Source organism: Sunxiuqinia sp. sy24, from assembly GCF_052677165.1.
This window is the reverse complement of the sequence record NZ_JBQYLH010000027.1, coordinates 1-48,827: the sequence shown is the minus strand read 5'-3', so window position 1 is coordinate 48,827 and position 48,827 is coordinate 1. Positions and strand designations below refer to the sequence as shown.

At 43.7% G+C, this 48,827-nt stretch carries 35 protein-coding genes and 1 tRNA gene; 12 read left to right on the top strand and 24 right to left on the bottom strand.

The window, feature by feature from the left end; genetic code table 11:
- From ACUNWA_RS18255 to ACUNWA_RS18225, 7 genes are all read right to left on the bottom strand, one after another.
- Nucleotides 1-77 (bottom strand): twin-arginine translocation signal domain-containing protein (locus ACUNWA_RS18255; RefSeq protein WP_445593367.1); only part of this gene is annotated, 77 nt, incomplete at its 3' end.
- 69 nt (nucleotides 78-146) lie between these two features.
- Complete coding sequence (locus tag ACUNWA_RS18250) at nucleotides 147-1,340, bottom strand: MFS transporter (protein ID WP_445593366.1); 1,194 nt, start codon at nucleotides 1,338-1,340, stop codon at nucleotides 147-149.
- A 169-nt stretch (nucleotides 1,341-1,509) separates the two neighbouring features.
- A complete protein-coding gene (locus tag ACUNWA_RS18245; protein ID WP_445593365.1) occupies nucleotides 1,510-3,381 on the bottom strand; it encodes a RagB/SusD family nutrient uptake outer membrane protein in 1,872 nt (623 codons plus the stop codon).
- A 30-nt stretch (nucleotides 3,382-3,411) separates the two neighbouring features.
- Nucleotides 3,412-6,771, bottom strand: a complete 3,360-nt coding sequence (locus ACUNWA_RS18240) for a TonB-dependent receptor (RefSeq protein WP_445593364.1) — start codon at nucleotides 6,769-6,771, stop codon at nucleotides 3,412-3,414.
- Between the two features lie 131 nt (nucleotides 6,772-6,902).
- Nucleotides 6,903-7,754 carry a FecR family protein gene (locus ACUNWA_RS18235; protein WP_445593363.1) on the bottom strand — a complete coding sequence of 284 codons (852 nt, stop codon included), beginning with the start codon at nucleotides 7,752-7,754 and terminating at the stop codon, nucleotides 6,903-6,905.
- Nucleotides 7,739-7,942: a hypothetical protein gene (locus tag ACUNWA_RS18230; RefSeq protein ID WP_445593362.1), complete on the bottom strand. Its 204-nt coding sequence runs from the start codon at nucleotides 7,940-7,942 to the stop codon at nucleotides 7,739-7,741. The genes ACUNWA_RS18235 and ACUNWA_RS18230 overlap by 16 nt, the downstream gene beginning before the upstream one ends.
- Before the next feature lie 81 nt (nucleotides 7,943-8,023).
- Nucleotides 8,024-8,644: an RNA polymerase sigma factor gene (locus ACUNWA_RS18225; protein ID WP_445593361.1), complete on the bottom strand. Its 621-nt coding sequence runs from the start codon at nucleotides 8,642-8,644 to the stop codon at nucleotides 8,024-8,026.
- A 124-nt stretch (nucleotides 8,645-8,768) separates the two neighbouring features.
- Here ACUNWA_RS18225 and ACUNWA_RS18220 point away from each other — a divergent pair, with 124 nt between their 5' ends.
- The 6 genes from ACUNWA_RS18220 (at nucleotide 8,769) to ACUNWA_RS18195 (ending at nucleotide 16,748) form a co-directional block, all read left to right on the top strand.
- Nucleotides 8,769-9,671, top strand: a complete 903-nt coding sequence (locus tag ACUNWA_RS18220; RefSeq protein WP_445593360.1) for an AraC family transcriptional regulator — start codon at nucleotides 8,769-8,771, stop codon at nucleotides 9,669-9,671.
- A gap of 168 nt (nucleotides 9,672-9,839) precedes the next feature.
- Nucleotides 9,840-11,384, top strand: a complete 1,545-nt coding sequence (locus ACUNWA_RS18215) for an acyl-CoA dehydrogenase family protein (RefSeq protein WP_445593359.1) — start codon at nucleotides 9,840-9,842, stop codon at nucleotides 11,382-11,384.
- 113 nt (nucleotides 11,385-11,497) lie between these two features.
- A complete protein-coding gene (yccS, locus tag ACUNWA_RS18210) occupies nucleotides 11,498-13,693 on the top strand; it encodes a YccS family putative transporter (protein ID WP_445593358.1) in 2,196 nt (731 codons plus the stop codon).
- A gap of 73 nt (nucleotides 13,694-13,766) precedes the next feature.
- Complete coding sequence (locus ACUNWA_RS18205) at nucleotides 13,767-15,134, top strand: dipeptidase (protein ID WP_445593357.1); 1,368 nt, start codon at nucleotides 13,767-13,769, stop codon at nucleotides 15,132-15,134.
- 345 nt (nucleotides 15,135-15,479) lie between these two features.
- Entirely contained in the window at nucleotides 15,480-15,794 is a 315-nt protein-coding gene (locus ACUNWA_RS18200) for a DUF3303 domain-containing protein (RefSeq protein WP_445593356.1), read from the top strand.
- 354 nt (nucleotides 15,795-16,148) lie between these two features.
- Nucleotides 16,149-16,748 (top strand): lactoylglutathione lyase family protein, encoded by a 600-nt coding sequence (locus ACUNWA_RS18195; protein WP_445593355.1) that lies wholly within the window; start codon nucleotides 16,149-16,151, stop codon nucleotides 16,746-16,748.
- On the opposite strand, the gene ACUNWA_RS18190 is transcribed toward ACUNWA_RS18195, so the two are convergent.
- The 9 genes from ACUNWA_RS18190 to ACUNWA_RS18150 all read right to left on the bottom strand — a co-directional run bounded on the left by ACUNWA_RS18190 (nucleotide 16,724) and on the right by ACUNWA_RS18150 (nucleotide 28,270).
- Nucleotides 16,724-17,098, bottom strand: a complete 375-nt coding sequence (locus ACUNWA_RS18190) for a winged helix-turn-helix transcriptional regulator (protein WP_445593354.1) — start codon at nucleotides 17,096-17,098, stop codon at nucleotides 16,724-16,726. The two genes, ACUNWA_RS18195 and ACUNWA_RS18190, sit on opposite strands and share 25 nt — an antisense overlap.
- 140 nt (nucleotides 17,099-17,238) lie before the next feature.
- On the bottom strand, nucleotides 17,239-17,496 hold the full coding sequence (locus tag ACUNWA_RS18185; RefSeq protein WP_445593353.1) for a hypothetical protein: 258 nt from the start codon (nucleotides 17,494-17,496) through the stop codon (nucleotides 17,239-17,241).
- A gap of 161 nt (nucleotides 17,497-17,657) precedes the next feature.
- On the bottom strand, nucleotides 17,658-18,365 hold the full coding sequence (locus tag ACUNWA_RS18180; RefSeq protein ID WP_445593352.1) for an OmpA family protein: 708 nt from the start codon (nucleotides 18,363-18,365) through the stop codon (nucleotides 17,658-17,660).
- Between the two features lie 251 nt (nucleotides 18,366-18,616).
- Nucleotides 18,617-19,693, bottom strand: a complete 1,077-nt coding sequence (locus tag ACUNWA_RS18175; RefSeq protein WP_445593351.1) for a bifunctional methionine sulfoxide reductase B/A protein — start codon at nucleotides 19,691-19,693, stop codon at nucleotides 18,617-18,619.
- 353 nt (nucleotides 19,694-20,046) lie between these two features.
- Nucleotides 20,047-21,747 carry a hypothetical protein gene (locus ACUNWA_RS18170; protein ID WP_445593350.1) on the bottom strand — a complete coding sequence of 567 codons (1,701 nt, stop codon included), beginning with the start codon at nucleotides 21,745-21,747 and terminating at the stop codon, nucleotides 20,047-20,049.
- Nucleotides 21,744-22,913, bottom strand: a complete 1,170-nt coding sequence (locus tag ACUNWA_RS18165; protein WP_445593349.1) for a DUF4249 domain-containing protein — start codon at nucleotides 22,911-22,913, stop codon at nucleotides 21,744-21,746. The genes ACUNWA_RS18170 and ACUNWA_RS18165 overlap by 4 nt, the downstream gene beginning before the upstream one ends.
- The gene (locus ACUNWA_RS18160; RefSeq protein ID WP_445593348.1) at nucleotides 22,900-25,683 is read right to left on the bottom strand and encodes a TonB-dependent receptor; all 2,784 of its coding nucleotides are present in this window, start codon (nucleotides 25,681-25,683) and stop codon (nucleotides 22,900-22,902) included. Before ACUNWA_RS18160 ends, ACUNWA_RS18165 begins: the two co-directional genes overlap by 14 nt.
- Nucleotide 25,684: 1 nt before the next feature.
- Nucleotides 25,685-26,389, bottom strand: coding sequence for a hypothetical protein (locus ACUNWA_RS18155; RefSeq protein ID WP_445593347.1), 705 nt, complete (start codon nucleotides 26,387-26,389; stop codon nucleotides 25,685-25,687).
- A 231-nt stretch (nucleotides 26,390-26,620) separates the two neighbouring features.
- The gene (locus ACUNWA_RS18150; RefSeq protein ID WP_445593346.1) at nucleotides 26,621-28,270 is read right to left on the bottom strand and encodes an AMP-binding protein; all 1,650 of its coding nucleotides are present in this window, start codon (nucleotides 28,268-28,270) and stop codon (nucleotides 26,621-26,623) included.
- 266 nt (nucleotides 28,271-28,536) lie between these two features.
- Between ACUNWA_RS18150 and ACUNWA_RS18145 the strand changes: the two genes are divergently transcribed.
- The 4 genes from ACUNWA_RS18145 (at nucleotide 28,537) to ACUNWA_RS18130 (ending at nucleotide 32,217) form a co-directional block, all read left to right on the top strand.
- Nucleotides 28,537-29,184, top strand: a complete 648-nt coding sequence (locus tag ACUNWA_RS18145; RefSeq protein WP_445593345.1) for an HD domain-containing protein — start codon at nucleotides 28,537-28,539, stop codon at nucleotides 29,182-29,184.
- Between the two features lie 18 nt (nucleotides 29,185-29,202).
- A complete protein-coding gene (locus tag ACUNWA_RS18140; protein WP_445593344.1) occupies nucleotides 29,203-29,592 on the top strand; it encodes a VOC family protein in 390 nt (129 codons plus the stop codon).
- A 32-nt stretch (nucleotides 29,593-29,624) separates the two neighbouring features.
- Nucleotides 29,625-31,514, top strand: a complete 1,890-nt coding sequence (locus ACUNWA_RS18135; RefSeq protein ID WP_445593343.1) for a sulfatase-like hydrolase/transferase — start codon at nucleotides 29,625-29,627, stop codon at nucleotides 31,512-31,514.
- A gap of 346 nt (nucleotides 31,515-31,860) precedes the next feature.
- On the top strand, nucleotides 31,861-32,217 hold the full coding sequence (locus ACUNWA_RS18130) for a hypothetical protein (RefSeq protein ID WP_445593342.1): 357 nt from the start codon (nucleotides 31,861-31,863) through the stop codon (nucleotides 32,215-32,217).
- Nucleotides 32,218-32,428: 211 nt separating this feature from the next.
- On the opposite strand, the gene ACUNWA_RS18125 is transcribed toward ACUNWA_RS18130, so the two are convergent.
- The 6 genes from ACUNWA_RS18125 to ACUNWA_RS18100 form a co-directional block, all read right to left on the bottom strand.
- Complete coding sequence (locus tag ACUNWA_RS18125) at nucleotides 32,429-33,004, bottom strand: DUF3109 family protein (RefSeq protein ID WP_445593341.1); 576 nt, start codon at nucleotides 33,002-33,004, stop codon at nucleotides 32,429-32,431.
- A gap of 63 nt (nucleotides 33,005-33,067) precedes the next feature.
- Complete coding sequence (gene gpmI, locus ACUNWA_RS18120) at nucleotides 33,068-34,600, bottom strand: 2,3-bisphosphoglycerate-independent phosphoglycerate mutase (protein WP_445593340.1); 1,533 nt, start codon at nucleotides 34,598-34,600, stop codon at nucleotides 33,068-33,070.
- A gap of 381 nt (nucleotides 34,601-34,981) precedes the next feature.
- Nucleotides 34,982-37,495, bottom strand: coding sequence for a prolyl oligopeptidase family serine peptidase (locus ACUNWA_RS18115; protein ID WP_445593339.1), 2,514 nt, complete (start codon nucleotides 37,493-37,495; stop codon nucleotides 34,982-34,984).
- Nucleotides 37,496-37,780: 285 nt separating this feature from the next.
- Nucleotides 37,781-39,133, bottom strand: a complete 1,353-nt coding sequence (gene gdhA, locus ACUNWA_RS18110) for an NADP-specific glutamate dehydrogenase (protein ID WP_445593338.1) — start codon at nucleotides 39,131-39,133, stop codon at nucleotides 37,781-37,783.
- Nucleotides 39,134-39,327: 194 nt separating this feature from the next.
- A complete protein-coding gene (locus ACUNWA_RS18105) occupies nucleotides 39,328-39,978 on the bottom strand; it encodes a LuxR C-terminal-related transcriptional regulator (RefSeq protein ID WP_445593337.1) in 651 nt (216 codons plus the stop codon).
- Entirely contained in the window at nucleotides 39,975-44,594 is a 4,620-nt protein-coding gene (locus ACUNWA_RS18100; protein WP_445593336.1) for a PEP/pyruvate-binding domain-containing protein, read from the bottom strand. Before ACUNWA_RS18100 ends, ACUNWA_RS18105 begins: the two co-directional genes overlap by 4 nt.
- A 429-nt stretch (nucleotides 44,595-45,023) precedes the next feature.
- On the opposite strand from ACUNWA_RS18100, the gene ACUNWA_RS18095 reads away from it, so the two are divergent.
- Nucleotides 45,024-46,454 (top strand): monomeric [FeFe] hydrogenase, encoded by a 1,431-nt coding sequence (locus ACUNWA_RS18095; RefSeq protein ID WP_445593335.1) that lies wholly within the window; start codon nucleotides 45,024-45,026, stop codon nucleotides 46,452-46,454.
- 272 nt (nucleotides 46,455-46,726) lie between these two features.
- Here the strand turns inward: ACUNWA_RS18095 and ACUNWA_RS18090 are convergent, their stop codons facing one another.
- Nucleotides 46,727-47,365, bottom strand: a complete 639-nt coding sequence (locus ACUNWA_RS18090; protein WP_445593334.1) for an O-methyltransferase — start codon at nucleotides 47,363-47,365, stop codon at nucleotides 46,727-46,729.
- Nucleotides 47,366-48,586: a M16 family metallopeptidase gene (locus ACUNWA_RS18085; protein ID WP_445593333.1), complete on the bottom strand. Its 1,221-nt coding sequence runs from the start codon at nucleotides 48,584-48,586 to the stop codon at nucleotides 47,366-47,368. It abuts the gene before it with no gap.
- Between the two features lie 169 nt (nucleotides 48,587-48,755).
- Between ACUNWA_RS18085 and ACUNWA_RS18080 the strand changes: the two genes are divergently transcribed.
- Nucleotides 48,756-48,827 (top strand) — tRNA-Phe (locus ACUNWA_RS18080).

Sequence of the window (48,827 nt, the reverse complement as noted above, 5' to 3'; positions counted from 1 at the left end):
CCTATTACGCCAACAGCACCTATAGCTGCTGCATTGGTTAAAAATTTACGTCTTGAGAAATTCGATTTTTCTGTCATCCTTTATGTTTTTATTAATTTAGGTTTCACTGTTAAAAGTAATACGAAGATGCTGCAGGTTTAGCCCACTCATTCTTTCACCTGTACTGATCGATCTTTAAATAGCAGAGTAAAAAGAAACAATACAACCAAAGACATTAGTGTAGTTGCTCCCCAAATGGCCTCCCAATTGTATCCGCCGGTATGTTGGTGGTAGTTTATGATCCAGGCACAGATTAAATTTCCCAATAAAAGACCAAGGCCATAAGTCATAAGGAAGATAAAGCCCTGAGCTTGAGCCTTCAGTTCTTTCGGGGCTTTTTTATCAATATAAATTTGCCCTCCAACATGAAAGAAGCCAAATATTAGGCCATGAATCAAAATTCCGATATAATACATCCAAGTCTGATTGATCAAGCCGCCCGCATAAAACGAAAGGTAGCGGATAACCAAAGCAACTAGCCCAAAAATCATCACTTTCCGAAGCCCCGATTTTCTGATTGCCAGAGGCACCAGCAATAGAAAACCCATTTCTGCGAGAACACCCCAGTTCATGGTTACTGAAATATAACGTGTATTCATGTTTAACAGGAATTCTGAGAAAAAAGAATAATACATGGCAAACGGGATCATGGAAAGAAATGAAAACAAGATAAAAATGGCAAAATTAGGATCCTTCAGCAATTGCAAGGTTCCCAATCCGAAAGCATCTGCAATAGTACTTTTGCCACCTTTTCCCAAAGGAGGAGTATCTGGTAAGACCAAATTGAAGATTGCGGCAATCAAGCTGACACCTGCCCCGCAAAAAAAAGGAATATTGGTTCCATCAAAATCCAGGTGCATAAAATGGACAAAAAACAAACTGAAAAGCCCGGAAGCAACCCATCCGATTGACCCAAACACCCGAACCTTGGGAAACTGCTCAGAGGGTATATGAACCATCGCAATAGTGCTCGTCAGACTCCACGATGGCATATAACCTAACATGGCAATCAACAGGCAAATGAATAAAATATCAGGATCTTTTGTAAAACCTGCCCCCAACAGCATTATAGCATTAATCATATTTAGTACGGAAAGCACTCTCTGGCTGGAAAAATATCGATCAGCCACCATCCCTATCAATGGAGAAGCAATACATCCTATAGCCATAGAGCTTAAGATGAAGGCTTTCTGTGTGCTACTCACTTCCAAATTTGTTAAATAAGCTGCCAAAGGAACCCACCAAACGGCATACATCATGTACTGAAGAAGCATCATTAATGAAAGCTTGAATCTAATCATATAACTAGTTTACAAAGGGTTAAACAAACGTGTAAATTGATTTGTGAAGATTATTTTCAACTAGCAACAGTTGGAAAGCGATTTGAAATAATCGCCTCGAAACCAGCTAAATAACACAAGGCAGACTCTTACGAAGGAGCTGCCTTGTGCTCAAATACCTCCCTAAAGACTAATTATATCCCGGATTTTGCTGAAGCTGAGGAGCTTTATTAATTTCCGTCCTGGAAATGGGCAACCAGTAGTTGGAATCATCCCAAGCCCGATCATCAACACTTTTAGCCGTATCATAAAACCAACGCTTACTGCCATCAGCATAATGGTAAATCTTCATGAGGTAAACATCCTCGATCACCTCATCAGCTATCATCCATTTGCGCATCATGTACCAACGATCGCCTTCACCAAAAAATTCTAACTGTCGCTCGTTGCGGTACCACTCTCGGGCCTGATCCTGATCTGTTGTTACCCTGTCGGGTAATCCTGCGCGGTTACGAACCATATTTAAAGCATTCAGTCCAGCTTGCAAATCACTACCTCCCAATTCGATACATGCTTCCGCATAATCCATTACCACCTCGGCATATCTGAACTCAAGCCATGAATTCTGGTTATTAAAATGCTGGCCAACTGTTGCTGGATCCTGGTACTTTTTGAGGTAATACCCATTTTTGGTTCCATTCCAGCCTTCAATAAAACTCTGGCGAGTGTCAAGCCCTGCTGTAGTATCCCCCGACACGATATAATAGCCCGTTTGAACACGTCCCTCCGGGTCGATTCCGGCTCCATCGCTGGGGCGATCCATCCACTTAGCTCCATCAAACAATACAGTAGCATAAAATCGAGGTTCACGACCTACATAAGGATTAATTTCCGGATCGGCTTCCAACTCAGTAGCAGTAGCTTCACGCAAAAAGTCATCCCCCGCATTATATTTATCCCATACAAAGGGTGTTCCGTCAGCCATCTCAAACTTCCTTACAACAGGCTCGTTCGGGCCGTTATTCCCCCAATTGTGATAGCCGTTGGGTCCCCACCATCTGTTTTGTGTAGTAGTATTCCCTTGTGATTGCAAGTGCTGGATACCCCATATTACTTCATTATTCCATTCTCCTTTTTGAGTAAAAATATTAAAGAAATTATCAGCATAAGCCATTACGTCTTCCTGGCTCATGTTAACAGGGGGATCATCTGTTGTTCCTGTCAAAGCGTAGTCACCATAAGTGCCATCCATTATGGCTTTAGCTGCAGCCTTTGCTGCTTCTAATCTTTCTGTCCGCGATCCCGACTGAAAAGAAACCAGCTCGTTGGAAGCTTCATAGCCACCATTCATCAACACGCCAGTACTCCAGCTTAAAATTCTTGATTTCAAAGCCGCAGCAGCTCCCTTTGTTGCACGTCCCTGATCAATACCATCTTTATCAGGAAGTAAGGCTATTGCATCATCGCAATCGGACAAAATAAAATCCAGGGTTGCATCGATTGAAGAACGTTGAGCAGACAAAAAGTCTGCATCCAGTTCATACGGTTGATCAACCAATACGACACCACCATACGAGCGCATTAAATTGGCATAGTTAAAAGCCCGGATAAAATAAGCTTCACCTTTCATTCGGCTGATTAATTCTTCATCAGTACTTGTCTCAACGGGAACATCGTCAACATTGGCCAGAAAAACATTTACATTCTTCACACTGCCATACAAAGCCCAGGTAGTCCAGTTGAAGCGCCAGTTTCCAAAATGCCCCAAATGATCAGGTGACATAATTCCCTTGACCGAAGGATAACTCCCCGGACGGTGAATACACAAAACTTCATCGGTAGCTCCGGCAAGCAAGTCTTCGCGTAGGCCTAATACCTGATTATTGTCGGCTCCAATAAAATCATAACATCTCCCTAAATAAGCCTTGGCCAAATTTATATCATCAAAAACAGATTCTTCGTTAAATGCATCAACAGCTTTTTGGTCGAGAACATCATCGCATGATGTTGTCGCAAGAAAGAGCGCCATCATCATCATTGAATATCCTAATATTTTTTTCATATTCTTCTATTTTCAAAATTCATAAAATGATTAAAATGTAACTCTTGCTCCAATAGCAAAGGTTTTCACTGCTGGATAAGTCATAGGAGCTCCAATTTCCGGATCGAAGTTCTTTTGTGCTGCATAAATCAGGAATAAGTTGTTTCCTGCAAAATAGACGCTAGCACGCGAGATACCGCTATTGCCAAACAAACGACTCGGAATATGATAGGTGAGTACCGCATTTTTCAAACGACAATAGGCCATATTTTCATAATGGTAAGTACTGTTATTGACATCAAAAGCCCAATACAGGTCATCACGATTATAGGCCCGGGCTACATCGGTGTTGGTATTTTCTGTGGTCCAACGGTTATCAAAACTCCACTGGAAATAATTTCCGGCTTCTCCCCTACGACCATCTGCAATATTCATCCGGTAATAAGTTCCCTGAGCCAACATCGAAAGAGACCAGTTTTTATAGTTTACATCCAATGATATTCCATAAAACAGTTCAGGAGCATCTGTTTTATCAAGCAGAATACGGTCATCACTAGTAATTTCCCCATCACCGCTTACATCTTCAAAAATGACATCACCCGGCTTAGCTCCAGGCCAACTAGGATAAGCATCAACTGCAGCCTGGTCGGCAAAAATACCAATGGCATTGTACAGCAAAGTAGCTCCGTAAGGATGCCCGGTACGTTGCTGCCATGGTTGAGCTCGTTCCGGTTCATCCATGAACACTACTTCGTTATGGTTATAAGCAATATTACCACCAAAGTCAAATCTTAAATCCCGGTTAATCGTTTTATGATACCCTGCTTCAACTTCGAAACCTCGATTGTCTACCTCCGCAATATTCTCATCAGGTAGGGCTAATCCCGTAAATTCGGGAACAGATGCATCACGAGACGCTAAAATATCTGAACGTTTGCTATAAAAGAAGTCGGCATTCAACGAGAACATATTATCAAGCAGTTGCGATTCAAAACCTAAGTTATAGGTTGTTTGCTTTTCCCATGTAATAAAAGGGTTGGCCACGCCTTCCTGTCGAACAACTGTTTCAACAACTTTGTCAGACCCCAAAGTTAAGCCACTGGCCAAAATGTATTTATTCATAAATTGGAACGGATCTCCGGGATCCATCCCCATTTTTCCGTATGACCCCCTAACCTTGAAGTAATTGATAAAGGCTAGATTTGACTTCCAGAAATCTTCTTCGGAAGCCCTCCATCCCAGCAGTAAACCAGGGAAATTACCCCATCGACTGTCGGGTGGAAATTTCAAAGAACCATCGCGACGAATAATTGCTTCTAGCAGATACTTCCCTTTATAGTTATAATTCAAACGTCCGATCAATGATTTCCGAGCATAGATAGCCATACTTCCCCAGTTATCCTGATCAGCATCAGCACCGGCATCCAAGGTTTTAACGACTTCTGAAATATAATATTTCCGGAACGCTCCAAAGTAGTTTGAATTCTGGTCAATCTCTTCGTAAGCTCCGAACAGGTTAAAAGAATGATCAGCAAAATCGCGTGTATAATTAAAATTTACATTCGTCAATTTACGAACACTTCGATCATAATCTTCAGCCAATTCCGGGGCTGAATATCCGCGAAGTGTTGGCGTCAAATCCATACTCGTGATAAAGCCTTCCGAGTCACGAACCGCGGTATCCCATTTAGGGAAATAAAGGGTCCATGGCTTACGGAATCTTTTTCGGTAAAGGTTCGTGACATCATAAGTAAACATTCCATTCAAGGTCAAACCCTCAACAAAGGGAGGAGTAATACTTACGCTGAAGGATGTTTGATTGATGTATGGTTTTTGATCATCAGAGCCTCCTTCCAAAGTGGAGGTAACTACCGGGTTGTCTCCATATTCAATATCGGGTCCGGGTTCGCCTGTCGGCCAAAATGACCACTGCGTTGGCACCAAGCGGGTCGACTGACCATAAATGGCACCTGCGCCTTTTGTTGGATATAACTTACTATTTAAGAAACCGGCGTAATCGATGGATGTTTTCAACCAATCGGTGACCGGTATCTCCATCTTTGCACGAAGATTATATTGCTTATAATTCGTTGATTCCTGCTCATAAATAGCTTCTTCGTTCTTATAGCCTAAGGAAACATAATAGTACATCCCATTGCTTCCACCATCCAAGCTAATATTGTGTTTGCTTGTTGTTGTCCAATCTGCAATCAAATCACCAACCCAATCACTGTCCGGATGCTCCCATGGATCTCGGCCATTGTAAAACAAGTCAATATCCCCATCAGTAAAGGTTCTGGGTTTTCCTTCGTAGTCCTGGTATTCACTTAACATGGCGGCATAGTCACCAGCATTGGTTACTTCAGGTAAGATGGTTGGAGTCATAAAGCCCTGATAAAACTGGTAGTTTAGCTTTGGCTTTCCTGATTTTCCTTTTTTGGTGGTTACCAAGATAACGCCGTTGGCTGCTGTTGCTCCATATATGGCAGCCGAAGCATCTTTTAGAATTGAAATACTTTCAATATCGACCGGGTCGATATCTCCGAGTGAGCGACCGGGAATTCCATCAACAACAACCAGCGGAGCAGTGATCGAAGGATCGTCACTGTCGTTACCTAAGGTAGTACGCCCGCGAACTAATATTTTAGCACTGTTTTGACCAGGCTCACCACTTTGCTGAATAACAACAGATCCGGGCATCCGCCCTGAAATGGCATTGCTAATATCGGGAGCCGGAATGGAAGCAATTTTTTCACCACTCACAGAAGTCACTGACCCCACAATATTCGCTTTCTTTTGCGAAGCATATCCCACGGCAATCACCTCCTCGAGTCCAACAACATCCGGTTCCATGGCCACATTAATAGTCATCCGGTTGTTTGCTGGTTCTTCAACCGTTCTCATCCCAATAAAAGTAAAAAGCAAAACATCTGCCCCAGCAGGAACATCTAGCTGATAATTCCCATTATCATCAGTTATCGTTCCAGTCGTCGAATTTTTCACCACCACAGTTACTCCAGGCAAGGGCTGGCCATTATCTTCCGTAACCTGTCCACTCACTTTTCGAAGTTGATTTACTCCCAAAAAGTCTGCCTTATCATCAACATTCAAAATAATCTGGCGGTCACTAATCACATAGTTCACGTCTGTTTTGGCAAACACAACATCAAGAACGTCATTGATACTTTTATTTTTTACCGAAAGGCTTACGGTCCGATCCATGTCAACCAAACTTTGATTGAACAGGAAGTAAAATTCGGACTGATTTTCAATTTCGTCAAGCACATTCCCCACCCGCGTGTTTGACATCGATAAATTGAGTTTGGTTTGTTGAGAATAGAGGTCAGTAGCAAATATTTGCGTAACAAAGACCAACAGAGCAAATAAGGTCAGGCGCATAATTCGTAACATTTTTTTAAGACTACAAGACATAGTCTTGCCGGTTGAGATTTTTTTCATAAATTCAAAATGTTTACTGGTTAGACATCAGTTTAAATAGTAATTTCGGAGGGATCGTGCTGGAACCACAATCCCTCCTTTTTTCATTCTTTATATCGGAGTATTACTTTGCGTTTCTCATACATTTCATTATTATTGTTTTTAGGTTCTATAATTTCATAACCAATGGGGGCCGAAAGAGCCAAAAGTGCCAAAACCCGCTCCAATGATTCATCCTTAAAGGTTGCCCTATAGGGAATCTGCTTTAAAGCTTCATCCTGAATAATAATTTCGGAGTTGTACCAACGCCCCAACCTTGTTGCTACCTCATGCAGCGGTACATTTCGAAACTCCAAAAAACCATCTTTCCAACTTGTAAAATAGCGGGTCTGAACCGTCTGAACCGACACCTGATTCTGCTGGGTATCCATTACCAAGTGCCCGTTTGGAGCCAACACTTCGTTCAAACTAGTTCCCTCTTTACGCACCAGAACTGATCCTTCATCTAAGGTGACCTCAACCCGATGAAAATCCTCATAAGCCATCACATTAAAATGGGTTCCCAACACTTCAACATTCAATCCTCCAGCTTTCACCTGAAAGGGCGATCTTTTATCTTCCTTGACATCAAAATAGGCCTCACCATTCAAGGCAACCGATCTGTTTTGAATAAAATGAATAGGGTATTTCAGGCGAGAATCTCCATTTAGCCAACCTGTTGTCCCATCAGGTAAATTAAATTGGGAGCGAACTCCCGGAGGACAATAGATCTCTGCATATGCCGATTGACAACTAGTCAGTTCCTTCCATTCAATGAAAAAATAAAATGATGCAAGCAGCAAGGGCAGTATCAAAATTGCTGAAATACGATAGAACGTGTTCGTAAACCGATACGTCCGGCTTCTTTCAGCTTGCGTTTTTCTTACTTGAATTTTCTGTTTTATCTGATTCCACAAATGCGAATACATTTCATCCGAAACGAAACGAAACTGCCATCAGTCGACTCCCAAACTTTTTCGAGTTCTCCTTTCAATTTTTCAAACTGACCGTCATCCCCAAATTGTTTCAGAAGCTCCAGATATTCGTCTTTCGAATACCGGTCTTCCAAAAAGTTTTCCAACAAACGATGTCCCTTTTCAACCATTTTTTTTTAAAATCTATATCTACTTGGAGTATCGTAAAAACGGAACACCCCCCTATCGAAAATCATTTTTTTATTTAAAAATTAGCAGGAAGGGAACTGAGTATGGGAAACTTGCAAAAGGTGCAAAGAGAAAAGATATAAATTGGTAGCCTGCTTTTCATGAAAAGCATTACGGATAGACTTGATAGCCTGAGTTAACTGATTTTCAACTGTCTTAGGCGAAACCCCTAAAAAATGAGCTGCCTCAGCAACTGTTAATCCTTCCTTTTTGAGTAAACAAAAAATCTCCTTCCGTTTCTCCGGAAGACGGTCAATTTCTTCATCGAGAAGCTTTAAATAACGGGCAAAATTGTACTCCTCGTCGGAGCCGTCTCCTTGCTCCACCAAAAATTGAAATAGCTCTATTTTGAACTTGTTCTGCCTGGCTTTTTCAATAAATAACTTGCGTATATCATTCAGGGCAATAGTGAATAAATAGGACCGAAAAGGCTGATCCGCATCAATTTGACTTCTTCTCTCCCATACCTTTAAAAAGACGTTTTGGACAATTTCTTCGGCTTCGGCAGCAGACTTCAGAAGATTATAAGCAAAGTGAAAAAGTTCTTTTGAATATTTCCAAAAGAAATACTCAAATCCATGCAATTCTCCATTCTTAAGGGATTGAGCAAATAGCTGTTCCTGCATATCAAACTTCTTTTTCACGCGAATAGGATTTAGGCATACCAAACTTAATAAAAAACTTATACATTTAACATTCATATCACTAAATTATAGTAAAATAGATCTAATTAATACGATTTCATCAACTGATAGATAGACCGCTGTTATGAAAATCATGCATGAACAGGTAAGTTTCAGAGGAACAAACTCATTTAATATTAAATGGGATGACTTCCCGCATTTTACTTTTCCCTGGCATTTTCATACCGAGTACGAGCTGGTTTATGTTATAAAAAGTTTTGGCAAACGATTCGTTGCCGATCATGTGGAGGATTTTCATGATGGCGATTTAGTGCTGCTGGGGCCCAATCTCCCGCATTTCTGGAAAAATGACGAAGTATTTTTTCAGAACAATCCCGACTACCATGTCAATGCCATCGTTATCCACTTTCCGGCTGACTTTTTCAAGGATCAGCAGGAAAACTACCCGGAGTTTCTACCGATACGCGACTTGCTTTCGAGGGCTACCCGTGGGCTTCGTTTTCAGAAACAAGTAGCCAAGCGGCTCGATTCAAAACTAAAGAAACTGCTCAATAAGAAAGGGCTGGAACGCACGCTATTACTCTTGGAGATTCTTGGGCAGATGGGCAAAACCAAGCAATACCACTCACTCGCCAGCGAAAGCTATCGCCTTAATTTGAATAATTGGTCAACCAACCGGCTCGATAAAGTTATGCACATTATCAACGCCAATTATCGACAGCCCATTAAACTAGATCAGGTAGCCAGCCACATCGGGATGAACACCACAGCCTTTTGTCGCTATTTTAAAGAAAAAACAGGTAAGCCATTTATTGAATTTGTAAATGAAATGCGGATAGGCTATGCCTGTAAACTTTTACTCGAAAAAAAACACAGTGTTTCTCAAATCTGCTTTGAAAGTGGCTTTAACAACCTATCCAATTTCAATCGCTGCTTCAAAAGAATAACTTCACTTTCACCGGTTCAATATCAAAATCAATTCCATCAGGCTAGCAGCCCTATTGAAACCGACAAGCCAATCTTGTAAGCCAAGGTTCAGACATCCTTTTTTATCTGAAACAACACCTGTACTCAGGCCCTCTAAAAAACATAATAAGTGCCTTTCTAAATATCTCCCTCAAAGAACAATCTCGAATACAAAGTGTTCTCTGCTTTTACGGGGTTCAATTTGCCCTGTTTTTTAAAAGAACAAAGAATGAATGAGTTAATCGAGAAGGAAAAAATCTCTCCGGAGAATAAACCAACCACCCAAGAGTCAATCCACCAATTTTTAGGGAAGCTTAAAGAAAAGATGAAGCAAGTGTATCACCAACGAGGTGATATTTCGAAATATAGTCAGCAACGTGGACTTCCTCCTTTTGTGCTGCGCGAAATCATGGAATGCAACCCACTTTCCATCGGGATACCCAAAGCTTACGGAGGGCGCGGCGCAGTGATGCACGAAAATCTGGCGCTATTGGAAGCGGCCTCTTACGAATCGCTGGCACTCTCGCTAACCTTTGGGATCAACTCGGCTCTGTTTCTGCAGCCAGTTGGGAAATATGCCCTTGAAGAAGCGAAAGCTCCGGTTTTCAAACGTTTTCTGGAAAAGCAGAACATGGGCGGCCTCATGATAACAGAGCCAGACTTTGGTAGCGATGCCTTAAACATGCAAACCCGTTTTCAGGAAGCTAATGGACAATTCCACCTTCAGGGAAAAAAGCACTGGGCAGGCCTCACCGGCTGGGCCGACTTTTGGCTGTTAACTGCACGTAGGCAAAACAGTGATGGCGATTTGCAGCGCGACATCGACTTTTTCATTTGCGATGTTACTCAACCCAATCAAGGTATCAAAGTTGAAGAGTTTTACGATAATCTGGGCCTCTACCAAATTCCTTATGGAAGAAATCACATTGATGTGACGATTCCGAAAACGCATCATCTGAAACCGCATTCGACCGGAGTAAAAATGATGCTCGACCTGCTACACCGGTCGCGTATGCAATTCCCAGGCATGGCCATGGGCTTTATTCACCGGATAATGGACGAGGCCATCAGCCATTGCAAACAACGATTTGTTGGCGGAAAAAGCCTGATTAGCTACGACCAGGTCCAGGAACGCCTTTCCAAGCTGCAAGCTTCCTTTACCATTTGCTCGGCCATGTGTGCCAACAGTGCGAAAAAAGCCGGCGTGGAAAACGACCTGACCGGAATGGGAATTGAAGCCAATGCCGTGAAGTCGGTTGTGACCGATTTGATGCAGCAAGCAGCACAGTCGCTCACCCAGCTGGTTGGCGCGCAAGCCTACAAACTCAGTCACTTGGGTGGCCGGGGAATTGTTGACAGCCGTCCGTTTCAGATTTTTGAAGGATCGAACGATATTTTGTACGCGCAGATTTCAGAAGGAATCGTCAAACAAATGCGCCGTATGAAAGAGAAAAACCTGTTTAATTTCCTGAAAGGATTTGAGTTAACCAATCGGTCAGCTGATCAGCTAAAAGACCTGTTCAACTTTGACTTAAATCTGCAACTACCACAACGTAAATTGGTGGAACTCGGAGCAGTTCTTGGTCGGGTGATCTCCATGGATATGGTGCATAAACTAGCAGATGACGGTTTCCGAAGCGACCTGATTGAGGGAGGAATCAACATGCTCCATCAGGAAATTCAACAAACCATGAGCTCCTTCCGGTTACAAACCACCGATTTGGTTGTCGTCGACTATCAGGATAACAGCTCCTGGCTCAAGCATTCGATATAAAAATAATCATCAAAAAGTTAAAAGACATCAATCCTGCTGATTGGTGTCTTTTTGTTTTCAGCACATGACCAACTATTTGTTAATTTTGTATTGAGAAACAAGCAAACAGCAAAATGAACAAAGAGGCAAACAAGCACAAACACACCAAGCAAACAAGGCCTCTCCGAACTCCTTCCTGGCTCGAACCACTAAGGCAAGCTTTCTGGAGTGATCCCAACCTGTTGTTAGCTACCAAAGCCACCTTTGCCATTGCCTTACTGGCCGTGCCGCTGGTTATTGCCGGGCACTCCTTCATGGCTGTTACCCTGGCCCTGGGTGCGCTGGCAGGGGCACTTTCTGAAACCGATGACCATCCCAAAGGGCGGATCAAATCACTAGCCCTGAAAGTTGTCAGTTTTGGAATCTCGAGCCTGGCTGTGGAGCTGCTTCGTCCTTATCCGATCCTCCTCGGACTGGGGTTGGGCGTTTCCACCATTGTTTTTCTGCTGATTGGCGGAATCAGCGAACGCTACCGCGGCGTTACCTTTGGCGCCGTACTGGTCGGCATTTATGCCATGTTAGGTACCGAGATCAGTCCAGCCTGGTATTGGCAGCCCCTACTGCTTCCGGCAGGAGCCTTGTTTTATGGACTGCTTTCGCTGGCTTTGCTTTTTTATCATCCCTGGCGGTTACTCGAAGAGCAGCTGGCTCGAGGCTACCTGGCACTTTCAGAATACCTGAGTAAAAAAGCCGAACTTTTTCCCAGCGATGAAAAACATCAGGAAAAAATACGCAACCAGCTAGCCCTTCAGAACGTGCAGGTTGTTGATGCCTTAGAACGTTGCAAAGAAGTGTTGAATAGCTATGGCGATGCTTTGAAAGACCACGCGTCGCTCAGGCCCTACCTGCATTATTTTATTGTGCTGCAGGGATTGCATGAGCGTGCCGCGTCGAGCCACGAACGCTACGATGTGCTAAGCCGCGCCCCGCACAACCAGGAATTACTGGAAGGAATTGGACAAACGCTTATCCAGTTGTCGCAAGCCACGCGGGTATTTGCCAAAAGCCTACTGACAAATGTCCCCTACCGTCATCCTGTTTCCCTGGGTTGGGTGGTTCAGGTTTTAACCGACCAGCTGGAAAAACACAAAACCAGTGACACCCACCCCTTGGCCTTACTCATCCGCAACCTGTCACGATCGCACCAATCGTTACGTCACCTCAGCGAAAACCAAGAAGGTAGCTTAACCCCACGTCTGGCTAAAGACCAACGCTCGGTAATACAGCGACTGCAAGCCCAGCTCAACTGGAATCATCCCCGCCTACGCCATGCCATTCGACTCAGCTTGTGTTTTTTGATTGGCTTTGTCATTTCCGAAGGGTTTAATGTTGCCAAGGGCGAATGGATTATTCTGACCACGCTGTTTGTTTGCCAGCCCAGCTACAGCGAAACACGGCGAAAGCTTTTCCAACGTATCTTAGGAACCATCAGCGGTGTTGTTGGCGGCGTATTAATTGTCCAGCTGTTGCCGACCACGGCCGGGCAGCTGCTGCTACTTCTGGCTGCTGCCTTTTTGTTTTTCCTTTGGCTGCGCCGACGGTATGCCGTCTCGGTTATCTTCATCACCATTTTTGTACTCAGTGTTTTTAACTTGGTTGCCAACAAAGGTGTAGCCCTTATGCTTCCCCGCTTGGTCGATACCCTCATTGGTGCGGCACTGGCCTATGCCACCGTACGACTGCTTTGGCCCGACTGGCAATCGAAACGCCTGCCCTCGCTATTAAATGAAGCCATTCAAAAAAACACCGCGTACTTTCAAGCCATCATAAAAGAATACCAACAGCAGGAATTGGACGATGACCTGGCCTACCGCATTGCGCGCCGCGAGGCTCACCAGGCCGACAATGCTCTGGTACTGGCTTGGCAAAACATGCAGGTAGAACCCAAAAAACAGCAGCTATTTCGCGAACAAGCATTTTCGCTCACTTACCTCAATCATGCGCTATTGTCGTACCTATCTGCTTTTGGAGCCCACCGCGAACAACGGCAGCCCGCCAGCAGCGAGCAGCTAATTTTGGCCAACGAAATACTAAAAGCGCTTCAGGAAACAAATCTTTCCACGCAAAAAAACACCGAAAAAAATAACCTGCAAAATATTCAGAAACAGATTCGCCTGCGAATAAAATCATCAAAACAAGATGCCATTCAAATGCAATTCACCTTGCTTTACAACATTGCTGATGTCACCATTCAGCTCCTGCAAGAAGCTGCCTTCATCCAACGCGAGCAGACCCCAACAAAAGCCACGGCAGAAGTTGCAAATCCATGAGTTTTCTCTTATTCAGTCTCACGATAAAGCCCTATTTTTATAAACTTCAGAAATTACAAAAAACAACAAACGCATGAATCAGATTGAAAAATACATCGAAGAACATAAAGATCGATTTATCCAGGAATTGTTTGGCCTGATCCGGATTCCATCCATCAGCTCGCAGTCGGAGCACAAAGCCGATATGTACAAAGCCGCTGAATACTGGAAAGAATTGCTGATCAGCAGTGGCGCCGATAAAGCTGAGATTTATGAAACCGCCGGAAATCCGGTTACTTATGCCGAAAAAATTATCGATCCGTCTAAACCAACTGTTTTGGTTTACAGCCATATGGATGTGATGCCCGTTGAACCCCTGGAGCTGTGGAAGTCGCCTCCCTTTGAGCCGGAAATTCGGGATGGCAAAATATGGGCGCGCGGTGCCGACGACGACAAAGGACAAGCCATGATGCAAGCCAAAGCCTTTGAGTTGATGGTGAAAACCGACACACTGCCCTGTAATGTCAAGTTCATGATTGAAGGCGAAGAAGAAATTGGATCACCTAACTTGGGCAAATGGTGTGAAGAACACAAGGAAATGCTGAAAGCAGATGTGATTCTGGTTTCGGACACGACCATGATTAATCCGAAAACACCCACCATTACTACCGGCTTACGCGGGCTGGCCTACTGGCAGGTTGAAGTTACCGGTCCCAACCGCGACCTGCACTCGGGTATGTTTGGCGGTGCCGTAGCCAACCCCATCAATGTGTTGTCGAAACTGATTGCGCAGATGACAGACGAAAACGGGCACATTACCATTCCCGGATTTTACGACGATGTACTGGAAGTATCGGCTGAAGAACGAGCCTTGATGGCTGAAATCCCATTCGACTTAGAAGACTATAAAAAAGCTTTGGGAATTGACGAAATAGCCGGCGAAAGTGGCTTCACGACCAACGAGCGTACGGGCATCCGTCCATCGTTTGACGTATGCGGTATCTGGGGTGGCTACACGGGCGAAGGCGCCAAAACGGTACTTCCTTCCAAAGCATTTGCCAAAATAAGCAGCCGCTTGGTTCCCAATCAGAATCACGAGAAAATTGCCGAGCTGTTCAAAGCACACTTCGAAAGTATTGCCCCAAAAACCGTGAAGGTGGAAGTAACGCCGCTGCATGGTGGACAAGCCTACGCTTGCCCCATCGATCTGCCAGCATACCGGGCTGCCGAACAAGCCTGTGTTGATGTGTTTGGCCGTCGTCCGGTGCCCAACCGAAGTGGTGGCTCCATCCCCATCATCTCAACCTTCGAACAGGTGTTGGGTATCAAATCGATCCTGATGGGCTTTGGGCTGGAGTCGGACGCCATTCACTCACCCAATGAGAACTTCCCGCTGGAGCAGTTTTTCAAAGGCATTCAAACCATCCCGCTGTTTTACAAGCATTATGCGGCAAAAGCCTAAAATAAGCCAATTAATCGGATTACTTAAAGTGTCCGATTAATCTATAACACAAAAGGGATCATCTGAACCAACAGATGATCCCTTTCTTTAGGCATATACCACGCCCACGAACTCTCTGGTGTTAGCTGCGTATATGTTTATAAACCAATTACCCGACTCCCCACCCTTTTATAGTTTGAAGGACAATAAAATGATGAATACGAAAATTCCGGAGCGTAATAGAACCCCTCTGCAAACAGGCACTCTCCATTTCTGAAGTCAGACAAAGCGTCGCTGATCTTGCAGGGAATATTATTTACGTTCATACGATCAATCATTTATACACCAAAAAAGAAAGGACTAATTATGAAGTACATCATGAAAGTAAAGTGGCCTTCGGGTGACACCGCCAACAAGCTGCTGAAAGACCCGTCATTTGGTCAGAAAATGCAGAACCTACTGGCTGAAGTAAAGGCTGAGGCGGCCTATTTCACAACGATTTGTGGTAACAGGGGCTGTTTTATTGTCATTAACATGGACGATGCCTCGCAAATGCCAGCAATCGCTGAACCTTTTTTCCAATGGCTGAAGGCTGAGATTACCTTCTATCCGGTAATGACACCGGAAGACCTTGCCGAAGCAGCTCCTGCCATTGAGCAGGCCATAACAAAATGGGGCTAATCATTTCGGTTTGTTCGAATAGCTCTCCTGACAGCAACGCTTGCTTGAAACACCTACGCAATGAGCAGCCGAAAATGAAAAGGACAACCAGCTCTTTGGGTTGCCCTTTTTTGTATTTCTTGCCCAAGCTCTAAAGAAGCAGCATATCAATCCCGCTTTTCGTCCAGGCCGCACTGTGTTTTTTACATTTTTCGCCCTTCATGAATTCAAGATGAATCTTTTTTCAACTTTTTTTCATCTACAAATGATTGACATTCAAAAAAACACACATCCGTGTAACTAGGTGCAATGAATGTATCTTATTGTTCTGCAACCAATTCAAACATATCTTTGCATCGAGTTTAAGATTAATAAATGATGAACAAAATTTCAATCTTAGTTGTCGGTATACTACTGCTTGCAACTTTTTGTTATTCACAAACGACAAACACCATGAGCAATTTAAATGAGTCTGTAAAAACTTATCCAAAAACATTTTCCCATATAGGAATTACAGTCCCAAACATTGAGGACGCAGTTAAGTTTTACACCGAAGTAATGGGGTTCTATGTAATTATGGAGCCAACACTAGTAAAAGAAGAAAATGAAACGGCTATCGGTCAGATGTGCATTGATGTTTTCGGCGAAGGCTGGGGGACCTTTAAAATTGCGCATCTTTCAACGGGTGACAAAATTGGTTTCGAGTTATTCGAATTTAAAGAAAGTAAAAACCTTAAACCAAATTTTGAACCTTTCAGAAGCGGACTATTTCACTTTTCAGTACAAGACCCGGATGTGGAAGGGCTTGTAAAGAAAATTGTTGATGCAGGAGGCAAACAAAGAATGCCCATAAGAGCGTATTATCCAGGAGACAAACCTTACCACATGTGTTACGTTGAAGACCCTTTTGGAACTGTTTTCGAAATCTATTCTCACTCTTATGAACTGCACTATTCTGCAGGAGCATATAAGTGATGGTTGGTTGCAAAATCCTGTCCCCATTTATCCAATTCAAGGATGATGGGGATCAATGATTTGCCTTCTTCGGCTAATTCGTATTCCACTTTAGGCGGAGTTACAGGATAAACGCTACGCTTTACAAGTTTATCCTTTTCTAGTGCCCGGATAGAATAAGTAAACATCCTGCTTGAAATATCCGTAATACTTTTTTGTAGTTCACCCGACCTCTGAGCACCATCTTTAAGGTGAAATAAAATAAGACTTTTATACTTATCTCCGATTAAATGCAGCGTAAACGCCAAAGAACAATTAAATTGCTTGTCGTTATAGTTGATGCTTTCCTTGTTTACTTCATTATTCATCATCACACTTTTTTATAAAAGAAATTGTCAAACATGCTGATCAATAAGGATTGGATTACCATCGGGATCAATCAATACGATGCTTGCCGGACCGGCAGTGTTCGCTGGATCGATTTCCTGGCTCAATTCCATCCCATTGGCCTTTATATTTTCCTGAATGCTTCGCACATCGTCGAACGATTCAAGCTTGTTGGCTCCTTCATCCCAACCCGGATAAAGGTGAGGATATTTTGCTCAAACATGGCTTGAAACAAGCCAATTAAGGCATTGCCATTTTTAAGGATAAGATAATTCTGCCCGACATCGCCAGCAAAAACGTCAAACCCCAGCTTTTGATAAAATGCTTTAGACACTTCCAAGTCCTTCACGTTTAAACTAATTGAAAAAGCGTCTAATTTCATAAGTCTCTCTTTTATCCATTCAGAAATTGGAACGCAAAAAACACCCCAATGGTTCGTCCCGAAAAATAAAGACCGTTTAGAGGCTCATCTATCAAGGTCAAAAAAAAGCAGGCTACTCCCCTTATCGGGAAATAGCCTGCTTATAAGCAAAAGAATGTTTCTTAGTTTAAGGTACCTTCTTCCGCCTGCTGAATCATGCTTGAGTTGGCGGTGATGTAAATCTCCACCCGGCGGTTTTTAGCACGGCCTTCAGCTGTTGAGTTATCAGCTACCGGCTCATCGTAAGCTTTTCCGGCAGTGGTTAAACGTGCTCCGCCAATTCCATTTCCAATCAGAAATTTGGCAACCGACTCGGCCCGTTCATTCGAAAGTTGCTCGTTTATTGCTCGTGATCCGGTATTATCGGTATGCCCATAAATGGTCACATCGGTTTCGGGCGTTGATTTCAGCGAGTTGGCAAAACCAGTCAATGACTTTTTTGAAGCTGTACTTAGGTCGCTTTTTCCGGTAGCAAAAAGAATTCCGCTGTCAAAGGTTACTTTAATTGCCTGCAAGTTGTTGGCGTCGGTTACCGCTTCAACCTGTGCTCCTTCAATCTGCTCCAACTCAGCCTGCTGCTTATCCATTTTTTTTCCAATCAAAATTCCGGCTCCTGTACCTACGGCACCACCTACAGCAGCACCAATAGCGGCTCCTTTACCTTTGCCGGCAATGGCTCCAATTCCGGCTCCAAGTAAAGCGCCACCGGTTCCACCCAGCACCCCGCCTTTGGTTTTGTTATTTTGCGCTGCCCACTGACTGCTTGAGCATCCGCCCACTAAAATAGCCCCGCTAAGCAGCAAGGCCACAAATACATTTCTTGTTTTCATGTTGATAATTCTTTTTCTGTTTGAGAATGGTTTTTATTTTTCAATAGCTCCATCAAAATTACAATAAGTATTTTATTGCATTGTAAATAAACGTTAAATAGAATGGATGGTTGATAAAATTTAATCTTTTTTTTGAAACAAGAAACCCCACGCCCCCTTCAGCGCGAATGGGGATCAACGATTCCTTTACCTTGTTGTTGTTTATTCCGCTCTTAGAAGCCAGACGGCTGACTATACATTTTCACCCCAACTCACTCAGAAAACCGATTAACCGGCTTGTGGCAATAGGGGGTTCCGCCCTTATTGGCGTAGTAGTCCTGGTGATAATCTTCCGCCAGCCAGAAGCTTGCTGCGGGAGTCACACGCGTAGCCACATCATAGCCTTTCCGTTCGAGAATTTGGATCAGTTTTTCAGCAATCTGCCTTTGCTGCACCGTGCGATAAAATATTTCGGATCGGTATTGATCGCCCACATCAGGTCCTTGCCGGTTAACCTGGGTTGGATCATGTATCTCGAAAAACAGCCGCGCCAAGGCTTCATAATTGGTTTCTGCCGGATTGAAAATAACGCGCACCACTTCGGCATGCCCGGTCTTGCGATAGCTCACATCCTGATAAGACGGATTTTTTTTATTGCCGCCCATAAAACCCGATTTAACTGACTTTACCCCCGGAGCCTGTTCCAAATAATACTCCACGCCCCAGAAACAACCACCGGCAAAGTAAGCGGTATCGCTGGTTGCCGTTCGCGGCGTGCCTGCCGGGATGAACTCCATCGAAATAGAATTGACACAATCGCGCGTGTCCTTGTCGGTGAAACCTTCATTCAGAAAGACATGTCCCAGATGAGCGTCACAAGCTGCACAGAGAATCTCTGTTCGCATGCCATCGGGCGCACGTTTCACGGCTCCTTCAATTTCATCGTCGAAACTCGGCCAGCCACATCCCGAGTCAAATTTATCCGTCGAGTGGTATAACTCGGCACCGCAACGCTTACAAACATAGGTGCCTTCTTCGTAAAACTTATCGTACTTCCCCGTAAAGGCGCGTTCGGTTCCTTTATGCACAATGACCCGTTTTTCGTCGGGGGTCAATGGCCTAAAATACTTCGATGCCTCATCGGGCTTTTGGCTTTGTGTTTGCGCACAGCCAACAACAGCCATCAGGCTGAATAGCATTAAATACATCATTCGTTTCATCATCATTCTCCTTTCTAATTGCTCCGGATACTTCGGGACTCCCGAAGTAATTTCATTGTTCTCATGTGTATTGGCTGTTATATTCAATTCTTCTGTCGAAAACAGCAACAGCTTTTGACCGATATGCATGGATGAAAGCTACCAGCGTTGACAAATCGTGCGACACATTGCGGATCGACACCCGACTCAAGTTATCCACTCCTTTCAACTCCTAAATGTTTCGACCACTGGCATCAGCCATTTCATAAAACACCACGAACATCCAACTGGATAAAACTTGCTTCAAATCGTCGTTGCCACCGCAGGCTTTATCCGCACCAATTTGTTTTCTAAGAACAGGTGAAAGGTAGAATGTGTTTATCAAAGAAGTATCACAAACACATAAAATTACGTAAATCTGGCTATAACCCTAGGTCATTCATACATGGCATGGCATCAGGAAATTCCGGAGCAAATCAGAATAGCATGTTGATCTTAGCAAGTTATTCGATATGGATTTCGGTTGTTGCCACTTTCACTTCGCCTTGTTGATTTACTGCCCGAACAACAACCAGGTATTCGCCGGTATTGTCTCCAGTACTAAACACCAGCTTGGCCGCATCTGAATCATCCAGTTCAACAGCCGGATTCCAATACAGGCAATTTCGGAGATCAGGAATTCGCTTGGCTGGTAGCTCCTGATTGGTTGCCCCCTGCTCATCCGAAAGCATTCTATAGGCTATGAATCGTCCGGCAGAAGGAAGGTCAATACCTGCTAAATCACCTTTTCGTGAAAAAAAACTGACGATTCCTCCATAGGTAATATCGCCTCGCACATAGGGCCTAGAGATGACTTCAAGTTGCCTCAACTCTTCGGGATCCAAAGCCAAAACCGTCTTCACATCAAACACCGAGACCATGTCCACCATCACCAACGGATCGTAGATATTCAGCTCCGGATCCGTTCCAACCACTTGCAGTCTTTTTGCCTTTCTTTCAGACATCACGCGAACACGCGGAACCAGCTCATGCAAATATTCTTCAACCGAAGGCAACGCGATGTATTCATCAAAATCAAGGGTGAAATCAGGATTGCCATAGAAGGTTGAATCCGAAGAAAAAGCTTGTTTCGTATCCGCTTTGGATTTTTCACGATACAACGTTTGCATCTGGCTCGTAAAACTTAAGGTTTCATACAAGTCGCGTCTACGGTCGGAAAAATCCATTGTCACAAATGGCAATCGGTTTTGCTTCGATAAGAAGTCATTGTCTACCAAGATCACAGCTTGCTGATCTTCGCGCGCTACCTTGGCCGAAATAAAAATTTCATGTGCTCCTTTCAACTTGGAAAGGTCGAAGTAAAACCGTCCATTTTCATCCGTCAGCAAATTCAAGTTTTCGGGGTTATCCTTGAAAATCGTCAACCCAACCAAGGTATAGGGCATAGGCAGCGAATCGACTTCCTGAACCACTTTCCCTGACACGGAAACACCCCGGGTTTCTGGTATAAAATACGGAGAAAAGCTAAACGCTCCTGCTTGTCCAAGTTTCGGAATCAGTGGCTTTTCAGTTCCTTTACGAATAACTGAAACCACGATTTCCAGTTCTTCATCTCCCTTTGCAGGGGACTGAAACTCAAGCTTCACCAACTCACGCTTAATGAAATTTTGTTTGTTTATTTTCAGCTTCCAAGCCATGGATTGCGTTAAGGAAGAAACCACCTGCTCCTCCTGCTCGGTCTGGCTAACCGTTGGTGCGAGTAAATCGGAACGAAAAGGATTAATAATCCGGATCATTTTACAGAAATGCTGATCGGACGAAAAATCACGCATCCACCGGGTGTACGCCCGTAGATAGTAGTTTCCGGTGAGCACCCATCGGGGAATGGTTAAAACACCCTTGGCTCCGCCGTTATAAGCATACTTATTTTGAAGGATCACCGTTCCATCGGGTGCGACCAACTCCAGGTACAACACGTTGCTCCAATCCGATCGTTGCAAGAGATTCGAAGATATATTGTGGGCTGAAAAAAGAATTTCTTCCTTAACACAGTAAGTTTCCCGATCAGTAACAACGAGAGTTTGCTCAACCAGACGTCGTGCCTTAACTTCGGTTAAACCCACTTGCCCCCATCCTGTTCTCAAACCAACAGAGAAAAACAATATCACTGTCAACAGATAATATGTTAGTGTCTTTTTTTTCATTCGTCTATCCAATAATCAGGTTTTTCTGTCGTCCCCCCTTTCATGGTGCAAATAAAACACCCTGCGTTAGCATACCCCCATTCCAATTTCAAATTTTCATCAGGCACCTGCGTAAAAAAAAGAGGAAGGGGATCCTCCGGGAGTTCGTCCACATCTTTTTCAAGTGTCACCACACAAATTGGTAAATTATTGTAACGCAAGTTATCGATTCCACGTATTTGAATCCGCTTTGATGAGACCGAAGACACGCTGAAATAGCCCAACGCAGATTTCAATGAATCATTTACATTAAAAATATTTCCTCGTAGACTAGCAGGCAGCTTCCCAAACATATCGTCTGCCTCCTGATTATTTTTTCTTAAGTTTTCCCAATAATTCCAAGCTCCTTCAGTTAAAGAATATTGCTCAACCAACAAACTATATTGATGTTTAAGTCGTTGAGTATGGTCATTTACAAAATGTAATGGAAACATTTCGTAACTATTATCATTAAGTCCCATAGTCGAAAGTGTAAAAACCTTTCTAATATCTTCAGTCTGATAGCATGTGTATAAGGAGTAATCTTCCCCATTATTATGCCAGCCATCACTATCAAGATACCTTGTAATAGGCCATTTAGAGTGATACTCCCAGCTTTCTTCAAGCTTCCAGCGAAAAAAACGTCCATCATTATCATCGGCCTTTAAATCGATAAAAAACTGTACTCCCTCTTCCACTACGTCAGGATCGCTGGTAGACCTTGATTCCAATTGATAATAAACAGAATCCACTTCAGGACATTGTACCAGTCGTTCAAACCTGCTCAGGTATTGCTCTTTTTCAGCTGTTTCGATAAAAAGGCGAAATGCTGCTTCGGATGTCATGAAGTGATTTTCAATCATCCCCCGATAGTGCCCTTTAGTAGCCGACTCATCAAAATAGAAATGATTTCCTTGCTTATCCTCAACTCGAACGACACACCCTGACTCGGGCTGAAAGACTGGAAATTGAGGATCAGCGGACCGAGAAATGATAATCTCCTGTTCTTCTCCATCATCCGTAATTGTGGCATCCACAACCAGCCTAGGCTCAAAATCAATTTCAGAGTCAAGATGATATCGCTCGATACATGAAGACATGTAAATTCCACTTAGCACCCAAAAAATGACTATTTTAGTTATTCGCATAATTTCCAAGTTTCCAGTTCCATGATAATGTAACAATTGGCACGCCAATAACAGCATATTGGTAGCCTTTTAAGTGTCCATCTTCGGATTGAAAAAAGATGGAGTTCACATTGCTTCTTCCCGTTAAATTATAAACACTCAACATCCAATAGCTGTGCATAGGCTTTTTCGATTTCAGATTTCCTTCGAGCTTGATCGAAGCATCCATCCGCCAATAATCCGGTATTCGATAGGCATTGCGATCGGAATAATCAACAAACGGCTGATCATCGACATAATAAACCCCCTCGGGCATGGTAATTGGGCGTCCGGTATTGTAAACCATATTGAATGAAAATGACAAGCGCCGAAAAGGTTTATAGTTGGTCACCAAATTAAAAACATGAGGCTTATCAAAATTAGAAGGATAAGTCTTTCCTTGGTTGATATCCTCAAAATCATTCTCTCCATTTACTGTAATCAATGATCGTGAGTAGGTGTACGAAGCCCAGCCGTTGAAACGCCCAACATCTCTGGAAAGCATGAATTCCGCCCCATAGGTTTCTTGTTTCCCTTGCAAAATAGTGGTTTCAACATAAGAGCTGGCCAAAAAATCTGCCCCGTCTTTATATTCAACCAGGTTTTTACCCATTTTGTAATAAAATTCCGCAGTAGCTGATAATCCAAGTTTTGGAATGGCATGGTAATAGCCAGCTGAATACTGGATCGATTTTGGCGGTTTAATGTGATTATCCACCATTTTCCACTGGTCATTCGGTGCAATGGAAATGGTATTGCTCAGCATAAACAAATATTGGGTCATTTGCGTAACCGACAATTTGATCGAATTGTTCTGTCGAATCTGAAAATCCAGTCCGGCACGTAACTCCGGGTTCTGGTAAGTCACCATCTGCTCCCCACTTCCATAGGTCTTCGAGCCACTCACATTGATATCATTCAAAGCGGTTCCCGGCAAATACTCGCGGACGGTTTTGGGCCCGAAAGCGGTAAACATGTTAAATCGGAATCCAGCATATAAATTCAGCCGAGCGCCCAAAGCAATGTTGTCATCAATAAAAAACGCTGTTTCCAATCCATTCTCCTTGCCTAGCATAACAGGCGATTTTAACGATTCATCGCCAAAGGGCTCGACTGCTCCGCGATTAAGCTGATACAGAATAGCCGATGCTCCCGCGTTTAGCGTATGCACCTCATTGGGGATCCATCCAAATTTGACTTTCATTTCGTAATGATCCAACTCATAATCATGCTGATATGACTCGCTTGACAAGCGCGTATCTGCAGTGGAGAAATTATAGTTTGATGCCACCAGAAAGACGTTTGATTTTAAAGCCGGAGAAAACCGATGCAAATAGTTAACCGATGCCCCTTGGTTTCCATAGCCGTATTCAGTATAACCATTCAAGTTGAAATCGTCGTTACTATTGTAAGCAAACAGAGAAAGCTGATTTTTTTCATTCAATACAAAATCAACCGCTCCGGCAAAATCATAAAACGAAGCTTTACTGTTACGAAGATCCGGATCATCCAGCCGCTTTAAAATCCAATCAGAGTAGGACGATCTTGCACTTAACATCAAAGAAACTTTATCTTCGACAAGGGGCATTTCAATTTCAGCATTAGCGGAAATAGGACTGACGCCACCCTGCGTGAAAAATTTCTTTTTATTGCCCTTGCGTGTTTCCACCTGAAATATCGAGGCTAACCGTCCACCATATTCCGAAGGCACCTGTCCTTTGTAGATGGAAAAATTTTCGATAATTCCCGAGTTGATCGCAGAGAAAAAACCAAACAAGTGCGAACTATTATAAATTGGAATATTATTGATGTAAAATAAATTCTGATCGGCATTACCGCCGCGCACATTCACTCCGGCCGATCCTTCTCCGACACTCACCACTCCGGGCAGTAACTGAGCGACCTTTAAAACATCCTTTTCGCCCATCAGTGTTGGCAGTTCCTTCATTGTTTTCACTGAAACACTTTCCATTCCAACTTTTGCTCCGCGCTTGGTCACTTCATCTCCCTCCACCACAACTTCCTGAATAGCCTGCACCTGCTGCTTCATGGTAAGTGAGAAGAAACCTCCGGAACGAACATCCAGGTTCGCTTTTACCTCTTTCATGCCCATACATTGAAAAGCAGTCTGATAAAGTCCCGGTTTTAGTCGGATGATTAGAGCTCCGTCGGTTCCCGTGGCGACGCCTTTTTGCAAAGCGGGCACATGCATGGTAGCTCCAATCAAAGGCTCTCCGCTTTCGGCATCGGTCAATCGTCCGTTAATCACCACCGATCGCCCATTGACTGCTTTGTCGCGACTGCCAACAACAATCGTTTCAATCATATCAGCTTGCCGACCCAACAAATACTTTTCACCCATACTTGTCCGTTCCTGATCGACTACCCCCTCGCTATCAACAGATTGCCATTCGAGATCATACTCAGGCAAGGGCCAAATCATAGCTTTCCCTGGCAGCAAAAAAATAGTGTTTGGTGGCTCAAAAGCATAGCCCTGTTCTCTCCCTTGCAATAGCTTATCCATCATCTCCGGGATAGACAGCTCCCGAATCTCCAAATTGACAAACAGACCCTCCACCCACTGTTCTTTAAAATAAAACTGAAGGTCATACTCTTTTTCAAGCTGTTCGACAACGTCTGGGAATGGCCTATTCTTAAATGATGCGCTGATACGGATCTCGTCCCTATTTTGGGCCCACAAAGCCATAGGGAACAAGCTTAGTACCAAGACATATTGTAAAAGTAATTTCATGTTATTGAATAATACGTTCGCAGTAAGCAATTAAATCCTTCAACTCTTTCTCTGTTATCTTTTTAAGGTCTATTTGTCTGGATGACAAAAACGTCCTAAGCTCCTTTCTATTCTCCTTGGGAAATAGCTTTAAAAAGTTCCCTTTCCGGTTAAATACTCGAGCCGCATCGTCAAACACGAGGTAATAATTCTTAATCTCTCCGGTATAATGGTAACCAATATTGGATCCTTGCGACTCGAAGTTGAGATCTTTCTTCCGGCTAATGTAGCAAATCAACTGACCTTCAAAAACCAGTTGCACAAAACGCTGCGGAATCTCTGGAAGTGAGTGAGAAATAAAACAAATTCCATCTGTCCTTACTGAATCAATCACCGAACTATTCAAGACAATCTGATGGGTTTGCTGGTTATAATCGATGTAATTAAGAATAAACTCCTGTTTATTTAGATCATAGCGAAGATTTTGAGTCTTAAAAACTTCTCCCTTTATATATATGTCTCCAACAAATCCATGGTCATCACGCCAAAACGGGTGACCTTTTACCGGATTCACGTCACTCGTATATTTCTCACCATTGTGAAGCAGCATATCCAAACCGTAACGCTGATCATATGCTGTGTGCAAGGAATCGACCCAGTTAGACTGTCCGAAAGCTGCTCCCCAAGAAAGGATGAACAATAAAAAGAAAAGGCTTAACTTTTGCATAAGTCTGCTAGTAGATAGGTATTCGGATGATTAATCAGGTTCATTTGCTAGTTTCTTTGGATTTACTTCAGCTAAAAATAATCATAATATCTGCAAAGCACTGAACGTAAGCACTTTTTTTTGAATTTTACATTCGAATTTTAGAATTACTTGCTTCAGCAAAAAAATCCCCAGGTCATTTGACCCAGGGATTGAAGTATCATGTTAAAAATTTCTTATTCAAACGAGGAACTAGTAGTAAAGAAAACGCTTGATTTTTTGAGTTGGTGTTTTTTCAAACGGCACAGGCTGAAGTACAATCATCTGAATCCGGGAGAATTTATTCACTTCATCGTTGACCTTTTGCTGAATTTCCCCCAAAATCTCATCGACACGTGAATTGATTTTGCTTACGGCCTCATCTTTCATGGAGCGCATGGTCTTTACCCGCTGCTCAATTTCCTCCATGTTCAGGTGAACCATAGCCACCAGGCGGCCTTTTTTCTCCACCACCAGCGATTCCAGTACATATTCCATCCGGTTGATCACCGATTCAATTTCTTCCGGATAAATGTTTTCACCACTGGCCCCAACAATCATGTTCTTAATCCGTCCACGGATATAAAGAAAACCGGATTTGTCAAAGCGTCCCAAATCGCCGGTTTTAAACCAACCATCTTCGGTAAATACCTCTTTGGTCAGCTGCTCCTCCTTGTAGTAGCCTTTCATCACATTCTCTCCTTTGGCCTGCACTTCGCCTTCACCGGTAAGCGGATCCGCATTACCAATGCGAAGCTTCACGCCATCCATCGGAATACCGGTAGACAGGTAACGAACATTTTCACCTACAGCACCAGCCAAAAGCGGCGACGTTTCGGTTAGTCCATAGCCAATGGCCAATGGGAATTTCGCATCCATCAGGAAACGCTCAACCTGATCGTTCAGCTTAGCCCCTCCAATTCCGAAGAATTTCAGCTCGCCACCAAACGTTTGGTAAAGTTTCTTTCCGGCTACGCGACTTAATAAAATTTGGAACGGCCGGATCTTATACAGGAAGCGGGTTAGCGCCTTGCTATTGATCTGTGGTAGTATTTTTCCTTTGTAAACTTTTTCAATAATGAGGGGCACCACCAGCATAATAGTTGGTCTAACCGCCTGCAAGGCAGGCAACAAAACCGAAGCAATCGGCGGTTTCCGAAGATAATGAACTGAAGCACCATACATGATCGGAAAAATCAGCCCCAAAGTATTTTCAAACGTATGCGATAATGGCAATACCGACAGGAATCGATCGCGGGGATCGATGAACTGCAAGGAAATACTCTGTTGCCCGGTCCAGATGATATTTTTATGACTCAGCATCACGCCTTTCGACTTTCCGGTTGTTCCCGAAGTATAAATAATCGAAAGCAAATCGTCCTCATCCACTTCTTCATACTGAAAATCAGCAGGCGTTTCCACAACAGTCCTTGGATAATCCTCAGCATTCTGTTCTTTAAGCGTTTCAATGTGAATAATCTTCAGGAGCGGATATTCTTCCGGCTCCAATTTGCTAAGGAGGTTTTCCGAGACAAAAATAGCATCTGCTTCAGCATGCTGAATGATATTACGAATTTCTGAAGGACTAAAATCCGGTAAAATTGGAACCGCAACCGCTCCAATACAACCAGCAGCAAAAAACGCAACTCCCCAATTGGGCATATTCGTACTCAGAATAGCCACCTTGGATCCTTTTTCTATTCCAAGTTCTCTCAGGTAAGTTCCTAAAGCTTCAACATCCGCTTGGAGCTGCTTGTATGTCTTAGCCTCTTCACCCACAAAACCTAGTGAGTTCCGTTCAGCATAGTTTTTAAAACTAGCCTGCAACATGGCAGGCATCGTCAATTTTTTAGTCTTCTTCATAATATTCTCTTTCACACATAACACCCTCTATAACAATAGAAAGATCGTTAAGATCAGCAAATTTAAACAATTCTACGAATTGTTATTCTTTTTTAACATGTTTTAGCAATACCAAAACCGGCTCAAACATATGTTGTAGAAATGAATAAATCAACCTTAACAGACAACTCTTCTACCCGCCCGCCCAACACAATACCATTCCCCCTAATAATTAGCAGGTTTAAGCATCGCACTTATCCAGAGAATTATGTAGCTTTGATCGAGCTATGAAAAAAGATGATCTGATACAACAAACAGCCGAATACATCCGGGAAATATTCAAAATCGAAGGTAGCGGCCATGACTGGTGGCATATTCATCGGGTTTGGCAATTATCAACATGGATTGCCCAACAGGAGGGTGCTAACCTTTTTATAGTTGAAATGGCCGCCTTACTGCACGACTTGGACGACTGGAAACTAAACCCGCAGGAAGAAGCGAAAGCCTGCAAGTGGATGGAGCAAATTGGATTAAATGCCGACGAGCATAAAGAAATTCAACAGGTGATCGACCAAGTTTCATTTAAGGGTGCAGAAGTAGATACAACACCAGACTCTTTGGAAGCGCAGGTGGTTCAGGATGCTGACCGGCTGGATGCAATGGGGGCCATCGGGATTGCACGCACCTTTGCTTATGGAGGTCACAAAAATCGCTTGATTTATGACCCTGAGGTACAACCCGTGCTGCACGATTCGTTTGACGCCTACCAAAAATCAACAGCGCCCACCATTAACCATTTTTACGAAAAGCTATTGCTCTTGAAAGATCGAATAAATACCCCTTCAGGACAGGAACTAGCCCAACAACGGCATCTGTTTATGGAAAGTTATCTGGAACAGTTTTTTCAGGAATGGCACAAGCAAGAACAAGTATAACCCATTAAATATTCTACTATGAAAATTTCACACATTGCTATCTGGACAACGAATTTGGAAGGGATGCGGAATTTTTATATCCACTATTTCGATGCCAGTTCTGGCGAAGCGTATTTTAATCACTCCCGCGATTTTCAATCGTACTTCATCACCTTTGGTGGTGATTGCTCGATTGAACTAATGCAAATGCCCACGATTCGAAAATCAAAAAACGATTCACGCAAACAATTCACCGGATTGACCCATTTCGCCATTCAAGTTGGGTCCAAGCAGAAAGTTGATACGCTAACCGAACAACTCCGGGAAGATGGTTTTCCGATTGTGAGCGACCCCCGCACCACAGGCGATGGCTTTTACGAATCGGTTGTTCTGGACCCCGAGGGCAACCGAATAGAGCTGATTGCTTGAACCAATACCAACCTGAAACCAACGAACCAACCATGAAAAAAACAAAATTGCTACTTGGATTAGCCTTACTAGCTGGCATGGGCTTAAATTCCTGCCAGAACCAGCAAGTGGAAGAACTACCCAATATACTTTGGTTAACCAGCGAAGATAACAGTCCCTTTGCCGGCTGCTATGGAGATGATTTTGCGACCACTCCCAATCTTGATCAACTGGCATCAGAAGGCTTTTTGTATACCCATGCCTATGCCAACGCGCCCGTATGTGCCCCGGCACGCAATACAATTATCACTGGGGTTTACGCCAATTCGGGAGGGCATCAGCACATGCGCAGCTATTACCCGAAATCTGAGCTCATTCGTTTTCTCCCGCAATTTCTCCGCGAAAAAGGGTATTACTGTACCAACAATCGAAAGGAAGACTATAACATCGCCCCGGAACAAACAAAAAATATTTGGGACGAAAGTAGCGGTCAAGCTCACTACAAAAACCGAAAGTCCGGCCAACCATTTTTTGCCATCTTTAATTCCACCATTAGTCACGAAAGCTCTATCCATAAATGGATTCCAACCGAAGAGCTGAGACACAGCCCGGACAAAGTAAAACTGCCTCCTTACCACCCTGACACCCCTGAAATGCGACATGACTGGGCTCAGTATTACGATAAAGTAGAAGACATGGATGCCTGGGTGGGGCAACAACTACAGGCATTGGAAGAAGCCGGGCTGGCTAAAAACACCATCGTATTTTATTATGGCGATCATGGAGGGGTGCTGGGCCGCAGCAAGCGTTTTGTCTACGAATCGGGCACGCACGTTCCATTTATTATTCGAATTCCTGATCAATACAAACATCTGTTTCCAGAGAAGAAACCCGGTTCAAAAGTCGACCGGTTAATCAGCTTTGTGGATTTAGCACCAACCTTGCTGAGTATTGCCGGAGTCCCGATTCCGGAGTACATGCAGGGAAAAGCTTTTCTGGGAAAACAAAAAACAGCCGATCCGGAGTATGCTTATATGTTTCGCGATCGCATGGACGAGCGCTACGACATGAGTCGTGCTGTGCGTGATCAGCAGTTTCGTTACATCCGCAACTACATGCCCTACCGCATTTATGGGCAACACATCAATTATCTTTGGAAAGCGCCTTCGATGCAATCATGGGAACAAGCTTACTTAAAGGGGACATGTAATCCGGCACAATCCGCTTTCTGGGAAACCAAGCCGGCTGAAGAATTATACGACACCGAAGAAGACCCTTGGGAAGTGCACAACCTGGCCAATGATCCGAACTACACAGAAGTACTGGAACGCATGCGAAAAGCCAATAACGACTGGGTAAGCCGGATTTACGACAGCGGTTTTATTCCCGAAGCCGAGCGTCAGATGACGGCTTCCGGGCAATCCGTTTATGATCTTCTCCGAACCAAGCCGATTCCCTTAAAGGCAATCATAGATGCAGCGAAACTGGCTACCTTAGGGCAAAAAAACAAGCTGCCGCAACTGGTTCTGCTGCTTAATCATAAAAATGAAACCATCCGGTACTGGGCAGCTACCGGACTGTTAATTCTGGGGGCAGATGCCCGGGAAGCCCAACCCAAGCTGGAACAAGCGCTGGACGATTCTTCAGTAAGTGTTTCCATCGTTGCCGCCGAAGCCCTTTACTACTTGGGTGAAAAAGAAAAAGCCCTGACTACATTGCTTGCTGCGCTAAAGCATCCCAGTCCGTTTGCCCGAACGCATGCCCTCAACGTTATTGACTATACCCATGAATTCAGCCCAACCATCCAGGAAGCCCTGTTGCAGATGATTCGGGAGTTTAAAAACGATAAAAGTCCGGACCGGTACGACTTACGCGTGGTGGAATGGCTGCTTGATAAAAACCAGGTGGACCGAAGCAAATTAAGTCTGAATAGCGCTAAATAATGTGGTGTAGCTCCGTGCCGGATTTCCCTAAAACCAGCCGGAAATGGGGAAAACCGGGTTGTTTGCTATTTCCCAATGGTTCGGTCACTTTTCCATGCGGGTGGATTGCATTTCCAAGCGGTACTGTCACATTCCCGGGCGGTTCTGTCTTATTTACGGCTGGTACTGTCTTATTTCCGGGCGGTCCTGGTCGAATCCGGACTGGTAGCCCCAGGCTGGATTGGATTTATTCTCCTTACAAACTGAATAATTTGTATCTTCAGCTATTCATGGGAATCCGCAACGACAACTTGCAAGTGATCGTAAACAACATAAATAAACTAACTAAATTCAAATTGAAACCGATATGATGAAAAGCAGAAAACTGGTAATTGTAATTTTTGTCATTGCAATACTTGGATTCGGAACTGGATTTTATTTTAAATACAGCTATAACTATTTAGGCCAGAATGTAGAGGTAGCAAATCCTGACAAAACAAAAAGCCAACCAAGCTTATCCGAAGCTATTGCATATCTTGAAGAGATGAAAGAGCTTACGGAAAAGCATTCGATCAATAACTCTCTTGTAGTCCAAAACGAACTTGCATTAAAAAGACTTAAAGCTATTAACCTTGTTTCAATAACAGGAATGATTTTGACAATGATTTTGGGAAGCTGGTCGATTAGAAGATTATTGACATTAAAGTCAGATAGCTCCGATTGATGGTAACAAAACTGACTTGTTGAAAAAACAAATACAGGTATTAACATCATGCAAATTGTATAGTAGTTTCGGCACAATCTTCTGCTCTTCGGAATCTACAAAAGCTAGCAAATGCTGCCCTTCAGGCAATTCTTAATCACCCTCCAATAAAAAATGGGTTTTCTGCTATTCAGAAAACCCATGTAAAAGTATCTTGTAAAAACGTTGAAGTTTATTCTTCCCAAGGTTTTTCCTTGGCAGCAAAGGCCAGCTGTTCATACCAGTCAGCTCCATATTTTCGGATCAGCGGTTCTTTCAAAAATTGATAGAGCGGCAATTTTTGGCCGGCACCACACGTCCGCCCAGGCTTGCAGATATCAAGCTCCTGGTAGTTTACGGCATCAAAGCGTGCATATTCCGTAATCCGAACAGGAAACAAATGGCAGGAAACCGGCTTACGAAAATCAATTTTCCCATCCAAAAAGGCTTTTTCAATGCTACATTTCACGATGCCATGCTCATCTTTAAACGTAAAAGCACATTCGCAGTTATTCACCAGGGGGGTTACTACATCGCCATCCGAATCAACCATGCTGATCCCCTGAAGAGCCACAACCGCCTTTCCTTCCGGAGTCATATACGGTTCCACTATCGGGTAGATTTCTTCGATCATTACCGCTTCTTCCTTCGTCAGTGGTGCACCCGAATCGCCTTCCACACAGCAAGCACCCTTACACTTAAACAAATCGCAGAGGAAATGCTCCTCTACAACATCCAAACTCACAATGGTTTTACCAATTTCCAACATACCTCTAAAAAATAAAAAGCCCTCCTAACAACAGATTAGGAGGGCTCAAAGATATCTAAAAAACTATCGTTTAATCAAAACTTCTCCGGTCATTTCAGCAGGAATTTCCAAGCCCATTTCTGATAGCAGGGTTGGAGCTACATCAGCCAAAATACCATCGCTGATAGTCAGGTTTTTGTCATCGCTTACATAGATACAAGGCACTGGATTCAAGGAGTGAGCCGTATTAGCTGATCCATCAGCATTCACTGCATTGTCCGCGTTTCCGTGGTCTGCAATAATCAGTACATTGTAATTCTTTGCACGAGCCGCTTCAACCACTTCTTTCGCACAAGCATCAACAGCGCTTACCGCTTTCGAAATGGCTTCGTAGTCGCCGGTATGCCCAACCATATCGCCATTCGCAAAGTTCAAGCACACAAAGTCCACGTCGCCTTTCAGCAATTCAGGCACAATAGCGTCTTTCACTTTAGGTGCCGACATTTCAGGCTGGTGGTCATAAGTAGCAACCTTAGGCGAAGGAATCAGAATCCGGCTTTCGCCTTCAAACTCATCTTCGCGGCCACCACTAAAAAAGAAGGTTACGTGAGCATACTTTTCAGTTTCAGCAATCCGAATTTGCTTCAGACCTGCATTCGAAACAATTTCCCCCATCGTGTTGGTTGGGTTTATCTTTTCGAAGATAACGTTGACGTCTTTGAAGTCAGCCTTATAAGAAGTCATGGTGTACCACTCCAAATTCATGGTGTGCATGCCAAACTCCGGAAGATCTTCCTGCGTGAAAGCAATAGTAGTCTGACGCAGACGATCAGTACGGAAGTTGTAGCAAATAACAACATCACCTTCTTCAATCACTCCAACCGGGCTGCCATCTTCGTTCACCATGCTGATTGGCTTGATGAATTCGTCGGTTACTCCGGCGTCGTATGAAGCTTTAATTGAAGCTAAGAGATCGGTTGATTTTTCACCTTTCCCTTGCGTGTAGAGGTCGTAAGCCAGCTTCAAACGATCGTAGTTTTTATCGCGGTCCATTCCGAAATAACGACCAATGACAGAGGCAAATTTACCGTTCGTTCCTTTCAAAGCTTCCAAATCGGCTTCGAGGAAACCATAGCCTGAGCGAGGATCGGTGTCACGACCATCCGTCAAACCGTGTACAAATACATCTTCCAGCCCCATGTCTGTTGCCATTTGGCACAGCGCAACCATGTGTGAACTTAATGCGTGTACACCTCCAGGCCCAACCAGACCAATCAGGTGCACTTTTTTATTATTGTCTTTGGCGTAATTATATGCTTTAACCAATTGTGGGTTTTCCCACATCGATTTGTCTTTGATTGCTTTGGTGATTTTCACCATATCCTGGTACAAGACCCGTCCGGCACCAATATTCAAGTGACCAACTTCAGAGTTCCCCATTTGTCCATCGGGCAATCCTACATTTTCTCCGGAAGTCAGTAATTGAGAATTTGGATAGTCCTTCATCAAAGAATCGATGAAAGGAGTTGGAGCAGTTGCGATAATATCACTTTTTGATCCATCGCCGATTCCCCAGCCATCCAGAATCATTAACAAGGTTTTTTGTGCGTCAGCCATAATTTATAATCGTTTTAAATAATTAACTATTTGCGGTGCAAAAGTATTCTTTTTTACGCGGGATTGAAAATCAGGAAATCATCAACAAATCAAATTTAATGATTCCTTGATCTGGCGAATCAATTTAGTTTCAAGCCTCTATAGGGGTATTTCTGCTTCCATCGATTTTCTTCTCTTCACCTTCTCTACTCACCGAACAGAGATTTGATTCGCATGTTGGTGAAACCACAGCTTGATTTACCGAAAAAAGTTGCTCCTCTGAGTTAAAAGCGCTCAGAAAACCAACCCAAACGAACTACCGTTGCGAATATTGAAGGCGAATGAAAAACAGTTAAAAACAAGTGTTTCCATTCGCCTTCAATATTCGCCTAAAACGGCTATCTATAAGTTTTTATCAGGATACAGATCCTCCCATTGCTGGGCTTGATTTTTCAATCTCAGGTCGAACCAGGACATGATCGTCTGGTGCCACTTCAATCGCTTGTTGTAATCAATGATCCAGTGATCCTCGCCATCAACCAAAACCATCTCCACATCTTTCCCAAGTAATTTAAGGGCGGCATAATACTGCAAGCTTTCGCCCACCGGCACATTCGTATCGGCTGTTCCGTGAAGCAACAAAATGGAGTTACTGAATTTATCGGCATTGTACAGCGGACTGTTTTCCACAAAAATATCTTTCCGACTCCACGGATAGCTGTTTTTTGCAGCCCCGGCATTATAGGAATAACCCCAGTAACCTTCGCCCCAGTAGCTGGTAATGGAGCTGATTCCGGCATGCGAAATAGCCGTTTTAAACAACGAGGTGCGGGTTTGCAGTAACATGGTGGTAAATCCGCCATAGGAAGCACCAATACAACCCACATTTTCACTGTCAGCATCCGGATGCGCGGCCAAAAACTTTTCCGTACCTTCAATAATGTCATCGATCGCTTCAGCCCCCCAGCCATTCACATGCAAGGCTGAAAAATCTTGCCCGAAACCAGTGGCGCCACTAGGCTGCATCACATAAACCAGATAGCCGGCAGCTGCCCATATATTTTTAGGATAGCGTCCGCCAAAGGTTCGGCTGGTTGGCGATGTGCCTCCATAAAAATTGACAATAACCGGATACTTTTTATCCGCGTCATAGTTGGGCGGATAATAAACACGCCCGTAAATTGTTGTTCCTTTTTTGTTGGTGAAGTTCCAATCGGTTGTTTGTCCAAACTGAACATCTGCCAACTGCTTTTCTTTAGGAAAACGGAGCAATTTGCTGTCCTCTTTTTTCAAGTTGAGCACATACAACTGTTCAGGCGTTGTTTGGCTGCTTCCGGTAAACACCGCTACCGGTTTCTTATGCGCATAATCAATACTCCCCAACACATCCACCGGTAAATCTATCTTTTGGTATTTCTTGCCCGCTAAATCATAAGTGTACAAAAACTTATAGCTTTTTTCTACGGCCGAAATATAAATCCGATCATTGCTTCCCCAGTGAGCTCCGGCAACAGCCGGGTTAAACTTCCGGGTAATTGGATCGACCTCTCCGGACTGAAGGTTGTACAGAAACAACTGCGAATCGTAACTGTTCGGGATCCGGTCATCACTCACATTCACTCCTAAATCGCCAAAACATTCCGGACCGCCCTGCACCAGCAGGTACTTGCCATCCGGCGAATACTGGCAGGAACCTCCATACAGTTTATCTTTCCAAATGGTATCTAATTCCAAGCTTGCCAAATCCATTTCAAACAAGTTTTGCTTGGAGAAAGGCACTTCAGCGTAATCCATTTTCCGGGTTGAAAAAAGGATTTTCGTTCCATCGAAGTGAATATCGTGTAAACTGGAAGTCAGGTTTCCGGCAGTCAGCGGGAAAATAGTTCCGGTAGCAACATCAATTTTATTCAGGTACGAACGGCTACGGAAGTAAGGCAGGCGGTCATCGTTTCCAAAAATCCGCTTCAGATCACCAGGTTTGTCGGCTTTAACCGAGCGGGTATAAATCACAAAATCTTCTGTTTCGGCCCAACGATAGCCCGAAAAATCGTCCATATTTTGAGCAACTGATTTTTCTAATCCTGAAAGCAAGTCGTAAACAAACAGTTCTGCTTTTTCTTCAAAACGAAGAATATAACTGAGGCGATCGGACACGGGCAACCATTTTATCTGAGAGATTCCGGCATTACGCAGAACTAACACATTTTTCTTTTGCTCCAAGTCATACACCTCTTTCCACGATTTACTTTTACCGCTACCCCGAACCACTTCGGAATAGCTGATTAAAACATATTTCCCGGAAGGAGAAACCGATGCCGACGAAATATCTTCACCATCCAACACATCGTGAATTGTAAGAAAACGGTCTGCACTTAAACTCCAGTCAACCTGCGTATTTTCAAACTCTTCATCCGCCACAAACTCAGCGTCCAATTTGAGAGGCTCTGCCGGCGCAATCACTTTTAGCATCACCTCGTGTTTACCGGCCTGAAGCTTAAGCTCGATTTTATTATCAGCCAGTTTATCTTCCTGTTGTGTTTTTTGCAAGTCGCCATCCACGTAAATTTCGGCCACCGCATTCAGGCTAATAGTCAGCGAACCTTTGGTCCACCGGTCGACCGACAAATACCCCGAAAGCAACACCAGTTCCTTAGCGCTTGTTTTCTGAATCAAACTATCATTCGCAAGTTCGATGGTTTCCCATTGGTAATCGGCACGATCAAAAGATGGTTGGAGCTGCTTTAGCAAGTCACTCTTTTCAAATTTATTGCCATCCACATTGGGCACATCGGCAAAAGCAGGCAGCTGCACCTGCGGGAGAGTTGCCAACTCCCAGTTTTTCAGCGCAACGCTATTTTGCCCTAGTACATATTGGGCGAACATCATTAAAATCAATAAAAATCCAGTTTGTTTCATAGTACTTTGATTATCGGTATGTGGCCGGTCAATGCCGGCTATTTTTACTCAGTAGCCAAAAATAGCGACTCCAAGGCAGAAATAAGCTGACTTTTATTCAATTTCCAGTTTCCCATCATTCTTGACACCTTAGATCGCAACTCCTCGTTTCTGCAAAAACAAGATAACCGCACAATCCAAGCCCTTGGTTTCAAACCAATCAAGCTGAACTGCACGGTTATCTGATCTATTTTTCCTGTTCAAAAGGCTTTACTCCAAGCAAAGCCTTCCGGAAAGAATAAGTGCTTAGACTACGCCCTGAGCGATCATTGCATCGGCCACTTTGATAAAGCCACCAATGTTTGCTCCCTTAGGATAGTTTACGTAGTTTTCATCTTCGCGACCATATTTCACACAAGTTGCATGAATGTTAATCATGATTTGCTGCAAGCGCTCATCAACTTCTTCTCTTGTCCACGGCAAACGCATGGAGTTCTGAGTCATTTCCAATCCAGACACGGCAACACCTCCGGCGTTAGCTGCTTTTCCGGGAGCATAAAGAATCTTGGCTTCCAGGAATACATCAATCGCTTCATTGGTTGAAGGCATGTTGGCTCCTTCAGCAACCAAGGCACAACCGTTTTTCACCAAAGTCTTGGCGTCATCTTCATTCAGCTCATTCTGAGTGGCACAAGGCAAGGCTACATCGCAGGTGATTCCCCATGGTGTTTTACCTTCGAAGTATTCAGCATCAAATTTATCAGCATATTCTTTAATCCTTCCGCGACGAATGTTTTTCAAGTGCATGACGTAATCCAGTTTTTCGCGATCGATTCCGTTTTTGTCATAAATAAAACCAGAAGAGTCGGATAAGGTGACCACTTTCCCGCCCAATTCAATCACTTTTTCAGTGGCATACTGAGCAACATTACCTGAACCAGAAATGACAACCGTTTTTCCGGCCAAGCTATCATTTTTCAGTTTAAGCATTTCCTGCGAAAAGTAAACGGTTCCGTAACCAGTAGCTTCCGGACGAATCACGCTTCCTGAATACTCAATCCCTTTTCCCGTTAAAACTCCAGTAAATTCGTTGCGAATACGCTTGTACTGACCAAACATGTAGCCAATTTCTCTACCACCAACACCAATATCACCGGCAGGAACGTCGGTATTTGGTCCAATGTGACGTTGTAACTCAGTCATAAAGCTCTGGCAAAAACGCATCACTTCATTATCTGATTTTCCTTTAGGATCGAAATCAGAACCACCTTTTCCGCCACCCATAGGCAATGTTGTCAGGCTGTTTTTGAAGACTTGCTCAAAAGCCAAAAACTTCAGGATACCCAAGTTAACCGTTGGGTGAAAACGCAATCCGCCTTTGTAAGGTCCAATCACACTACTCATCTCAATCCGGTAACCACGATTCACCTGAACATCACCTTTATCATCAATCCAAGGCACTCTAAAAATGATCACACGCTCGGGCTCAACCATGCGCTCCAATACTTTATTCTTAAGGTACTTGGGGTTTTCATTAATAAAGGGCATCAAGGAAATAGCAACTTCCTGCACTGCTTGGTGAAACTCCGATTCATTTGGATTTTTGGCAATTACCTTTGCCATCAAGTCATCAACTTTTACATTTAAAAGATCAGCCATAATTATCTATTTTTTAGTTTTTTTCTTTGTCTCAAAGGCATTCCGGATGGGATAAATGTAGCAGTATGATAGCCTAAAGCGAAATGCCCTCCACAAATGTAACACAGAAAGGAGCAATCGAAGAATTCTGAATTCAGATTAGGTATTTTACCTAAAGGCCTTTTCTACGCCTTATGTGTCAGCAAACTTATGGCTTAAATTTCGATGATGTTATTCTTGATGGAGAACTTAACCAGCTCGACGGTGCTTTTGAGTTGCAGCTTTTGCATGATGTGGTTTTTATGTGCATCAACCGTCCGCACGCTGATGCATAATTCATCAGCAATTTCCTGGTTTGAATAGCTTCGTCCCCAAAGCTTGAGCACTTCAATCTGCCGCTCACTCAAACTATTTAGCCCTTCGGTCTGTTCTTCGGGTACATCCAGCTTATCGATATACTGATTGAGTACCATTTGGTTGATTGAGCGATTAAAATAATCGAAACCATTCCGCAGGGTACAAATGGCTTCAATCAGTTCCTTTTGCGATGCATCGTGCCCCAAAATGCCTTTAGCCTTCGACTTCACAATTTTAACAATCGTCTCTTCGCTGCTGTCGAATGAAAGAATCAGCAGACGAGCCTTAGGGTTGAGCAGCGATAGCCGAATAATGAGATTCATGGTTCGAACGCTGGTATCATGAATGGAGAGAATCAGAATATTCAAACTCCTATTCTGAGCCAAGGTCATCAACTGATCCTTATGGTCGGCACAAAACAAAATTTCAAACTCAGGCACGCGCTCTAGCAACAGCTTCAGCCCCTGGCCCATCAAATGATGCTCGTCGTAAATTCCTATATTAATCATGAAATAATAACCGCTGCAGTTTTTGTTTTCCCATTCATTACCACCCGTAAAGGGCTGTCAAAACGAACATGCTTGAAATAAGTCGTTTCAGCAATCATCGTCTGATCCTGAAGCATATCCCAGCGAATAACATCGCTGGATGAATTATGGATTACAGAGAAATAGCCAATATTCATAGAGGTCACATTATGAAAAAAATGCGATCCCAAAGATGAATCGAGCGGAAAATTTTCGAGGCTGGTTTCCACAATCACCTTCGCATTGGAGATTTGTGCCCAATTGACCGGAATACCTAAAAACTGGTCGCGGGTTCCCCACCTTCCGGGGCCAATCAGAATATATTTCCGTTTCTCTTTCACCATCAAGTTGTTCAGCGCTTCAATTTCAGCAGCCATCTCCATGGTTTTCAGCTTGCTAAACTTTTCGGGCGGAACATAGATCACATCCGTAATCTTACTGATTTCGCCATTCCCCAGACTCATGCCCGAGCGCAAAAGCATTTTCCCCGGTTCAATCGCGTTAAAGTCGAAATAGTGAGACTCGATACTCGCCAGCAACGGTTTAATTTGCAACAAGTAGAATGTCGGCAGTCCATGCTTTCCGGGAGTCAGATCGACAGCATATTCAATTTCAACGGGCGAGCCAAAAGCCCCCTCAACAGCATGCAATATCGTATCGATTGTTTTGGCCAGCGGAATGTATTCGTACTGCAAAATGTTGGCAAAATTCACCACTCGCGGCCCATACGTATCCAATCCTGGCTCAACGGTATCGTTATCCGGATTGTAAACTGACACACAATGCTTCAGGGTGCCGTGCTTTTCGGCTTCTTCAATATCGAGTAAGTCGAGTGCTGCCAGCTCGCCTTTATTCAGCAAGTCGAGATCGAGGTTTGAGCAGTTTAGAGCATAAAACTTGACCTGCGTACTGTTCAGCAAATCTTTAATGTTGTACACCGAAACTTTGGGGTAGACGGGTGAGAAACGGTACGATTTCCAGCCACTGACCACGTAGGTGCCCAAGCCGAGTGCGGCAACAGCAAAGCCTTCTTCCGGCTTCATATCAGCAACCGGATAATAATTGAATGACTGGGCCACTCCACTGATATGCGGATAGTAATGATCGCCATGGAAATCGCCAACAACTTCCTGCAACACAATGGCCATTTGCTCATCTTCGACCCGATGCTGAATCGCTTCAAAATAGGTTCGGGCGCCATCAGAGTATATCGAGGCATAAACCATCTTGATCGCATTCGCCAAATGCTCAGCAACCTTACGCTTATTCTGCTTACAATTCGGGATAATATAAGTGTCAAAAACACCCGAAAATGGATGCGTAATAGAGTCCTCCGAAGTACTGGACGACCGAACAGCCACCGGCTTATCAATCTGATTGACATATATTTTCAACTTGCGCATCAACGAGCTGGACAAATTAGCTTCATAAAAATGCTCCCGAAGCTCCTTATAGCTAATCTCAGGATTTGAAATGACCTCCCTTAGGTTGTTCCGGCTAATGAAGTTCTGAAATTCAGTAGTCCCCACAATAACCGTAATGGGAGTTGAAATATTGATTTGCGAAGCCAGTGCCGAGAAATCATAATTATAAATCAGCACATTAATAAAGGCCAGACCACGCCCTTTTCCTCCGAGAGATCCACTGCAAAACGACACGATATTCCGTTCATCAAGCGTGGCGGTCTCGTCAAAGCCCATAATGCGACCCTTCTTTTTCTCCTCTTTATACCGGGTGATGGTTTCGAGAAAGAACTTACGTGATTCGCCGACGTTCTCCATCGAGTTCACCGGAACGGGGTTCAAGGTTTTTGCCAATTGGATTTCGCCACGCGCCATTAACCAAAGAGAGAAGTTATTCTCGAGCGCATGCAGGTAAAACGACTCATCAGGAATTTTTCGAAGCATGGTTTCAAACTCACGCAGTGATCGGGCAACGGCTATTTTCTCATCTTTTGCATTCAGGAAAACAAAATTGCCAAAACCCAGGTAGTTCTTCAAAAAGTGCTTTAAATCCTGAATCAAGGTCTCCGAATTTTTATCCAGAAACATGACATCCAGCTTTTTAGCATACCTCCGATTGCTGACCTCTGACGATTGCAGAATCACCGGAAGCTTATGAATATTGGACTTGGCGTATTGAATAAAATCGACCCCGGCCTTTTTATCTATCTTCCCACCGCGCTCAAATTCCATGTCGCTAATAACGCACAAGATAAAGTCTTTGTATTTATTAAAAATCGCTGTGGCCTCTTCGTAGTTTTTAGCCAGCAAAACTTTGGGCCGCGAACGCATACGCCCAATTTTGTCCAGCTCATTTTTCTCCACCTCTGGTAAAATCTGCTGTACCTGATCAAAAATAATGGAGTATAAAAACTGTAAGTATTTCGAATAGTAAAGCGGTGAATCCTCAATCACCAAAATCACGCGCACCAAGCCCACCCGGGTATCATTTTCCACATTCACCCGATCCTCGATCGACTTAACAATCGCAAACAAGATGAGCGAATCGCCGTTCCAAACAAACAACTGATCGACCGAGCCGATGGTAGGAAGCAGTTTTTCAAAATAATTGAGGTCACTCTTCTTATTAACCAGCAGGTAAATCGGGATTGTTTTGTGCTGCTCGCGAATCTGTTCGCTCAACTCAATAGGAGCTTTACGGTCGAGCCCCGCCATCAAAATAACCAAATCGAAATTCGTGGTTTCCAATAACTCAAGCGCTTCCTCGGCAGATGAAACACCGGTAATACGGGGAAGCGAAAAGAGACTGTACTGATAAATTTCACCCATGAATTTCTCAAAAAAGGAATCCTCACTTTCCAGCATAAAGGCATCGTACAAGGTTGAAACAAATAAAATATGCTTCACTTTATACTTCATCATATCCAAATACACATACTTCTCGAGCGACTGCTGGTTGAAGTATAGCTGAAGGGGCTTCTTGTTCCGAACCAGTGATTTCCGAAACTCTTCCGATCGATGTGGGTTGGTGATAACCACGCCTTTATTGCTAATAATCTCAAAACCCTTATACCCATTCAGATAGCCATTCACCATCTGGCAAATGTTTCGAATGAGGTCCCGTTCTTCACGCAAGAATGGCCCTTCGTCGGCTTCCGGAAAGTCTTTCAGGTAAAAAATTTCGATGCTTCCCTTTTTGTTATCAACCGTCATCAACTGATCCTTTTGCACCCAGGGAGACTCTTCAAAATTAGGGCTGACGTACTCGTCGCGTCCAAACCGGATACGGCAAGCAGTATATTTAGGGTATTGCCACGACTGCGGCAAAATATTACAAATACGCTGCAACGTTTCATAAACGCTGTTGCTTTCCTCAATGATTTTCGAGGTTTGATTAATGGCCTGCAGCTCCTTCAACCTCTCAGTATTGGCATGCAGAAGCCGGTTAAGCATATTTTTCACGGCTCGCCCTGCAATTAGCTCAGCCAGATTATTCAACAACTCGCGCTCTTCTTTCAGAAAAGGACCTTCATCCAAATCGGGAAACGCTTTGGTGTAAAAAACTTCAATACTCCCTTTTTTACTTGTATCGGTTTGAAAAAATTGCTTGATCTTCCAGGGTGTTTCTTTAAAGCCCAAACTCTCATAGCTTTTCCCGCCATAATTTATTCGAACAACCGTGTCATCCGGGTATTGAAAAGAAGCTGGCAAAACCGCACAAATCCGGGACAAACTCTCTTCCAATTTTCGGCTACGCTTCAAAATTTCAGCCGTTTTGTTTATCCCCTTCAGTTCTTTCAGTCGTTCCCCATTTTCAACCAAAAGAGATTCTAACGAATACTTACTAACCGCTCCCGACACCAGCGAGCTTAAACTTTTCAAGAAGCGCTGTTCTTCAGACAGAAAAGGGCTACCGTCTTCGCCTGCAAGTTTTCTCACATAGAAAAGCTCAATCTGCCCCTGCTTTTTATCGGGTGTTTCAAAAGACTGACTGATGTGCCACTGGCTTTCTTTAAACCGATCGCTAACATACACCTGATTATCTAACACAATTCGAGCCCGCGCATATTTAGGATGTTGACACGTATTGGGTAGATACTGACATAGCTCCGACAATCCTTCGGCAAGCGAATGGCTGTGTGCTAAAATTTCGTTGGCTTTGTCAATCCCTGTCAGTTCCTTTTGTCGCTCCGTATGAAGATGATTAAGCTCCCTGAGTCGAATATTCGCTATTGCTCCTCCAATAATGGTACGCCAATAAGGCAATTGCTCCTTAACCGCCAGGTAAGCTTCAAAATTCTCAGATTGAATTAAGTCCGTGTTGAAAAAAATCTCGATGACCCCTTCCGGCTGTTCGGAAGTTTCAATTAAACTGCGCAAAACAACAGCGGAATGCTTAAACCCACGGCTCACAAACTCCTGATTGTTGTAGCTTATAGAAACAGAAATTACCTCCGGCGATGCTCCCTTGACAATTTCATTAGCGATACTTTTCAGCAGTGAAGCCAGCTTCGAGTTCCCCTCAATTTGTTTCACAACAGCCTGACCGATGGCACTTAAACGTAACTTTTGCTCAAGCTCTAATCGGGCACTCGACTCTTCTGACTGCTTCTCCCCTTTCGATTCTTTATTCATAACTGGCAGGTATCTGGGTCAACTTTAAAGTTTAAATTAAACGCCTTGCAATAGCCTCTTGACGCTTTTGTAAGAATACAAATATAACTAACCGCAGGCGATTGTCTATCGCAAACAGATAGAGTTTGTTTGTCTCTTGATTAAAATGGGAGTTTAAGGAATAAAGGGCAAGAGCTTCATCAAATAATTCAAATCAGATTTTCAAGCCGTTCTACCTGAAAAAAGATCAAAAACCATAATCTTCCAGTATGCTCTGATTTACCCTTACCTTAATCCCAGTAAGGTCAAACAACATCGGCTCGAAGACTATATTCAGAGGCTATATTGACACTGTGTTAATTTCCTTTTAAATGAGGATATATAATTGCTTTTCATGTTATTCAGCATAAAAAATACGTACATTTGCCGCCAGAAAAAACAAGGCAAAAAATGGCATATCTAAACAATGTGATGATCATTCGGCACGAGCTGATAGCCAGATTGGTCAGACTGTTTCAGGAAGGTAACCTAAGTACAAAAATCGATAGCTTGCCGGTAGAGCTCTATCCCAAAAGCCGGGAAGCCCGCGGCCGTTGCTGCATCTACAAGGAACGGGTGATCACCCGCTACAAAATGCTTCCGCTATTGGGTTTTGAAGTTCCCGAAGATGACATCGACCTGGTTCCACTACACAATTACGCAGAAAAAGCTCTTCAACGCAACACTTTATCCGATCAGATCTTAACAGTTGTTGACGAAGCCTGCACCTCCTGCGTGCAAGCCAACTACGTGGTCACCAACCTGTGTCGCGGATGTGTGGCCAGCCCCTGTGTAATGAATTGCCCAAAAAATGCCATCCGTTTTACCCCCTCAGGACAGACCGAAATTAAAGTTGATGACTGTGTCAACTGCGGACTATGCCAGAAAGCCTGCCCCTACCATGCCATTGTTTACATCCCCATTCCGTGCGAAGAAGCTTGCCCGGTAGGTGCCATCAGTAAAAATGAGCAGGGCGTGGAAGAAATCAATGAAGACAAGTGTATCTACTGCGGAAAATGTATCACCGCCTGTCCTTTTGGTGCCATTTTCGAATTGTCGGCCATTGTCGATGTCCTGAAAAGTATTGAGCAAAAGCAGCAAGTCATTGCCATGATCGCTCCAGCTATTCTGGCCCAGTACCAGGAAGCTCCCGGAAAAGTGTTGGCGGCCATCGAAGAAATTGGCTTTACCGAAGTGGTTGAAGTGGCTCGTGGAGCCGAAAAAACAGCCCGCCACGAAGCCGAGGAGCTCAAGGAAAAACTCGGGCAAAACGCTCCGTTCATGACCACCTCCTGCTGTCCCTCCTATGTTGAAGCAGTACGCAAACATGCGCCCGGACTGCAGTCTAACGTATCGCACACCCCATCACCAATGGCCTACACCGCCGAAGAACTTCGCGAAAAGTACCCCGATGCCAAACTGGTTTTTGTAGGTCCCTGTGTTGCCAAACGAAAAGAAGCACGGGACTTGGGCTCGGTTGATTTTGTATTGAGTTTTGAAGAGCTGGATGCCATTATGGAAGGAATGGGTATTGAACCCGACAAAATGGAAGCTATTCAACTGGAGAGCTACACGCCTGAATCGCGTGGATTTGCAAAGAGTGGTGGCGTTCTGAATGCTGTATTGGCCGAAAAAAAGGTAGAAAACTTCACATTCGAGCAAATTGATGGCATCGACAAAGCGGCCATCCGACAAATTAAAATGTTGGAAAAAGGCAAGAATTCAGCACAATTTTACGAGGTGATGGCATGCGAAGGGGGTTGCATTAGCGGCCCGGGAGCCAACGTAAAATCAGCCAAAGCAAAAAAGAACTTTATTCAGGGACTTCGCTCTCTGACCTAGAAATTGAGGGTAATCTATTTCCCAACAAAAAAGGAGTGGGCTTTAGCGGCCTTCTCCTGCTATGCTGCGCTCTTTAAAGGACCCCCTTTCGATATAAATTTAACTGAAAAGCGATTCCGCTTGTTGCAGCAACTAAAAAGGTCAAAGGCTGTTAATTGCAATTGAATTCAATCATTTCCTTCCCCTTCGAGCTAAAGCACAAAGGACACAGAAACATGCAGACTTACATTTGAAAGCGAAATCCGGCAGCGGAGGTAAAAATTACCAACACCTCATTTTTTTCGAATCAGCATCAGCCCGTCGCGAAAAGGCAAAATGGTTTGACTCACCCGTGGATCATCCTTTATTTTTTGATTGAAGGCCAGAATCCCCTGCGTTTGTTCATCCTTCGCATCCAGCGCCTCCACCACCTTGCCACTCCATAAAATATTATCGGCAATCAGAATTCCTCCGGAAGGCACCCGATCAATCACCAGGTCCAAATAACTGGCATATTCACGCTTGTCGCCATCAATAAAGACAAGCTCAAACGGCTCATCCAAGCTCGGAATAATGGACCGTGCATCGCCAATATGCTGACGAACCTGATGCTGAATACCAGCCTTCACAAAATACGAGTGAGCCATCGTTTCCAGCTCATCATTAATTTCAATGGTGTGCAACAGTCCGCCATCGGCCAATCCTTTAGCCAAACAAATAGCCGAATAGCCGGTATAAGTACCAATTTCAAGAATTCGATTGGGGCACACCATCTGACTTATCATCGTCAGAATAGTGCCCTGAGCATGTCCTGAGAGCATCCGTGGATGTAGCACTCTTAAAAACGTTTCGCGCTCCAACTCTTTTAATACCGAGTCCTCTTCGTCAATATGCGCCAGAATATATTTCTCCAGCTCGTGTGTCTGTTCCATCTATTCGTAAGTTAAAATACTCAACTGCCGCTCGTCAAAAATTTCATTGGCAATTTCCATCAGTTGGCTTCCGGTAATGGCTTCAATTTTCTGATAAATCTGAGGCAAACTATCCACCTTGTTATAGAGCAAAAAGCTTTTCCCCAACGTAAGCATCAGGTCATCGCGATTTTCACTAGACAAGGCAATCTGCCCTATCAGTTGCTTTTTGGCTTTACTCAATTGCAACACACCCAACGGTTTGTTTTTGAGTAAGCGAAACTCTTTATTCACCAAATTCAACGCCCGGTCGAGGTTGTCGTGTTCAGTTCCAAAATAAACATTAAACTGCCCGGTATCCGAGTATGCCGTATAGCCTGACTCCACATTATAGGCCATTCCATTACGTTCGCGCAAAGCCAGGTTTAAACGAGAATTCATCGACTGACCTCCCAAAATATTGTTTAGCAGCACCATGCCCATGCGCTTCTTGTCCTGCGCATTGTAGGCAATATTACCAATCACACAGTGTGTTTGAAAAGTATCGCGCTTAACATGTCGCGTTGCTGGTGTATAATGATTAAAAAGAAGTCGCTTATTAGATCGTAGGCGGCTTGGGATAGGAGCAAAATACTTTTCGGCCATGCTTAAAAACCGCGCAAACGAGATATTCCCCACCGAACTAAGAACCATCTGATCGGTATGATAATTATTCTGTAGAAACCGAAAAATATCGTCGCGGGAAAATGCCTTCACATGCTCCGGCGTTCCCAAAATATTCCGGGCAATGGGATGACCATCAAACATGAGCTCATCAAAGTCATCAAAAATCAATTCTGATGGGCTGTCCTTATACGAATTGATCTCTTCCAAAACAACCTCTTTTTCCCGTTCCAACTCTCTGACCGGAAAAGTACTGTTAATCAGAATATCACTGATCAGCTCCATGTTCCGATCGTAATATTCATTCAAAAAAGAAGCATACACAGCCGTCTCCTCTTTTGAAGTGTAGGCATTAATTTCGCCGCCAACATCCTCAATCCGACTTATAATATGATAGGCTTTACGCTTTTTCGTTCCTTTGAAAATAACATGTTCAATAAAATGAGCTATTCCCTGCTCTGACGGAGCTTCGTCCCTCGAGCCGGTATTTAAAATGATGCCGAAATGGGCAGCCGGTGATTCCACCTCTTGATGAATTAACCGGATTCCATTGCTTAATATGTGGGTATTTATTTTCACGTTCTCTTAAATTGGAGTGCAAAAGTAGAAAACGTAAATGAATTTTCAATTGATAAATCCATGAAAAAGAAAAGGTTCTGCTATAGCTGCCATTTTTTTATTCTCAGAGAGCAAAAAAATGTTTTGAAGTTAAATATTTCGCCGTATATTTGCCATCGCTAAAGACAACGGTGCCATAGCTCAGTTGGTAGAGCAACGGACTGAAAATCCGTGTGTCCCTGGTTCGATTCCAGGTGGCACC

Bases quoted from the DNA above. Each gene is read 5' to 3' on its own strand.
- ACUNWA_RS18250 (WP_445593366.1), bottom strand. From the start codon at position 1,340: ATGATTAGATTCAAGCTTTCATTAATGATGCTTCTTCAGTACATGATG.
- ACUNWA_RS18245 (WP_445593365.1), bottom strand. From the start codon at position 3,381: ATGAAAAAAATATTAGGATATTCAATGATGATGATGGCGCTCTTTCTT.
- ACUNWA_RS18240 (WP_445593364.1), bottom strand. From the start codon at position 6,771: ATGTTACGAATTATGCGCCTGACCTTATTTGCTCTGTTGGTCTTTGTT.
- ACUNWA_RS18230 (WP_445593362.1), bottom strand. From the start codon at position 7,942: ATGGTTGAAAAGGGACATCGTTTGTTGGAAAACTTTTTGGAAGACCGG.
- ACUNWA_RS18220 (WP_445593360.1), top strand. From the start codon at position 8,769: ATGAAAATCATGCATGAACAGGTAAGTTTCAGAGGAACAAACTCATTT.
- ACUNWA_RS18215 (WP_445593359.1), top strand. From the start codon at position 9,840: ATGAATGAGTTAATCGAGAAGGAAAAAATCTCTCCGGAGAATAAACCA.
- yccS (WP_445593358.1), top strand. From the start codon at position 11,498: ATGAACAAAGAGGCAAACAAGCACAAACACACCAAGCAAACAAGGCCT.
- ACUNWA_RS18205 (WP_445593357.1), top strand. From the start codon at position 13,767: ATGAATCAGATTGAAAAATACATCGAAGAACATAAAGATCGATTTATC.
- ACUNWA_RS18200 (WP_445593356.1), top strand. From the start codon at position 15,480: ATGAAGTACATCATGAAAGTAAAGTGGCCTTCGGGTGACACCGCCAAC.
- ACUNWA_RS18195 (WP_445593355.1), top strand. From the start codon at position 16,149: ATGATGAACAAAATTTCAATCTTAGTTGTCGGTATACTACTGCTTGCA.
- ACUNWA_RS18190 (WP_445593354.1), bottom strand. From the start codon at position 17,098: ATGATGAATAATGAAGTAAACAAGGAAAGCATCAACTATAACGACAAG.
- ACUNWA_RS18185 (WP_445593353.1), bottom strand. From the start codon at position 17,496: ATGAAATTAGACGCTTTTTCAATTAGTTTAAACGTGAAGGACTTGGAA.
- ACUNWA_RS18180 (WP_445593352.1), bottom strand. From the start codon at position 18,365: ATGAAAACAAGAAATGTATTTGTGGCCTTGCTGCTTAGCGGGGCTATT.
- ACUNWA_RS18175 (WP_445593351.1), bottom strand. From the start codon at position 19,693: ATGCATATCGGTCAAAAGCTGTTGCTGTTTTCGACAGAAGAATTGAAT.
- ACUNWA_RS18170 (WP_445593350.1), bottom strand. From the start codon at position 21,747: ATGAAAAAAAAGACACTAACATATTATCTGTTGACAGTGATATTGTTT.
- ACUNWA_RS18165 (WP_445593349.1), bottom strand. From the start codon at position 22,913: ATGCGAATAACTAAAATAGTCATTTTTTGGGTGCTAAGTGGAATTTAC.
- ACUNWA_RS18160 (WP_445593348.1), bottom strand. From the start codon at position 25,683: ATGAAATTACTTTTACAATATGTCTTGGTACTAAGCTTGTTCCCTATG.
- ACUNWA_RS18155 (WP_445593347.1), bottom strand. From the start codon at position 26,389: ATGCAAAAGTTAAGCCTTTTCTTTTTATTGTTCATCCTTTCTTGGGGA.
- ACUNWA_RS18150 (WP_445593346.1), bottom strand. From the start codon at position 28,270: ATGAAGAAGACTAAAAAATTGACGATGCCTGCCATGTTGCAGGCTAGT.
- ACUNWA_RS18145 (WP_445593345.1), top strand. From the start codon at position 28,537: ATGAAAAAAGATGATCTGATACAACAAACAGCCGAATACATCCGGGAA.
- ACUNWA_RS18140 (WP_445593344.1), top strand. From the start codon at position 29,203: ATGAAAATTTCACACATTGCTATCTGGACAACGAATTTGGAAGGGATG.
- ACUNWA_RS18135 (WP_445593343.1), top strand. From the start codon at position 29,625: ATGAAAAAAACAAAATTGCTACTTGGATTAGCCTTACTAGCTGGCATG.
- ACUNWA_RS18130 (WP_445593342.1), top strand. From the start codon at position 31,861: ATGATGAAAAGCAGAAAACTGGTAATTGTAATTTTTGTCATTGCAATA.
- ACUNWA_RS18125 (WP_445593341.1), bottom strand. From the start codon at position 33,004: ATGTTGGAAATTGGTAAAACCATTGTGAGTTTGGATGTTGTAGAGGAG.
- gpmI (WP_445593340.1), bottom strand. From the start codon at position 34,600: ATGGCTGACGCACAAAAAACCTTGTTAATGATTCTGGATGGCTGGGGA.
- ACUNWA_RS18115 (WP_445593339.1), bottom strand. From the start codon at position 37,495: ATGAAACAAACTGGATTTTTATTGATTTTAATGATGTTCGCCCAATAT.
- gdhA (WP_445593338.1), bottom strand. From the start codon at position 39,133: ATGGCTGATCTTTTAAATGTAAAAGTTGATGACTTGATGGCAAAGGTA.
- ACUNWA_RS18105 (WP_445593337.1), bottom strand. From the start codon at position 39,978: ATGATTAATATAGGAATTTACGACGAGCATCATTTGATGGGCCAGGGG.
- ACUNWA_RS18100 (WP_445593336.1), bottom strand. From the start codon at position 44,594: ATGAATAAAGAATCGAAAGGGGAGAAGCAGTCAGAAGAGTCGAGTGCC.
- ACUNWA_RS18095 (WP_445593335.1), top strand. From the start codon at position 45,024: ATGGCATATCTAAACAATGTGATGATCATTCGGCACGAGCTGATAGCC.
- ACUNWA_RS18090 (WP_445593334.1), bottom strand. From the start codon at position 47,365: ATGGAACAGACACACGAGCTGGAGAAATATATTCTGGCGCATATTGAC.